Origin of the sequence: Pseudomonas sp. NPDC089408, from assembly GCF_044749445.1 — a bacterium.
Taxonomy (GTDB): domain Bacteria; phylum Pseudomonadota; class Gammaproteobacteria; order Pseudomonadales; family Pseudomonadaceae; genus Aquipseudomonas.
The window spans coordinates 42,632-90,989 of the sequence record NZ_JBIVHY010000021.1; the positions used below are offsets into that span (position 1 = coordinate 42,632).

At 64.0% G+C, this 48,358-nt stretch carries 29 protein-coding genes; 19 read left to right on the forward strand and 10 right to left on the reverse strand.

The window, feature by feature from the left end; all coding sequences use genetic code 11:
• The first annotated feature begins 154 nt into the window (after nt 1-154).
• The 8 genes from ACIP02_RS24035 (at nt 155) to ACIP02_RS24070 (ending at nt 10,034) form a co-directional block, all read left to right on the forward strand.
• On the forward strand, nt 155-2,602 hold the full coding sequence (locus ACIP02_RS24035) for a TonB-dependent receptor plug domain-containing protein (protein ID WP_400621576.1): 2,448 nt from the start codon (nt 155-157) through the stop codon (nt 2,600-2,602).
• Nucleotides 2,603-2,909: 307 nt separating this feature from the next.
• A complete protein-coding gene (locus tag ACIP02_RS24040; protein WP_400621579.1) occupies nt 2,910-3,662 on the forward strand; it encodes an ABC transporter permease in 753 nt (250 codons plus the stop codon).
• A 10-nt stretch (nt 3,663-3,672) separates the two neighbouring features.
• Entirely contained in the window at nt 3,673-4,428 is a 756-nt protein-coding gene (locus tag ACIP02_RS24045; protein WP_400621582.1) for an ABC transporter permease, read from the forward strand.
• Nucleotides 4,429-4,439: 11 nt separating this feature from the next.
• Nucleotides 4,440-5,225, forward strand: coding sequence for an ABC transporter ATP-binding protein (locus tag ACIP02_RS24050; RefSeq protein ID WP_400621585.1), 786 nt, complete (start codon nt 4,440-4,442; stop codon nt 5,223-5,225).
• A 462-nt stretch (nt 5,226-5,687) separates the two neighbouring features.
• Nucleotides 5,688-6,206, forward strand: a complete 519-nt coding sequence (locus tag ACIP02_RS24055; RefSeq protein WP_400621588.1) for a sigma-70 family RNA polymerase sigma factor — start codon at nt 5,688-5,690, stop codon at nt 6,204-6,206.
• Nucleotides 6,203-7,171: a FecR domain-containing protein gene (locus ACIP02_RS24060; protein WP_400621590.1), complete on the forward strand. Its 969-nt coding sequence runs from the start codon at nt 6,203-6,205 to the stop codon at nt 7,169-7,171. The genes ACIP02_RS24055 and ACIP02_RS24060 overlap by 4 nt, the downstream gene beginning before the upstream one ends.
• Nucleotides 7,172-7,266: 95 nt before the next feature.
• Nucleotides 7,267-9,684, forward strand: a complete 2,418-nt coding sequence (locus tag ACIP02_RS24065) for a TonB-dependent siderophore receptor (RefSeq protein WP_400621593.1) — start codon at nt 7,267-7,269, stop codon at nt 9,682-9,684.
• Nucleotides 9,685-9,737: 53 nt separating this feature from the next.
• Nucleotides 9,738-10,034, forward strand: a complete 297-nt coding sequence (locus ACIP02_RS24070; RefSeq protein WP_400621596.1) for a chorismate mutase — start codon at nt 9,738-9,740, stop codon at nt 10,032-10,034.
• A gap of 137 nt (nt 10,035-10,171) precedes the next feature.
• On the opposite strand, the gene ACIP02_RS24075 is transcribed toward ACIP02_RS24070, so the two are convergent.
• A complete protein-coding gene (locus ACIP02_RS24075) occupies nt 10,172-10,798 on the reverse strand; it encodes a LysE family translocator (protein ID WP_400621599.1) in 627 nt (208 codons plus the stop codon).
• 161 nt (nt 10,799-10,959) lie between these two features.
• The gene (locus ACIP02_RS24080; protein ID WP_400621602.1) at nt 10,960-21,726 is read right to left on the reverse strand and encodes a peroxidase family protein; all 10,767 of its coding nucleotides are present in this window, start codon (nt 21,724-21,726) and stop codon (nt 10,960-10,962) included.
• A 520-nt stretch (nt 21,727-22,246) separates the two neighbouring features.
• On the opposite strand from ACIP02_RS24080, the gene ACIP02_RS24085 reads away from it, so the two are divergent.
• From ACIP02_RS24085 to ACIP02_RS24095, 3 genes are read left to right on the forward strand one after another with little or no spacing between them, the layout of a single operon-like run.
• Complete coding sequence (locus tag ACIP02_RS24085) at nt 22,247-23,983, forward strand: type I secretion system permease/ATPase (RefSeq protein WP_400621605.1); 1,737 nt, start codon at nt 22,247-22,249, stop codon at nt 23,981-23,983.
• A gap of 6 nt (nt 23,984-23,989) precedes the next feature.
• Nucleotides 23,990-25,330, forward strand: coding sequence for an HlyD family type I secretion periplasmic adaptor subunit (locus ACIP02_RS24090; protein ID WP_400621608.1), 1,341 nt, complete (start codon nt 23,990-23,992; stop codon nt 25,328-25,330).
• Nucleotide 25,331: 1 nt separating this feature from the next.
• Complete coding sequence (locus ACIP02_RS24095; RefSeq protein ID WP_400621611.1) at nt 25,332-26,660, forward strand: TolC family outer membrane protein; 1,329 nt, start codon at nt 25,332-25,334, stop codon at nt 26,658-26,660.
• A gap of 296 nt (nt 26,661-26,956) precedes the next feature.
• Here ACIP02_RS24095 and ACIP02_RS24100 read toward each other — a convergent pair whose 3' ends face one another.
• Entirely contained in the window at nt 26,957-27,661 is a 705-nt protein-coding gene (locus ACIP02_RS24100; RefSeq protein ID WP_400621614.1) for an NrtR DNA-binding winged helix domain-containing protein, read from the reverse strand.
• Nucleotides 27,662-27,799: 138 nt separating this feature from the next.
• On the opposite strand from ACIP02_RS24100, the gene ACIP02_RS24105 reads away from it, so the two are divergent.
• A complete protein-coding gene (locus ACIP02_RS24105; protein ID WP_400621617.1) occupies nt 27,800-28,450 on the forward strand; it encodes a nicotinamidase in 651 nt (216 codons plus the stop codon).
• Entirely contained in the window at nt 28,447-29,646 is a 1,200-nt protein-coding gene (gene pncB, locus ACIP02_RS24110; protein ID WP_400621619.1) for a nicotinate phosphoribosyltransferase, read from the forward strand. The genes ACIP02_RS24105 and pncB overlap by 4 nt, the downstream gene beginning before the upstream one ends.
• A gap of 114 nt (nt 29,647-29,760) precedes the next feature.
• Here pncB and ACIP02_RS24115 read toward each other — a convergent pair whose 3' ends face one another.
• Nucleotides 29,761-30,648, reverse strand: a complete 888-nt coding sequence (locus tag ACIP02_RS24115; protein WP_400621622.1) for a LysR family transcriptional regulator — start codon at nt 30,646-30,648, stop codon at nt 29,761-29,763.
• 111 nt (nt 30,649-30,759) lie between these two features.
• Between ACIP02_RS24115 and ACIP02_RS24120 the strand changes: the two genes are divergently transcribed.
• Together ACIP02_RS24120 and ppnN are read left to right on the forward strand one after the other, a co-directional pair.
• Nucleotides 30,760-31,821, forward strand: coding sequence for a YeiH family protein (locus ACIP02_RS24120; RefSeq protein ID WP_400621625.1), 1,062 nt, complete (start codon nt 30,760-30,762; stop codon nt 31,819-31,821).
• Nucleotides 31,822-32,046: 225 nt separating this feature from the next.
• Nucleotides 32,047-33,420, forward strand: coding sequence for a nucleotide 5'-monophosphate nucleosidase PpnN (gene ppnN, locus ACIP02_RS24125; protein WP_400621628.1), 1,374 nt, complete (start codon nt 32,047-32,049; stop codon nt 33,418-33,420).
• A gap of 166 nt (nt 33,421-33,586) precedes the next feature.
• On the opposite strand, the gene ACIP02_RS24130 is transcribed toward ppnN, so the two are convergent.
• A complete protein-coding gene (locus ACIP02_RS24130) occupies nt 33,587-34,978 on the reverse strand; it encodes an amino acid permease (protein ID WP_400621631.1) in 1,392 nt (463 codons plus the stop codon).
• 79 nt (nt 34,979-35,057) lie between these two features.
• Nucleotides 35,058-35,882 carry a phytanoyl-CoA dioxygenase family protein gene (locus ACIP02_RS24135; protein WP_400621634.1) on the reverse strand — a complete coding sequence of 275 codons (825 nt, stop codon included), beginning with the start codon at nt 35,880-35,882 and terminating at the stop codon, nt 35,058-35,060.
• A 138-nt stretch (nt 35,883-36,020) separates the two neighbouring features.
• Between ACIP02_RS24135 and ACIP02_RS24140 the strand changes: the two genes are divergently transcribed.
• Complete coding sequence (locus ACIP02_RS24140; RefSeq protein WP_400621637.1) at nt 36,021-36,929, forward strand: LysR substrate-binding domain-containing protein; 909 nt, start codon at nt 36,021-36,023, stop codon at nt 36,927-36,929.
• Nucleotides 36,930-37,413: 484 nt separating this feature from the next.
• Nucleotides 37,414-40,497, forward strand: a complete 3,084-nt coding sequence (locus ACIP02_RS24145) for an autotransporter domain-containing protein (RefSeq protein WP_400621640.1) — start codon at nt 37,414-37,416, stop codon at nt 40,495-40,497.
• Between the two features lie 113 nt (nt 40,498-40,610).
• Here the strand turns inward: ACIP02_RS24145 and ACIP02_RS24150 are convergent, their stop codons facing one another.
• The 3 genes from ACIP02_RS24150 to ACIP02_RS24160 all read right to left on the reverse strand — a co-directional run bounded on the left by ACIP02_RS24150 (nt 40,611) and on the right by ACIP02_RS24160 (nt 44,654).
• A complete protein-coding gene (locus tag ACIP02_RS24150) occupies nt 40,611-42,185 on the reverse strand; it encodes an aldehyde dehydrogenase (NADP(+)) (protein WP_400621643.1) in 1,575 nt (524 codons plus the stop codon).
• A gap of 143 nt (nt 42,186-42,328) precedes the next feature.
• Complete coding sequence (gene araD1 / locus ACIP02_RS24155) at nt 42,329-43,318, reverse strand: AraD1 family protein (protein ID WP_400621646.1); 990 nt, start codon at nt 43,316-43,318, stop codon at nt 42,329-42,331.
• 28 nt (nt 43,319-43,346) lie between these two features.
• Nucleotides 43,347-44,654: an MFS transporter gene (locus ACIP02_RS24160; RefSeq protein ID WP_400621649.1), complete on the reverse strand. Its 1,308-nt coding sequence runs from the start codon at nt 44,652-44,654 to the stop codon at nt 43,347-43,349.
• Nucleotides 44,655-44,840: 186 nt separating this feature from the next.
• On the opposite strand from ACIP02_RS24160, the gene ACIP02_RS24165 reads away from it, so the two are divergent.
• Both ACIP02_RS24165 and ACIP02_RS24170 read left to right on the forward strand, forming a co-directional pair.
• Nucleotides 44,841-46,574, forward strand: a complete 1,734-nt coding sequence (locus ACIP02_RS24165; RefSeq protein ID WP_400621652.1) for an IlvD/Edd family dehydratase — start codon at nt 44,841-44,843, stop codon at nt 46,572-46,574.
• 399 nt (nt 46,575-46,973) lie between these two features.
• A complete protein-coding gene (locus tag ACIP02_RS24170) occupies nt 46,974-47,696 on the forward strand; it encodes a FadR/GntR family transcriptional regulator (protein WP_400621655.1) in 723 nt (240 codons plus the stop codon).
• A gap of 27 nt (nt 47,697-47,723) precedes the next feature.
• On the opposite strand, the gene ACIP02_RS24175 is transcribed toward ACIP02_RS24170, so the two are convergent.
• Nucleotides 47,724-48,062 carry a hypothetical protein gene (locus ACIP02_RS24175; protein WP_400621658.1) on the reverse strand — a complete coding sequence of 113 codons (339 nt, stop codon included), beginning with the start codon at nt 48,060-48,062 and terminating at the stop codon, nt 47,724-47,726.
• Nucleotides 48,063-48,358: the final 296 nt, after the last annotated feature.

Below are 48,358 nucleotides of genomic sequence, written 5' to 3' on the forward strand. Positions count from 1 at the left end.
TTTGGCCCCACCCCCCGGGGCGGGCGCGCGGGCTGGGCCGCACCTACAGGAGAGCGCGTTCCCTGTGTAGGAGCGGCCTTGCCGGAGCGCCGGACCGGTCGGATGGGCTGCGCAGCAGCCCCAATGGCCCCACGCCGTCCACAAGGATTACCCCATGCCCCACCACACCCCCTTGTCCAGCGCCATCGCCCTGGCCATCGCCGGCCTCGCCGTGCCCACTTTTGCCGCCGAAAGCAACGACCGCCTAGACACCGTGGTCGTGGTCGGCACCCACCGCAGCGACGTCACCGCCCTGCAAAGTGCCGCCCCGGTTGATGTGCTGAGCGGCGAAAAACTCCAGGAAACCGGCGCCAGCGACCTGTCCGCCGCGCTCACTGCGCTGTCACCTTCGTTCAGCTTCCCGCAATCGCCACAAGGCGCCTTCGCCGGCTCCATCGCCCAGGGCGCCTCACTGCGCGGCCTGGCCTCCGACCAGGTGCTGGTGCTGGTCAACGGCAAGCGCCGCCATACCAGCGCCAACGTTACCCGCCAGGGCCTGGTCAATGCCCGTGGTGCGGCGGCAGTGGACCTCAGCCTGATCCCGTTATCAGCCATCGAACGGGTGGAAATCCTGCGCGACGGAGCCGCCGCCCAGTACGGTTCGGATGCCATCGCCGGGGTGATCAACATTGTGCTCAAGGAGCGCGACGAAGGCGGCAATGCCGGCTACCGCTTCGGCGGCTACAAGAAAGGCGACGGTCTGCAACGCAAGCTCAGCGGCTGGAAGGGCCTTGCCCTGCCCAACGACGGCTTCCTGACCCTGGCCTTCGACGCCGGCAGCCAGGACCCGGCCAGCGATACCCGCGACGACAACCGCCTGTTCTACCCAGGCTCTACCAGCATCGACACCCCGCGCGAGCAGAACAACCGCTACCGCAACTGGCGCTGGGGCTCGGGTAATGTCTCGGACCAGTACAACTTCACCGCCAACGCCGAAATGGGCGTGGGTGAGGGCCTGAGCGCCTACGGCTTTGCCACCTACGCGCACAAGAACACCGACGCCGAGAACTTCTTCGACCCGCCCACCACCCTGCGCAGCAACTACGGCAGCGTGGCCCTGGCGCGCTACCCGGACGGCCGCCTGCCGGTCACCCGCTACGGCCTGGAAGACTTTGCCGTCACCGGTGGACTGCGCTTCGAGGACCAGACGCTGGGCAAGTTCGACCTGGCGCTGAACTACGGCAACAACCGCGTCGACTCCACCGACCGCGATGCTATCAACCCCAGCTGGGGCACGGCCAGCCCGTCGACCATCTACACCGGCCGCCGCGAAGCCGACCAGACCAACCTGACCCTGGACTGGACCCGCGATTTCGCCAACGACTGGCTGTTCAAGCCGTTGACCGTGTCTGCCGGGCTGGCCTGGCGCCAGGAGAACTACGACCTCAGCGAGGGCGACGCTGCCGGCTGGTCCAACGGGCCGTTGTTCAACACCCTCGACCCGGTCACTGGCCGGCGCATTCCGGGTTACTACTCGGGCATCACCCAGGTCGATGCCGTGTCGCTGGACCGCCGGGTGATCGGCGCCTACTTCGACGTCGAAGCCCAGCTCACCGAGAAATTCCAGGCGGGCGTGGCGGTCCGCAGCGAGCATTACTCAGACTTTGGCGACACCACCAACGGCAAGCTGTCGCTGCGCTACGACTTCACCCCCGAGATTGCCGCCCGGGCTAGTGCCAGCACCGGCTACCGAGCACCGTCGCTGGTGCAGAGCGGGTTGTCGTCGTTCAGCGTGCAAGTGGTGGAGCAGCCACCGGGCAGCGGCAACTGGGTCGAGGTGCAGCAGCGCACGCTGCGCGCCGACAGCCCGGAGGCCGCGTTGCTGGGTGGCAAGGCGCTGAAGCCTGAAGAGTCGACCAACTTCTCCGTGGGCCTGGTGTGGCGGCCACTGCCCAATGCCTCGGTCACCCTCGACGCCTACCGCATCGACATCGACAACCGCATCACCCTGTCCGACCAGCTGCCGGCTGCGGTGGTGGGCCCGATCTTCGCCGGCACGCCCTACGCCAACATCCAGAGCGCGGCGTTTTACACCAACATCGCCGACACCCGCACCGACGGTTTCGAACTGGCCGGCCACTACCAGTTGGACTTGGCCGGCTGGGGGCGGCTGGACTTCAACGGCGGTTACGCGCGCAACAACACCCGCATCACCGGGCTGGACGACGTGGGCAGCATCCCCGGCAACCAGATCATCGGCCGCAACACCCAGGGCCTGATCGAGGACGGCACACCCAAGGACAAGCTGACCCTCAGCGCCAACTGGTTGTATGACGGCTGGAGCGTCACCGTGGCCCAGCGCCGCTATGGCGAGTGGCAGAGCCGCAATGCTGCCAACCCGGCACTGGACCAGACCTTCAGCCCGCAGTGGGTGACCGACCTGGACGTGTCGTACCGCTTCGATCTGGGCCTGACCTTGTCGGCGGGCGCGATCAACCTGTTCGACAGCCACCCGGACAAGCTGGAGGGCGCGCAGTTGTATGGGGTGCCGAAGTACTCCATTACCAGCCCGGAGGGGGCGCAGGGGGCGTTTTACTACACCAGCGTGAGTTACGATTTCTGATCCAGGGCCGGCTTGCACGGCTCATGTAGGAGCGGCCTTGTGTCGCGATGGGCCGCAGAGCGGCCCCAAAATTTCAGCTTTTCCGCATAAATTGCAGGGGCCGCTCTGCGGCCCATCGCGACACAAGGCCGCTCCTACAAAGACCGCGACAGCCTTTGAGCGACACTGCTGACTGACTGTTGCCATGGCAGCACCCCGCTGCTGCTGCAGCACCACCCTCTCCCTCCAACCCTGTAAATCAGGCCATGCTCAGGCTGGCACAGCTCTTGCGATACCCCCTCTACCCTCTGCTCCCTCAAGGCCAGCCATGCGCGTGCTCTTCCCCCTTTCCTGGTTCATCTCCCCGCTGGCCCTGCTCACCCTCTGGGCAGTGATCGCCAACGCCGGGCTGTTCCCGGCCAACCTGCTGGTCCCGCCGCAGGAGGTGTGGCTCAGCCTCACTGAGCTGCTGGCCAGCGGCGAATTGCAGGAGCACCTGGCCGGCAGCTTGTCGCGATTGGCCTTGGGCTTTACCGGCGGCGCGCTGGCCGGCCTTGGTTTTGGCGCAGCGCTGGCCTTGTCGAACACCGTGGAGGCCTACTGCGCCCCGCTGTTCCACACCCTGCGCCAGGTGCCGAGCATCGCCCTGATCCCGATGTTCGTGCTGCTGTTTGGCGTTGACGAAACCTTCAAGGTGGTGATCGTTGCCAAGACCGCGTTCTTTCCGGTGGCGCTGGCCACCTGTGAAGGCATCCGCGCCATCCCGCGCAGCCATTTCGAAGTAGCGGCGGTATACCGCCTGCGCTGGCCGACGCTGGTGGGCCGGATCGCCCTGCCCGCTGCAGTACCGGCGATTGTCACCGGCATACGCGTGGCGCTGACCCGTGCCTGGGTGGTGCTGGTCGCCTGCGAGCTACTGGCGGCCGACAGTGGCCTGGGGCAGATGATCGAGATGGGGCGGCAGATGCTGCGTATCGATGTGGTGATGGTCGGCGTGGTGCTGACCGGGCTGATCGGCTTCACCCTGGACTTCACCCTGCGCCGCGCGGAGCGGCGCCTGTCGGCCTGGCAAAGCCGCTAAGGAGGCTGTGATGAAACTGCACGATTTACGTGGGCTGGTGTTGCCGCTACTGCTGCTCGGCGCCTGGGAATATGCCTCTCGCCAGAGCGCGGCTGGCGCCTATGCCTTTGTGCCGCTGGCGCAGGTGGGCACGGCACTGGCCGAACTGCTGGCCAGCGGTGAACTGCTGGTCAACCTGTGGGCGAGCCTGTTGCGCACCTGCAGCGGCCTGGCCATCGGCATAGGCGGCGGCATTGGCCTGGGGGCGCTGATGGCCCTGTGCGCACCGGCCAACCGCTTGATTGCGCCGCTGTTCCACGCCCTGCGCCAGGTACCGATGCTGGGCTGGATCCCGCTGATTGCCTTGTGGCTGGGTAACGGCGAAGGCGCCAAATTGCTGATCGTCAGCCTGGCGGCGTTGTACCCGATGGTGCTGAATACCTTCGAAAGCCTGCGCCAGGTGGCTGGCCAGCACCGTGAAGCCGCACAGGTGCTGATGCTCAGCCGCTGGCAGCAACTGTGGCTGATCCTGCTGCCCGCCGCCCTGCCAGGTATTGCCGCCGGGGTATTGCAAGCCCTGGCCTTCGCCTGGGTGACGTCGGTGGGCAGTGAGCTGTTCCTGTCCGCCGGGGCCGGCCTTGGCAGCCTGATGATGAATGCCGAAGCGGCCGCACGCATGGAAATCATCGTCGTCTGCGTGCTGTGCATCGGCCTGTGTGGCTACCTGATGTCCTGGCTGTGCTCCCTGCTTACCCGCCGCCTGCTGCGCTGGCGCCCTACCCGTTGAAAGGCCCGACCATGAACGCCATCGCCCACGCTCTACCCACCAGCGCCAGCACCGGCGCCCTGACCATTCGCGGCCTGAGCAAGGCCTACCCGCTCAAGGGCAAACCGGTGCCGGTGCTCGAAGGCATCGACCTGGACATCCGCCCCGGCGAGTTCGTCAGCATTCTCGGCGCCAGCGGCTGCGGCAAGTCGACCCTGCTGCGGCTGATCGTCGGCCTCGACCAGGACTACCAGGGGCAGATCCTGCTGGACCAGCACCCCGTGTGCGGGCCGGGCCTGGAGCGCGGCATCGTGTTCCAGGACCACCGCCTGTTCCCGTGGATGACCTTGCAGCAGAACATTGCCCTGGCCTTGAAGAACCATGCGCTGCCGGCCGCCGAAAAAAACCGGCTGGTGGCAGAACATATCGCGCTGGTGGGCCTGAGCGGCTACGAGCAGGCCTACCCGCACCAGCTTTCCGGCGGCATGGCCCAGCGCGCGGCAATTGCCCGGGCGTTGGTGAACAAGCCCAAGGTGCTATTGCTGGACGAACCACTGGGCGCGCTGGATGCCCTGACCCGGGTGCGCCTGCAGCAGGAGTTGCAGCGCATCTGGGTGCAGGAGCGCTGCACGGTGATCATGGTGACCCATGACATCGAAGAAGCGCTGTACCTGGGTGACCGGGTGATCGTGATGGACGCGCACCCGGGGCGGATTCGCGAAGACCTGCGCATTGACCTGCCGCATCCGCGTCAGCGCGATAGCCAGGTGTTGCAGGGGTATAAGCAGCGATTGCTGGGGGAATTGGTGGGGCACTGAGCGGCGCTGCCCTGAGCGAATGCCAGGGGTACTTGGGGCAGCGGGTGTCTGTCTTGGGTTTTGAGGTGGTGCGCAAATCGAGCGCCGCCCGCGCGGCGCTTCGCGGCACGAGGCCGCTCCCACATTTGTTTCGGGCCAATTATTCCTGTGGCGGAGGCGCGCGCACCCTTGGAGCATGACTGGAGATTGAAGAAGAGCAGTTGTGCAACCTTCGATATTGAAGGGAACAAACAAGGCGGACAAAGGTAAATCCACAGAAGAGACTGGCCCGAAACAGATGTGGGAGCGGCCTTGCGCCGCGAAGCGCCGCGCGGGCGGCGCTCAATCTCACAGGCACCAAACCTCTCAAGACGAACACCCCTAAAAACCCTTGCATACCCCTTGTCTCGCTCCCGCGACCAGCACCATAATGATAAATATTCCTATTTAAGTACCGCTGCGGACCGAATGAAAAAGCCCTGCATGGATGCACACGCCCAGGTCGATGGCCTTTACCGTGACCACCACCGCTGGCTGCGCAACTGGCTGCAACCGCGGCTCAGCTGCCAGCACCTGGCCACCGACATGGTTCAGGATGTATTCGTGCGTATCCTCACGGCAGACAATGCTGCCGAACGCCTGCAAGCCGTTCGTGAACCCAAGGGCTACCTGGCCACCATCGCTCGTCGGCTGATGATCGACCACTTCCGCCGCGCGCGCCTGGAGCGGGCCTGGCTGCAGACCCTGGCCGAACAGCCCGAGGCGCTGGTTATCTCTGAAGAGGACCGCGCCGTACTGCTGGAAACCCTGTGCGAACTGGACACCATGCTGGCCGGGCTGGGGCCGGAAGTGCGCCGGGCGTTCTTGCTGTCGCAACTGGAGGGCATGCCGTACAAGGCCATCGCCGAGCAACTGGGCATCTCGCTGTCCACGGTCAACCGGCACATGGCCAAGGCGCTGCACCATTGCCTGCTGTTCAGCTTCGAAGCAGGCCTGCAATGAGCCTGACCGACCCGGCGCAGCGCGCAGCACTGGAGCAGGCGGTGCAGTGGTACACCCTGCTGCAGAGCGGCTCGGCCGGGCCGCAAGACCACCTCGGCTGGCAACAGTGGCTGCAACAGGCCACAGCCAACCAGTGGGCCTGGGCGCAGATCGAGCGCCTGCAGCAACGCCTGCAAGGCGTGCCCGCTGCAGTGGCCGGGCGCACCCTGGACCTGGCCGGCCAGGCCCAACAGAACAGCCGGCGCAGCGTGCTAAAGGGCGTGGCATTGATGCTCGGTGGCAGCAGCCTGGGCTGGCTGGGTGTCGAGCAGTTCGAAAACGGCGCCTGGCTTGCTGACTACCACACCCAGGTGGGCCTGCGCCTGCCCGTTGCCCTGGCCGATGGCGGCCAACTGATGCTCAACACCGACAGCGCTGCGGATGTGCGCTATGACGCGCAACAGCGGCTGATCCAGTTGCGTCGCGGTGAGGTGATGGTCACGACTGCAGGCGATGCGGCGGGCCGGCCGTTCTTCGTGCAGACCGCGCATGGTCGGGTGCAGGCCCTGGGCACGCGCTTTTCGGTGCGCCTGCTGGGTGGGCAGACGCAGGTGGCGGTGTTCGAGCATCAGGTGCGTATCGCCCCTCTGCACGGCGCTCCGCTGCTGCTGCAACCCGGGCAGTACAGCCACTTCTCTGCGGCCGGTGCAGCACCGGTACGGCAACTGGCTGACGAACAGGATGCCTGGACCCAGGGCCTGCTGGTGGCCAATGAGCAGCGGCTGGACACGCTGCTCGCCGAACTGGGCCGTTACCGCAGCGGCTGGTTACGCTGCGACCCGGCGGTAGCCGGGTTGCGGGTAAGCGGCACCTTCCCGGTAGACGACAGCGACAAGGCCCTGCGCGCGATCACCAGCGTTTTGCCGGTAAGCATCGTACGGCGCACCCGCTACTGGGTGACGGTCAGCGCGTTGCCCGGCGCGTGAAATTTTTTTGCGCAGCGATGAGATTTCTTCTCTTTCTCATCCGACTCAGGGGTAACGGGTGCATGACCCGCTTGCCAACATAAGAGAAGCCCTCCATGAAAACGCATCATCCGCTCCGCCCGCTGGCGGCCGGTATCCGCAATGCCCTGCTGGTGTCGGCGCTGCTCGCTGCCACCCCTGCCTTGGCTGAATCCACACCCCGTGAGTACCACATCGGCCAGGGCGACCTGGGCCAGGCGCTGACCCGCTTCGCCACCCAGGCCGGCATTGTGCTGTCGTTCGACCCGGCCGCCACCCAAGGCCGCAAGTCGCCGGGCCTGGAGGGCGTGTACGGGGTGGACGAAGGGTTGCGGGCGCTGTTGTCGGGCAGTGGCCTGCGGGTGATGCGCGAAAGCGACGAGCGCTGGTTCATCCTTCCGCCAAGTGAAGAAAGCGGCGCCATGGAGCTGTCGGCGACGCATGTGAACAGTGTCGGGCTGGGCGCTACCACCGAAGGCACCGGGTCGTACACCACCGGAGTGACCAGTACGGCGACCAAGATGAACCTGTCGATCCGGGAGACGCCGCAGAGCATCAGTGTGGTCACCCGCCAGCAGATGGACGACCAGCATCTGGCCAGTATCACCGATGTGCTCAAACAGAACCCGGGCATCACCATGTCCCAGGACGGCGGCGAGCGCTTTCACATCTATTCGCGTGGTTCCGAAATCAGCACCTACCAGCTCGACGGGGTCAATACCGTCCAGGAATACCTGACCCGCAACATGCCCAGCACGCTGATGGACATGGCCATCTTCGACCGTGTGGAGATCGTGCGCGGGGCTACGGGCCTGATGACCGGTGCGGGAGAACCGAATGGCGTGGTGAACATGGTACGCAAGCGCCCCACACACGAGTTCCAGTCCTACATACAGGCTGGCGTCGGTTCCTGGGACTACTACCGCACCGAGGCTGACGTTTCCGGCCCGCTGGTCGAAGGTGGCAAACTGCGCGGTCGGCTGGTGGCCGCCAAGCAGAACAATCACAGCTTCATGGACTGGTACAGCCAGGACCGTGACCTGTTGTACGGCGTGCTTGAAGCGGACCTTACCGACACCACCACCGCGCGCCTGGGGGTGGACTACCAGACCTACAACGCCAACGGTGCCCCCGGTGTACCATTGTTCTACAGCAACGGCCAGCCGACTGACTTCTCCCGCTCGACCAGCAGTGGCCCGCGCTGGATGTATGAGGACTACACGACCAAGAACTACTCTTTTGGCCTGGACCAGGAGCTTGCCAACGGCTGGCAACTGAAACTGGCGGCCAACTACATGGACGTTGATCGCGACTCGCTTTCTGCGTTCTATCGCACCGGTGCCGGCGTGGCTACCCTCGACCAGGCTACGGGCCAAGCCACCCTCGACCTGCTGGAAGTCGAGGCGCATCAGGTGCAGCGCGGCATGAACGTTACCTTGCAGGGCCCGTTCGAGCTGCTTGGGCAATCCCATGACCTGATCGTAGGCTTCGATTACCTGGATTACCGCAACAACCACCTGACCGGGTCGGCGGGTTCGCCAACGTTCAACTTCTTCACCTGGGGCAACCGCATACCGCAGCCAGGCAGCTACACCCCTGTGCTGGATTACGACGTCAATATCCGTCAAACCGGCTACTTTGCTGCCACCCGGCTCAACTTTACCGATGACCTGCACCTGATTCTGGGCGCGCGGACCACCGACTACCGCTACGACGCCCACCAGGTTTCGCTGCCCAGCGGTTTCGACAGGCCGTCCAACCTGCAGGAGACGGGTGAAGTCGTACCCTACATGGGGCTGATCTATGACCTGACTGCCGATCAATCGCTGTACGCCAGTTACACCGACATCTTCAAGCCGCAGACCGCCCGGGACCGGACCGGCAAGGTGCTGGACCCCGTCACTGGCAACAACTACGAAATGGGTTGGAAAGGTGAATTTTACGAAGGCCGGCTCAACGCCAGCGCGGCGATCTACCTGATCAAACGGGACAACTTTGCCGAAGACGACACTGGCTTTGCCATTCCTGGTGAACCGAACTCAACGGCATCACGCGCAGTAAGCGGCGCCCAGACCAAGGGTATTGATCTGGAGCTTTCCGGAGAGGTGGCCAACGGCTGGAACGTGCATACCGGGTATAGCCATTCACGCACGGAGAACGCCCAAGGCGACCGCCTGACACCGCAACTGCCGCTGGATACATTTCGGCTGTGGTCAACCTACCGCTTGCCGGGTGAATGGCAGCGCCTGACCGTTGGCGGTGGTGTGAACTGGAACTCCAAACAGTCACTGGTCACCACACGCAGCACCCGTATCACCCAGGAAGACTATGCCGTGGCATGCTTGATGGCGCGTTACAAGCTCAGCGAAAACCTGGCCGCTACTGTCAATGTCGAAAACCTCTTCGACAAGAAATACTACGCCGGCCTGGCGGGCAACTATGGCCACTACGGGGCGCCGAGGAACGCCACGTTGAACCTGCGTTATGACTTCTGAGCCAACTGATGTGCTGTGCTACTGTCCTGCACCACCCTCAAGGAGTTGCACACATGGACGTACGTTGCACATCGATTGAAGAAGTTCGCTCGCGCATCGATCACATCGACCGCGACCTGGTCACCCTGCTCGCCCGGCGCGGTCAGTGGGTGGCCCAGGCAGCGGCCTTCAAGAAAACCACCGATGACGTGCGCGCACCGGCGCGGGTCGAGCAGGTAATTGCCAAGGTGCGCGGGATTGCCGAGGAAACCGGGGCTTCGCCGGAGGTGGTGGAGCGGGTGTACCGGGCGATGATCGCGGCGTTTATCGATGAAGAGCTGCAGGTGCATGCAGGGTTGACTGGCAAGTAAGCCGGGGGCCGCTTTGCGGCCCATCGCGACACAAGACCGCGCTCATACAACTGCATATAACTCATTGAGTTAACAGGGTATGCGGACCGCTTGCGAACTCAGCTCTCTGCGCGATGGGCTGCGCAGCAGCCCCAATGTCACTTTTGCCCAAGCGCCGCAATCGACACACCCGACGCCACAAACGTGGCCCCTGCCCCAAGGTTCAGGCCATTCACCAGCCTGGGCCGGGCGCGCAGGAAGCCGGTCAGCACCGTGGCAAACACGCCCATCAGGGCAAAGCCGACGGCCGTGAGCAAGGCAAACCACACCCCATACACCAGCATCTGCACGGTCACCGAGCCGCGCTGCGGGTCGACGAACTGCGGGATGAAGGCCAGCACGAACAACCCCGGCTTGGGGTTGAGCGCCGCCGACAGGAAGCCGGTAAGGAAGATGGTCGACAATGGCTGCCGCGCCGCGGGCTGGAAGCTGAACAGGTTACGGCTGCGCAGCACCTTGATGCCCAGCCAGATCAGGTAGCCCGCCCCCACCAGCTTGACAGCCAGGAATGCCAATGCGGACGTCTGCATCAACAGCGTGAGGCCCAGGGCGGCGGCGGCGACGTGGAACAGGATGCCGGCACCGGAGGAGAACCCCGAGGCAATCGCGGCAGCCCTGCCCTGGGTCAGGCCTCGACCGATGGCCAGCAGGTTATCGGGGCCGGGGGCAAGGACCAGCAGGACGCAGGCCAGGGTGTACATCAGCCAGGTATCGAGGGGAAACATGCGGCGACTCCTTTCGCGAGTGAACGGGGCCGCTTTGCGGCCCATCGCGACACAAGGCCGCTCCTACAGGAATTAAGCGATCCCCTGTAGGAGCGGCCTTGTGTCGCGATGGGCTGCGCAGCAGCCCCTGCATTTGAAGCAACAGCTTATCCCTCAGGCCCTCAACCCGCCAGGATGAAGTCCGCTGCGGTCACCGTGGTCGCATCCGCCACCCCCACCAGGCGGATGGAGTCGGCCGCGCCGATGCTGACCAGTGTATCCGCGCCAACATCGGCGATGATCACGCTGGCAGCAAAGGTGGCCGCGGTGATGTTGAGGGCGGTGATATCCAGCCGGTCCTGGCCACCCGCCGCGATGGCATCGAAGTTGATGATCAGGTCGTTGCCGAAACCGGCCGCAAACTGGAACACATCGTTGCCGTCAGTGGCCATCATGGTGTCGTTGCCGGCACCACCCGTGACCGTGTCGTTGCCTGCTGCACCGTTGAGGAAGTCGTTGCCGGCGCCGCCGAGCAAGGTGTCATTGCCAACATCACCAAACAGCGTGTCGTTGCCATCGCCGCCCTGCAGGGTGTCGTTGCCGTTGCCACCGTCCAGGCTGTCATCGCCAGCACCACCGTTCAGCGTGTCGTTACCGGCATCGCCCAGCAGCGTGTCGTTGCCGTCACCGCCATCCAGGCGGTCATCCCCCCCGCCACCGTTCAGGCGGTCGGCGCCCAGGCCGCCGAACAGCTGGTCGTTACCCGCATCGCCGTTGAGCGTGTCGTTGCCGGCATTGCCATTGAGGACGTCGTTGCCACCGTCACCACTGAGCGTGTCATTACCTGCCGCGCCATTGATGATGTTGGCCAGGCCATTACCGACACCGGTGAAGTTGCCCGCCCCGGTATAGGTCAGGTTTTCTACGTTGTTGACCAGGGTATAGCTGGCCAGCGTGGTACGTACCAGGTCCGTACCTGCCCCCGTAGCCTCGACCACCACATCGCCGACGTTATCCACCACGTAGGTGTCGTTACCGACGCCACCCACCAGGCGGTCAGCCCCTGCACCGCCGTTGAGCAGGTCGTTGGCAGCGCCACCGGTGATGGTGTTGGCCAAAGCATTACCAGTACCCGTAAAGGCGCTGCTGCCGGTGTAGGTCAGGTTCTCGACGTTGGCACCCAGGGTGTAGCTTGCCAAGCTGGTCTGCACCAGGTCGGTACCGCCGTTCAGCGCCTCGGTGACCGTGTCGCCAGCGTTGTCGACCACGAAGGTATCGTTGCCGGCTCCGCCGATCATTACGTCCGCACCCAGCCCGCCATTGAGGATGTCGTTGCCGTCCTCGCCGTTGAGCAGGTCGGGGTCGTCACCGCCGTTGAGGGTGTCGTTGCCGACACCACCAAACAGCTGGTCGGCGCCACCCAGGCCATTGAGGATGTCATTGCCACCCAGGCCCGAGATGATGTCGTTGCCCGCGCCACCGGTCAGCGTGTTGGCACCGTTGGTACCGACCAGCACCACGCCAGGTGGCACTGTCACCGCTGCGGTGGCTGCCGAAGTCAACGACTCCAGGGTGCCGAAGCCATCGGTGTAGCGCACGATCACCCGCAGCTGCTGGTTGCCTTGGGCAAAGCCCGGGGTGAAGGTGGCAGCGGTAGCACCGGCGATGTTGGCGAAGGTGCCGCCAGTGCCCTGTTGCCACTGGAAGGTGAAGGCACCCAGGCCGTCCAGGTCGGCAATGGCCCCCGTGAGCGCGGTCAGCGTCTGCCCTTGGTCGGGGGTGGTGTCGCTGATCAGCACCGCACCGGTCGGGGCGTCGTTGACGTTGGCCACCGGGTCGAGGATATCGGAGGCGACACTTTCCTGTACGCCAAAGTCATCCTCGTAGCTGACCACCACCCGCATGTTCTGCCCCACTTGCGCCTGGGTCAGGACAAAGGTGCTGCCAATGGCACCAGCAATGTTGACCCAGCCGACACCGCGGTTGGACTGCCACTGGAAGCTGAACTGCGGGTTGCTCAGGCCATCGGCATCGACGATGGTTGCCGGGTTGGCGGTGAGCGTCTGGTTCTGGCGCAGCAGCCCGGTCACTGTAGGGCCGGCACTCGGCGCGCTATTTGGCGACGAGTCGACGATTTCCAGCGTGCCTTTGGCGTCCTGGTACACCCCACGTACGCGGATGCTCAGGCCGGCCACATCGTCGGTCACCCGGTAGGTGCTGCCGATGGCCCGCGAAACCTCGCCGGCCGCGACGGAGGTGATGTCTTCGTACACCCCCGAACCTGGCAGGCGCTCGACCTGCCAGTAGTAGGCGATCGGGCCGTTGACGGCACCGCTGGCATTGGCCGCGCTGGCGTTGTCGGCATCGTGCACCGCCAGGTTGGTGACTTTCAGCAACTGGCCGCTGACCGGTGTGTCGTCCCGTACGCCGCTGGCTGCATCGAGAATCACCAGGTGCCCCGAAGGGCCTGCGTTCACCGCAGTGCCCACGCCAGAGGCCCGCGCAGTGTCCGAGAACTGCAGCCGCTCGATGCCAGTCAGGTGATCGACACCATCACGCCCGGCCACCAGGTCGGTGACGGTCACCGAGTTGCCATCGACCACCACGTTGTAGTCGGTGGACACCCCCGAGAACAGCGCGGTGTCGTAGTTGTCGGTACCGCTGAGAATTTCCCGCACGATCACCAGTTGGCCCGGGTTGTAGGTGCCATTGAGCATGAACGGCACCATCGGCTCCATGCTGTTGAAGCTGGCGATTTCCGGGCCGCTGCCGTCGTGGTTGGCGCGTACGCTGATGCGTACGTTCAGCCACTTGTCACCGTCGAGGATGTCGTCCCCGCCACGGCCTTCGAGCAGGTCGCTGCCGCTGCCGCCGAGGATGATGTTGCCGCCGTCGTAGAACGTCGCGCCAGCAGCCAGCAAGCCGGCCAGGCCGTCGATCAGGCTGATGTTGGTCAGCACACTGCCCGTCGCGCCAGCGGTAGGCAGTGAGGTGGCGTCTTCGTTGTCACCGCGCAGGAAGTCGCCATGCGCCGAACCCGACAGGCCTTCCATGATGTCGAAGCGCACCAGCGCCGAAGCGCCAGAGCCCGGTACCGGCGGTACATCGAAGAAGCGATCGCTGTAGTCGATGGTCACGCCCTGGGCGAGGTCCTTGAAGGTTGCCCAGTCATAACCCGAGCCGCCGATGTAGCGGTCGCCGAAGCCCAGGCTGCCGACCATGATGTCGTCGCCGCCTTCACCGTTGAACTTGTCGTTCTCGTTGCCGCCGATGAACACGTCATTGCCGATGATCGGGTCGTTGCCGAGCGGGTCGAAGTTGTCGCCGGGCGCGCCGTCCGAAGTGCCCTTCTCGATCCAGTCGTCGCCTTCGTTGCCCATGTCCTGCTCGTTGGCCTTGCTGCCGAGGATAAAGTCATTGCCCTGGCCGCCAATGGCTTCGGAGGCATCCTCACCCGTAACGATGAAGTCGTTGCCGAAACCGCCGATGATCAGGTTGATGCCGTTACCGCCGTGCAGCACGTCGTTGCCGTCGCCGCCCTGGATGTTGTCGTCACCGCCCATGTCGCTGATGATGTCGTCACCGGCACCGCCGCGCAGCTGGTCATTGCCGTCGCCACCTTCGATGCGGTCGTTGCCGGCATCGCCCCACACCGTGTCGTCACCCTCGCTGGAGACCAGGATATCGTCACCATTGGTACCGCCCAGCACAATATGCTCGGTACCGGCATAGCGGATGTAGTTGCTGTCCGGGCCAACCGTCAGCGGGCTGTCACGGAACACCACCTGCTGGCCGTTTTCGCCCAGCGGGTCGGCATTGCCCAGGCCATCGTTGTACTGCTTGCTCTGGTCAAGCTCCAGGTAGAAGCCAGGGTCGGAGAACACCAGGCCCGGCAGGTGCGTGGCCGAGGTGTTGGCCATGATCAGCTTGGCGAACGAGTTGCTTTCCAGCTCGGCGTTCATCGACAGGCCGGCGGTGCGTTCCAGGTAATAGAAGCGGTCGCCGTCCTGCAGTTTCTCCATCTGGTTCTCGAACACGAAGTTGAAGGTGGTGCCGAGCATGCCGCCGAACGGGGTTTTCTCTTCGGCCAGGCCACCGATCCACAGGTCGATGGCATCGACCCCGGTGATGGTCACCCCTTTCAAATCATCGACGGTGCCCAGTACGCCATCCTTGCCGGCCAAGGTCTTGTTGGCCCAGGCGCCGCTGCTGTTGAGGAAGTCCAGGCGGTCGGCCGGCGCACCATTGCCGCCGAACACCAGGGCCATGGCCGCAGCACGTTTTTCCAGCAGTGTGGTAGCCCCGGTGATGCTGCTGTGGGTGCCGTAGGCGGCGATGAAGTTGATCAGTGACTCCGGATGCTTCAGGTGCTGCACCAGGTCAACCCAGCTGGTGTACGGCTTGAGCTGGGTATCGCCGGTTTGCCCGTAGATATCACGGCGCAAGGCGTTCAGCGAGGGGATGCCGACGTCGCGGCCACGGGCGATGTTGATGGCCGGCAGGTCCAGCGGCAGGCCAAGCAGGTTGTTGCGCAGCGCCTCGGTGACGAACTCGTCGATTTCGTTGCCGGCCTGGCGGGTGACCCCCCGCACGATGGCGCTGGTGGCGTCCTCGGGGGTAACGCCACTGGCGGCATAGGCCAGCGGGTTGAGGAACGCCGCGATCAGCCCCAGTTGCTGGTCGGGGTTGGCACTGGACGGGTCCTTGATGACGTTGAAGTCGATGTCGAAACGGTCGACGGTCTCGGTCAGCATCGAGTGGCCAAAGCGGTACACGGTATGGGCGAACTCGGCGACGATCGAGGCGTCGAGGTCGACGTCGTACACCTGGGTCGGGGCGAAGAACAGGTCGACCCGTGGTTGCACGGTACGGGCGAACTCTTCGAACACCAGGTGCTGGTACTGCATTTCGGTGCCGAACTTGGCCGCCTGGAACAGCCGCTCGCCGTTCCACACCAGGGCGTCGACCTGGGCCTGGGTGGTGGGCAGCGCGGTGACCGGGTTGAGCAGCCATTCGTTGAGGAAGGCCAGGTCCTTCGAATCAAGCACGGTGTCCTTGGTCTGTGCCACCAGCCGGTTGTGCTCGGCGTGGAAGATCGCATGCACGGCGGTCAGGCCAATGTTCTCGTTGACCCGGCCATCACCGGCGATGTAGTGCGCGTCCAGCAGTTCGTTGTCGTAGGACAGGTTGGCCCCGGTATTCGGGTTGACCGGTACCGCGTTGCCAGCAACGTTGTCGGCATCCGGCGCCAATGCCCCAGCACTGAACACCGGCACGGCATTGTGGGCAATGTCGGCCAGGAACTGATGGCCGGTGCGTACGGCGTTGACCAGGCTGATCGGCGCCAGCGGGTTGCCCTCTATTTGTTGGTCATCGGCAGTACCGGCGATGCCGTCGGCCCCCTTCATCACTACCATCGGGTAGCCGTGCGGCCCTTTGATGAAGTTGCCATAGGCGTCGGTGGCCAGCAGCGGCACGTTGTCGACGTCGGCGTCGGTCAGGTTGATACCGAGCAGGTCACGGGCTTGTGCCTTGACCACCTTCCAGGTGGCCATGCCGCCGATTTCGTGGTCATCGGCAGTACCGAACTTGCCATCGGCGCCCAGGTCGCGGTTGGTGATCAGCTGGCCGGTAGCGACCGGGCCATTGGCCGTCATCATGTACGCGCGCAGGAACACCTGGTGCGAGGGGTGCGAGCTGTAGGTCTGGTTCTGGTCCACAAACGGCGTGGTGGTGTTGGTGTGCTCGTGGATGTCATCGGCCGTGCCGAGTACACCATCGGCGCCCGGCAGGTTGGTGGCACGGGTCACTACCATGAAGTTGGTGAAACCGTTCTGCACATACAGCGGGTCGTCAGGCTTGAGCGGAATGTAGATGGTGCCCGAACCGCCCTTGGTGACCAGGTCCAGGCCATGGTCGAAGAACTGCCCGAAGAAGGTCATCCAGGCATTGAACGGCGCGGACAGCCCGGCATCGGCGGCGGTGTTCTCGAACAGGTACACGTCATGGTCGTCAGCGGTACCGAACTGGCCATCCATGCCCGGGCTGGCGACAACGCGTACGCCGTCCTTGAGCACGTCGTCATTGCCTTGCGCGCCGAAGTCCAGCTTGCCGTTCAGGCCCGGGTCATAGGCGGTGGCATAGGCCGCCGGGTTGTTCGAGGTCTGGTCGACGATCAGGTTGCTGATGGTACGCGGCTGCGAATCGAACACCGGGCCGTTGGTCTGCTGGTACGAAGAGCCCGGAATGGCTGGCGAGCCAGGGCCGAAGAAGCCTGCCGGCGCGCCTTCTGCCGGGTTGAATACCGGGTCGGCGAGGCGCGGGAACACGTTGTCGGCAGCACCGTACTGGGTGTGGTTGTTGCCGTTGAGGTTCATCAGGTTGTTGTTCGAACCATCCACCGCGCGCAGGCCCAGCGGCGCGCGGATGTTGGGGATCAGCGAGAGGATGTCCTGGCCGTGGGCATCGGCCTCGGCGATCTTGATTTGCGCGAGGATGAAGTTGAGGTCGGAACGGACCATGTGCAGGCCTGCGCCACCGTCACTGGCATCCACCACCGGCACGGCCGGTGTCGGTACCACCGGCGCGCCCGGCAGCACGGCACCGGTGGGCTGGGAGAACAGCACTTCGGTGGTGCCGTGGGCATCCTGGTAAATGGCCTTGACCCGCAAGTTCAGGCCGGCCAGGTCTGGCGAGACCTTGAACGAGGTGCCGTCGGCACTCTGGAACGCCAGGTCGCCGGCGGGCAGCAATATGATGTCCTGGAACACACCGCTGCCCGGGTCGGCCTCGAACTGCCAGTAATAGGACACAGAGCTGTTGGCCAGCGTACCCAGCGGGTTGCCGGTGCCAATGTTGTCGGCATCGCGCACGCCGGCCACGCTGACGGTGAGCATGTCGCCCACCGTGATGGTACCCGCGTTGCCACCGGTTACGGTGGGGCTGCCGGTGGGCTGTGCGTTCACCCCTTGCACCAGCACGCGCTGGCTGTCGGCGAACTGCAGGCGCTCGATGTGCAGCAGGGTATCGACGCCGTCACGGCCGGCCACGGTGTCGGTCACGGTCCACACATCGTCGGCGGTATCGGCCGTACCCTTGTCGTTCTGGGTGACTACGTACTCGCTCTGCACCCCCGTGAACACCGCGGTGTCGAAGGCCGCGCCGCCCGTCGAGGTGCCGGGCAGGATTTCCCGCACAGCCTTGAGCTGGCCGGGGTTGTAGGTGCGGTCGAGCATGAACGGGATCATGTCGACCATGCTGTCGAAGCTGGCGATTTCCGGGCCGGTGTGGTTGACGTCGCCTGGGGCGTACACCGCGATGCGCACGTTCAGCCACTTGTCGCCGTCAATCAGGTCATCGCCGCCACGGCCTTCGATCAGGTCACTGCCGTTGCCGCCCAGCATGATGTTGCCGGTGGCAAAGCCGCTGGTTGGCAGGCCGGCATCGGTCAGGAACTGCCGCAAGCCGTGGATCAGGTCGACGTTGGTCAGGGCGCTGCCCGTGGCGCCACCATGGTTGAGGATGGTCACGGCATCGACGTCATCGCCTTTGAGCACGTCGGCGAACTTCGAACCGGACACCCCTTCCACCTCGGCAAAGCGGTCGAGGATGGAGGCCGGCGATGCACCGACCGGGTTGAATACCCCGGCGTTCTGGTTCGGCGCATTGCCATGGGGCTGGGCCAGGGCGGCCAGGCTCAGGTCGACGGTAACGCCCATCTGGTCATTCTTGTAGGTCACCCAGTCGAAGCCGGACATGCCGTCCATCTTGTCCTGGGCATCACTGCCGACGAAGATGTCGTCGCCGCCCTCGCCGATCATTTCGTCAAAGCCGCCGCCACCGACGAAGATGTCGTTGCCGACCACTTCGTCACCCAGCAGCGGCGCAAAGTTGTCGCCGGGCGCACCGTCCTGGGTGCCCTTCTCGATCCAGTCGTCACCCTCGTTGCCGGTGGGTGGCAGGTTGGTCTTGGCACCGAGAATGAAGTCATCGCCCTGGCCGCCGAAGGTGGTGCTGATGTCTTCGGTGGTGATGATGAAGTCCTGGCCATCGCCACCGAGGATCAGGTTGCCGGCCGCCAGCATGCTGCCGGCAACGATCACGTCGTTGCCGGCGTTGCCTTCCAGGCGGTTGTCACCGAACGAATCGGTAATGATGTCGTCGCCTGCGCCGCCGAGCACCGCGTCATTGCCCGCGCCGCCTTCCAGCACATCGTCGCCGGCATCGCCGTAGACGGTGTCGTCGCCGTCACCGGAGATGATGATGTCGTTGCCAGAGGTGCCGCCCAGCACCACGTGGTCTTCGCCGGTGTAGTGCAGGTAGTTGCTGTCTGGCCCAACCGTATCGGGGTTGTCGCGGATCACCAGCGGCACCAGTTCGACGCCGTTGATCATGATGCCGCCAGTCGGGTCAGCGCGGCCGTCGGCGCCCAGGCCGGTGAACTGGTTAGCCTGGTTCACTTCGAGGGTGAAGGTGGGCGTGAGGAACACCGTGTTGGACAGGTGGGTGACGTCGGAGTTGAGCATGATCAGCTTGGCGAACGAATTGTTCTCAAGCTCCGTGCCGAAGTTCATGCCCGCCGTGCGCGACAGGTAGTAGAACCGGTCACCGTTCTGCAGGGCTTCCAGCTGGGTTTCGAAAACGAAGTTGAAGCTGGAACCGAGCATGCCGCCAAAGGGCATTTTCTTTTCGGCTAGGCCGCCGACCCAGAAGTCGATGGCATCGACACCGGTAATGGTCACCCCGGCGTTATTGGCCCAGGCGCCAGTGCCGTTGAGGAAGTCCAGGCGGTCAGCCGGCGCGCCGTCGCCGCCCAGCACCAGCGCCACTGCGGCCGCGCGCTTGGCTGCTTCGGTGGTGGCCGCAGTGATGCTGCTGTGGCTGCCGTAGGCGGCGATGAAGTTGATCAGCGATGCTGGGTGCTTGAGGTGGTCGGCAAAGTCGACCCAGCTGATGTAGGGCTTGAGCTGGCTGTCACCGGTGGCGGCGTAGAACTCGCGACGCGCCTCATTGAGGCTGGGGATACCGGTGTCACGGCCACGGGCGATGTTCAACGCCGGCAGGTCCAGCGGCAGGCCGAGCAGGTTGTTGCGCAGGGCTTCGGTGACGAATTCGTCGATTTCGTTGCCCAGTTGGCGGGTGACACCGCGAATGATCGCGCCGGCCGCTTCGTCGGCAGTGGCACCACTTTCGGCAAACGCCAGCGGGTTGAGGAAGGCAGCGATCAGGCCCAGTTGCGGGTCGCCGTTTACCGTGTCGAAGTCAGCATCGAAACGGTCGACGGTTTCGGTCAGCATCGAGTGGCCGAAGCGGTACACCACATGGGCGAACTCGGCGAGTATCGCCGGGTTGATCGAAGTGTCGTAGCCGTTGGGCGCAAGGAACTCGTCGATCTGCGGCTGGATGGTGCGGGCGAACTCTTCGAATACCAGGTGCTGGTACTGCATTTCAGTGCCGAACTTGGCAGCCTGGAACAGCCGCTCGCCGTCCCACACCAGCGCGGCGATGCCGGCGGGCGTGGTGGGGATGGCGCTGACGTCATCGATCAGCCATTCGTTAAGAAACGCCAGGTCACCGGCAGCCAGCAGGGTGTCCTTGGTTTGCTGCACCAGGCGGTTGTGCTCGGAATGGAACACATGGTGCACGGCAGTCAGGCCGATGTTCTCGTTCACCCGGCCATCGCCAGCGATGTAGTGGGCGTCGAGCAGTTCGTTGTCGTAGGTCAGGTTGTTGCCGCCCTGCCCCACAGGCTGTGCGTTGCCGATGGCAGTATCGGCGTCGGCCTGCAGCACCCCACCGACCACCACGGGCGCGGCATTGTGGGCAATGTCATCGAGAAAACCATGACCGGTGCTCACGGCATTGGCCAGGCTGATGGGCGCGGCGCGGTTACCTTCAACCAGCGTGGTGACGTCGTCGGCGGTGCCCGCGATACCATCGGCGCCATTGTTCACGCGCATCACCACCTGCGGCATGCCATTGGGCCCACGCAGGAAGTTGCCATAGGGGTCGGTGGCCAGCAGCGGCACGCTGTGCACGTCGGCATCGGTCAGGTTGATACCCAGCAGGTCACGGGCCTGGGCCTTGACTACCGCCCAGGTGGCCATGCCGCCGTTTTCGCTGTTGCCATCGTCGCCAGTGCCGAACTTGCCATCGGCACCCAGGTCGCGGTTGGTGATGAGCCGCCCGGTAGCCACCGGGTCGCCAGCGGCGTTGAGCGTGTACTCGCGCAGGAACACCTGGTGCGACGGGTGCGAGCTGTAGGTCTGGCTCTGGTCGACAAACGGCGAGGTGGTGTTGGGCTGGCCATCGTCGGCGGTGCCTAGCACGCCATCGGCACCGGCCGTACGCACGGCGCGCGGTAGCACCATGAAGTTGGTCGGGCTATTGGCTTTGTACAGGGGGTCGTCCGGCAGCAGCGGGATGAACACGATGTCGCTGTTGCTTTTGGTGACCAAGTCCAGGCCGTGGTCGAAGAACTGGCCGAAGAAGGTCATCCAGGCGTTGAAGCCGGCGGTCAGGCCGACGTCCGGCGAGACGTTGGGGATGAAGAACACCGGCTTGTCGTCGGCGGTACCAAAAACCCCGTCGATGCCTGGGCTCATCACCGGGGCCGCGCCGCCATTGGCCTCGACGGCGGCCGGGTTGTTCGCCGTCTGGTCGACGATCAGGTTGCTGATGGTACGCGGTTGCGTATCGGTGACCGTGCCGGTGCCGACATAGTTGGCGCGGTACGAGGCATCGAGCAGGCGCAGGAACGAATTATCAGCGGCGCCGAACTCGCTCTGCCCTGCCACCAGGTTGTTGTAGCTGCCATCCACGGTGCGCAGGCCGAATGGTACCTGGCTGTTGGGCAGCAGGTCGATCAGGCTGGTGCCTGCGGCATGGGCTTCGGCGATGAAGATTTGCTTGAGGATGAATTCCAGGTCCGACTTGCTGAAATTGGCCATTTCAATTGCCCTCGATGTCGGGAGAAATCACAGGGCAACAGGGTCCTTCCCGCGCCCAGTCAGGTATGACGTGCGCAGTTTCTGGTGATGGGTTCTGGGGCTGCTGGGCGGTCTCATGCTGACGCCGCGGGCCTCATCGCCGGCAAGCCGGTTCCCGTTGAAGCAGAGGGAACCGTGTAAACAGTGCGATACAGCGGTGTAACGCACGTGCATCGCTCCCAGCTCACGCAGGGGCCGAATACATCAGACTAAAGTCGCAGGCGAAAAGCTTGTCAATATCCCGTCAAAAATATCGACCTGCAATGATAATGCGTTGCAACTCGCTGTTTTCAGGAGACTTATAAAAAGTTCAAAGATTTTATAGAGCAAAAAGATATTACAGGATGTTTCGCTGCAACCTACGCTGCTGCTTATAACAAGGCCGCGGTGGCCTAGCCGCCTGCGAGCCGCTCAGAAGCCACGACTACCGCTGTACGGGGCGCCGCAAGGGCTTCCCGTTTTGTGAAAAGGGAGGCCTTCGATGCAAAAGCCGCCGCGATCCCGCTCCGAACTCGCTGACACACTCTTTCGCCTGCGCCGCAGTTTCTACGCCCTGGCCGCGTTCAGCGGCGTGATAAACGTCATGATGTTGACGCCAGCGGTGTACATGCTGCAGGTGTACGACCGCGCCTTGGTCAGCCGCAATGTCACCACCCTGGCCATGCTCACCGTGCTGGTGGTGGGGTTGTTCCTGCTGATGTCGGCCTTGGAGATGATCCGCACCCGCGTGTTGGTCCGGGTTGGCAACTGCCTGGACATGGACCTTAACCGGCGCATCTTCAGCGCCGCGTTCGAGCGCAACCTGAGCCGCGCTGGCGGCAACCCGGCACAGGCCCTGCAGGACCTGGCGCAAGTGCGGCAGTTCCTGACCGGCAACGGCTTGTTCGCCTTCTTCGATGCGCCCTGGACGCCGATCTACCTGCTGGTCTGCTACCTGATCCACCCTTGGCTGGGGCTGGTGACGATGATCGGTTCGCTGATACTGGTGTTCCTCGCTTACCTCACCGAAAAGGCCACGCAAACGCCACTGGCCGAAGCCAACCAGGCAGCCCTGTCGTCAGCCAGCTACGCCAACAACAACCTGCGCAATGCCGAAGTGATCGAAGCCATGGGCATGCTGCCGGCCATTGGCAAGCGCTGGTACCAGGGCCACCTGCGCATCCTGCAGATGCAGACCCTGGCCTCCGACCGCGCGGCGCTGATCAGCAGCACCGGGCGCTTCGTGCGCATCACCTTGCAGTCGCTGATCCTCGGCACCGGTGCATTGCTGGCGATCGAGGGCAAGATCACCCCCGGCATGATGATCGCCTGTTCGATCCTCACTGGCCGCGCACTGGGCCCGGTGGAACAGGTGATTGCGTCGTGGAAGCAGCTGCTGGGCTGCCGCCTGGCCTGGGGCCGGCTCAACGACCTGCTGCAAGACTACCCACAGCGGCCACCGAGCATGTCACTGCAGCGGCCGATGGGCATGCTGGCGGTGGAAAACGTGATCGCCGGCGCCCCCGGCAGCAACACCAGCATCGTACGCGGGGTGAGCTTCAGCCTGGCTGCCGGCAACAGCCTGGGCATCATCGGCCCGTCTGCCTCGGGCAAGTCGACCCTCGCCCGCCTGCTGGTGGGTGTATGGCCAGCCCAGGCCGGCAAGGTGCGCCTGGATGGCGCCGACATCTTCACCTGGAACAAGGCCGAGCTGGGCCCATGGCTCGGCTACCTGCCACAGGACGTGGAACTGTTCGAGGGCAGCATCGCCGAAAACATCGCGCGCTTTGCCGAAGTGGACAGTGACGCGGTGATCCGCGCGGCCCGCAGCAGCGGCGTGCACGAGATGATCCTGCGCTTCCCACAGGGCTACGACACCCGCCTGGCGGCCGACGGCAGCCCGCTGTCCGGCGGCCAGAAGCAACGCATCGCCCTGGCGCGCGCACTGTATGGCGAGCCCAACCTGGTGGTGCTGGACGAACCCAACGCCAACCTCGATGACGTTGGCGAAAAGGCCCTGGTAGATGCCCTGGCCGAGCTGAAGGCACGCGGGGCCACGGTGATTCTGATTTCACACCGGCCCAATGTGCTGTGCGCCGTCGACCAGATCCTGATGCTGCGCGACGGTGGCGTACACATGCTTGGCAGCCGCGACGAAGTGTTCAACGCGCTGCGCAAGGCCGCAGTGATTCCGGCGGCCGCTGCGGCGCCGCTGGCTTCGGTAAAAGCCCGGGAGTGATCGATCATGCACATGGCTCAACATTCCGAATTGATCCCCGCCGAAGCCAGGGAGCTGATCGACCTGGATGCAGGCCGCCCGGCACGCTGGGGCGTGTGGCTGGTCATCGCCGGCTTTGGCGGTTTCCTGCTGTGGTCGTGCCTGGCGCCACTGGACGCTGGCGTGGTCGCCACCGGCACGGTGAAAATCACCAGCAACCGCAAGGCAGTGCAGCACCTGACCGGTGGCACGGTTGAGGCGATCCTGGTGCGCGAAGGCGATGTGGTGAACAAAGGCCAGGAACTGGTGCGGCTCGACTCGCTGCGCGCTGTGGCCGAACAAGGCGCGCTAAGCGCGCAGTACATCGTCAGCAAGACCGTGGAAAACCGCCTGGAAGCCGAGCGCGACGGCCGCGACACGGTCACCTTCGACCCGGCCCTGCTCAAGCACTATGGCAGCGACCCGCGCCTGCTGGCGGCCATGGACCTGCAACAGCGCCTGCTCGACACCCGCCGCGCGGGCCTGGCCGGCGAGCTGAGCATTCTTGAAGAAAACCTCACCGCCTCGGCCGTGCAGCTCAAGGGCCTGCAGCAGGTGTACGGTGCCCGCGCCTCGCAGATCGGCTTTCTCAACCAGGAACTGCAAGGCACCCGGGTGCTGGCCGCCGAAGGCTACGTACCACGCAACCGCCTGCTGGAGCTGGAGCGCAGCAATGCCGACCTGTCGGCCGGCCAGGCCGAGAACCTTAACAACATCGCCCGCGCCCGCAGCCAGGCCACCGAGATCAAGCTGCGCATCCTGCAGCGCCAGCACGATTACCTGAAAGAAGTGGAGTCGCAGCTGACCGACACCGCCAAGGAAAACACCACCCTGGCCGACCGCCTGCGCGCCCTGGATTACGAAGTGACGCATACGGTGATCCGCTCGCCGATCGACGGCATGGTCCAGGCCCTGAGCATTGCCACGGTCGGCGGTATCATCCAGCCGGGCGCAAAAATCATGGAAGTGGTGCCGCTAGACCAGCCGCTGCAGGTCGATGCGATGATCCCGGTGCAAGCCATCGACAAAATGGTCCCGGGCCTGGCCGTGGACATCGCCTTCCCGGCCTTCAACCACGCCCAGACGCCGAATATTCCGGGGCGGGTAAAAACCATATCCGCCGACCGCCTGCTCGACGAAGAAAGCAAGCAGCCGTTCTACCTGGCCCAGGTGGAAGTGACTGCAGCCGGCATGGGCCTGCTGGGCAGCAACCACATTCGCCCCGGCATGCCCGCCACCGTCACCATCAAGACCGGCGAGCGCAACCTGCTCAGCTACCTGCTCAAACCGATGCTCGAACGCGTCGACGCTGCGTTCAAGGAGCAATGACATGAAATGCCCGTGCCTGCTGTTGTGCCTGATGGGCGTGGCCGTGCCGGCCAGTGCCATGGACCTTAAAGAAGCCTGGGACCTGTTGCAGTACCAAGGCCCTATCTACCGCGCCGCGGTCCATGAAAAACAGGCCGGCGGCGAAAACCGCGCCATCGGCGAAGCCGGCCTGCTGCCGCAGATCAACGCGGCGGCCTACTTCAACCGGGTCAATGGCAGCCAGCGCCAGAATGGCCAGGACAACGACCTGGATTATGACTCCAAGGGTGCCAACGTGCGCCTGCGCCAACCGTTGTTCAACAAGCAGAAAATGGCCGAGTACCGCCAGGGCCAGCAACGCGCCGACTACAGCGTGGCGGTGTTCGACGCCAAGAGCCAGGATGCGGCGGTGCGCCTGGCCGACGCCTATTTCGACGTGCTGCTGGCCAGCGAAACCATCACCCTGGCCAAGGCCAAGCTGACGGCGTTCGAAGAACAGCTGGCTTCGGCGAAGCGGCGCAAGGAACTGGGCGCCGGCACCATCACCGACGTCGACGAATCGGTGGCCCGCCGCGACTTGGCCGAAGCCGACCTGATCGACGCGCAGGACAACCTGGTCAACGCCCGACGCAAACTGGAGGAATACATTGGCGAAACCCCGCAGGCGCTGACCACCTTGCAGCCGGGCTTCGCCACGCCACCGCTGATGCCGGGCAACCTGCAGGACTGGCTGGTCAAGGCCCAGGCCGACAGCCCGCTGATTCATGCGCGCCGGCACAACTACGAGCTGGCCGAGGAAGAGGTCAACCGCGCCCGTGCCGGGCACTACCCGACGCTGGATTTCGTGGCGGGTTACACCGCCGGCAGCAGCCAGTCGATCTCGGAACTGAACCAGCGCAACCACTACAGTTCGATCGGCCTGGAGCTGAACATTCCGCTTTACAGCGGCGGCAGCACCAGCGCCCTCGCCCGCCAGGCCAGCGCCAACAGCTCCAAGGCCCTGGACGAACTGGATGCCACGCGCCAGGAGGTCATTTCCGACACCACCCGCGAGTACCGCGGCGTGCAGAGCGGCGCCCTGCGCGTGCATGCGCTGGAAAAGGCCGTGGCCTCCAACGAACGCTCGCTGACCTCGACCCGCAAGGGCTTCAAGGAAGGCGGCACCAGCACCAACTCGGACGTGCTCAATGCCGAAGAACTGCTGTATGACGCCCGCCATGACCTGTTCGAGGCCAAGCTGAACTACCTGATGGCCAGGCTACGCCTGGCCTCGTCGGTCGGCAGCCTGGGGGATGATGATATCGAGCAGATCAACGGTTACCTGGGGCCGGAGTTGATGGTAAGCAATTGATGGCTGGGAAGATGGAGGCGGCCAATCGAATGCCCACCAATAACGGGTGAATGATCGGCTTTGCCGGGATATCCACTCCGACTCGGAACGGCCGTGCTTTTGCTCCTGCTTTTGATCTTGCATTTGATCTTGCTTCTAAGCGCGCGATAGTTCAGGCGCCACAGATTGCGACTTCAGGAGCCCTCCGCTCGGCCTCCTGAAGTCGCAATTTGTGTCGCCTGAACTATCGCGCGCTTAGAAGCAAAAGCCGAAGCAAGAGCAAGGGCAAGAGCAAGCGCAAGCGCAAGAAATGTGAGCTAAGCGCCTTCAGGCAGCAGGCTGCGGTCAAACATGAATGCCCGCTCGCCCTGCGGCGTGTACTGGTACAACTGCTGCGGCCGGCCCAGCTTGGGCTGGTTCTTTTCCCCGGTGTCCCTTACCCACCCCAACTCGCGCAAGCGCTCCAGGCGTTTGCGCAGCGAGGTGCCGTTCACTGCCTGCCCCAGGCACGCCTGCACTGCCCCCAATGCATCGAGCACGGTGAATTTCTCCGCCAGCAGGTACAGCGGCAGGCTGCTGTACACGGTCTTCGCCGCCAGCCGCTCGCGGGCGCGCTCCACCAACAGGTTGTGATCGAACGGCAACAGCACCTTGCGCGCCAGCACGCTTTCCAAGTCGAAAAACGCCAATTGCTCGCCTTCGACCACCTGCCCCGGGCCGAGCAAAGCCAGGTAATAGGTGCTGAGCGACCAGCCCCGTGGATCACGGAAAGCATTGCCCTCGGTGCCCACCTGCTCCATGTAGCGAGGCACAACCTGGGTTTTCTCACGTAACGCACGTTCGGCGGCAGCTTCCAGGCTGGTATCAGCGGTGCGGCCATTGACGATTACGCCGGGCAGCGCCCACTGGCTGGCATGCGGCTCGCGCTCTCGACGGTGCAACAACACTTGCAGATGCTGCGCACCAGGCGCCAGGCGCAGGGCAACGATATCGACACTGGCCAGAACTTCGACTGTACTCACCGGGCAACTCCTTGTTCAGTGCCGCAATATTCCATCAGAGCATCTAAGTAAGGCAACCAGAAAACGCGGCAACAAAGTCGCTTGACACACATAATGCACCAGGTGAATTATATTGGCATTCCAGCAAGGAGAACCGCCATGAAGATCGCCAGTTTCGATGTCGACGCCCAGAACGGCTTCACCCGCAACGCGCCGCAAGAGCTGCCCGTGCCCGAAGGCGACGAAATCGCGCTTGATCTGAATGCCATGGCCCTGCGTGCCGACCTGCGCCTGGGCAGCAAGGACGCCCACCCGGCCAACGCCGCCTGGGTGGTCGCCGAACCCGCGCACATGCTGCAGCCCTTGCAATTGACCAACGCCGACCTGACCTGGGTCAGCCATTGCGTGCCGGGCACCCCGGGCTTCGAGCTGCTGCCTGGGCTGCCCGCCCCCATCGACTACGACTATTTCGTGTGGAAAGGCGTCGAGCCCGATCTGCACCCCTACGGCGCCTGTTACCACGATCTGGCTGAACGGCGCTCCACCGGGGTAATCGAATACCTCAAGGTGCAGCAGGTAAGTACGGTGATCGTCGGTGGCCTGGCCCTGGATTACTGCGTCAAGACCACTGCCCGCCAGTTGCGCCAGGCCGGCTTTCAGGTGCTGCTGTATCTGCCGGCCTGCCGCGCGCTGACCCAGGCCGGTGCCATCGAGGCGTGTGGCGCCCTGGCCGCCGAGGGCGTGATCCTCTGCGGCGACGAAGCCGCGCTCGACCACCAGCTTGCCCAGATCAAGGAAGACCGCCCATGAGCGAAAGTGTTTTCGGCCCACGCATCATCCAGAACCTGCTGGACACCGACTTCTACAAAATCACCATGATGCAGGCGGTGCTGCACAACTACCCCAACGCCGAAGTGGAATGGGAGTTTCGTTGCCGCAATGGTGAAGATTTGTCCCCGTACCTGGCAGAAATCCGCTACCAGATAGAGCAACTGGCCGAGGTCACGGTCACCCATGACCAGTTGGCCTATCTGGAGAAAATCCCGTTCCTGAAACCGGACTTCATCCGCTTTCTAAGCCTGTTCCGTTTCAACCTGCGCTACGTGCAGGTGGGCCTGGACAACACCGGTCAGCTGGCAATCCGCGTCCGCGGGCCGTGGTTGCATGTGATCCTCTACGAAATCCCGTTGCTGGCGATCATCAGCGAGGTGCGTAACCGCTACCGCTATCGTGAAGTGGTGATCGAGCAGGTCGGCGAGCGCCTGTACCAGAAGCTCGACTGGCTGAAGGCCCAGGCCAGTGCCGATGAACTCGCCGGCTTTCAGCTGGCCGACTTCGGCACGCGGCGGCGCTTCTCCTACCGGGTGCAGGAAGAGGTGGTGCACATTCTCAAGCACGACTTCCCAGGCCGCTTCGTCGGCACCAGCAATGTGCACCTGGCCCGCGAATTCGAGCTCAAACCGCTCGGCACCATGGCCCACGAATGGTTCATGGCCCACCAGCAGCTCGGCCCGCGCCTGGTCGATAGCCAGGCGGCCGCGTTGGAGTGCTGGGTGCGGGAGTACCGCGGGCTGCTGGGCATCGCCCTGACCGACTGCATCACCATGGATGCGTTCCTCGGCGATTTCGACCTGTACTTCGCCAAGCTGTTCGACGGTTTGCGGCATGACTCGGGCGACCCGCTGGCCTGGGCGGAAAAGGCCATTGCCCACTACGAGCGGCTGGGGATCGACCCTAAGAGCAAGACCCTGATTTTTTCTGATGGGCTAGATTTTGCCAAGGCGCTGGGGCTGTATCGGGCGCTGCATGAGCGGATCAACGTGAGCTTTGGCATTGGCACCCGGCTGACCTGCGATATCCCGGGGGTGGAGCCGATGAACATCGTGATCAAGATGACCGACTGCAATGGGGCACCGGTGGCGAAGATTTCCGACAGCCCGGGCAAGACCCAGTGCCGGGATGAGAATTTTGTTGCCTATATGAAGCATGTCTTCAAGGTGAGTTGATGGTGCCTGTGCTGGCCTCTTCGCGGGTAAACCCGCTCCCACAGGGATATCACAACCCTTGAAACCTGTGCGGTCACTGTGGGAGCGGGTTCACCCGCGAAGAGGCCAGCACAGTCAACCCGCCTCTTGCAAACCAACACACAACTCAAAAAACCGCGCCGCCGCCCGCGACGGCGAGGCCGCATGCGGCATCAATATGGAAAACCGCCTGATCAACGCCTGCGGCACCACCTGCAACCGGTGCAACGCCCCATCTTCATGGCGGATCGACATCGCTGACACAAAACCGATCCCCATCCCGGCCCGCACCGCCTCTTTCACCCCTTCCACCCCGGCAATTTCCAGCGCCACACGCATGGCCACGCCATCCCGGGCAAACGCCCGCTCGACGATCTGCCGCACGCCCGAGCCGCTCTCACGCAGCACCAACGGGTAGGCACCAAGCGACGCCAGCGCCTGCTGTTCACTCCCTGCCAAGGGGTGCCCACGCGGCACAATCGCCACGATCTCGTCCTCGCGCCACGCCGTCACCTCGGTCCCCAACGGCAGCTCCTGCCCAGGCGGGCCTTCAATGAGGGCGATATCGACACTGTCCAGGGCGGCGACGATCTCGGTGGTGTTGCCATGCGAGGTAGTCACCACCACGTCTGGATAACGCCCATGAAAATCGGCGATCAGGTAAGGCAACAGGTAGCTGGCCGGCGTGGTGCTGGCGCCGATGCGCAAGGTACCTCGCTCCAGCCCATGCATGGCCTCGCGCAGCACCTGGGCCTGGCGGAAGGTTTCACGCAGGCGCTCGGCATGCGCCAGTAATTGTTCGCCAGCCGCCGTCAGCCGCACACCGCGCCCGGCACGTTGGTAAAGGGGCTCGCCAAACGCCTCCTGCAGCAGCTTGAGCTGGCCAGATACCGCCGGCTGTGACAAGTGCAGGGCCTGGGCCGCATGGCTGATGTTGCCGTACTCGGCAACCGTGGCAAACGTTATCAGCTGTTCTGGGGTCATGATTAGAAAATATCAGCTATCCGGATATTTGCCATCCTAAATTACGATTTTTTATAAGCTTATAACCCGATTAACGTAGGCCTTGTCGAAACACCTTTCCGGAGGACTCACATGGCCACGGTTCCGTCCAACCCTGCTTTTGCCCCTACCCTTTCTACCAAAGGGCGGCTCAATGGCATTCTTTTCGTCGCGCTGTTCGCGCTGGCGGTCACGCAACTGGCAGCCATGCCCGCCATCGCCAACCTCGGCATCAGCCCGCTGATTGTCGGTATCGTCGCCGGTGCGCTGTATGGCAATGCACTGCGCGACGGCGTACCGGCAAGCTGGGCGGCAGGCATCAACTTTTCCGCACGCGGCCTGTTGCGCATTGCCGTGGCGTTCTTTGGGCTGCGGGTTAGCCTGCAGGAAATATCCGAAGTCGGCTGGTCTGGCCTCATCGTTTCGCTGCTGGTGGTGAGCAGTACCCTGCTGATCGGCCTGTGGTGCGGGATGAAAGTGTTCAAGCTGGACCGCGATACTGCCTTGCTGACTGCCGCCGGTAGCGCCATCTGCGGCGCGGCGGCCGTGCTGGCTTTCGAGTCGGCACTGCGCAGCGCCCCGCACAAGAGCGCCATGGCGGTAGGTAGCGTGGTGCTGTTCGGCACCTTGTCGATGTTCCTCTACCCGCTGGCGATCAACGCCGGCTGGCTGCACCTGGACACCATGGGCGCCGGGCTGTTGCTGGGCGGCACCCTCCACGAAGTGGCGCAGGTGGTCGGCGCGGCCAGCAACGTCAGCCCCGAGGCTACGCATATCGCCACCATCGTCAAGATGACCCGGGTAATGCTGCTGGTGCCGGTGCTGCTGGTGGTGGGCCTGTGGATCAGCCGCTCGCGCCAGGCTGGCCAGGCGCAGGGCAACGGGCGCATTGCCATGCCCTGGTTCGCCTTCGGCTTCCTCGCATTGGTACTGGTGAACTCGCTGCAGGTGCTGCCCGGCAGCGTGACCCAGGCGGTCAACAGCCTGGACACCTTTGCCCTGACCATGGCCATGACCGCGCTGGGCATGGAAACCCGCTTCAGCCAGATCCGCCAGGCCGGGCCACGGGCGCTGGCTACCGGGGCGATTCTCAACCTGTGGCTGGTTGGTGGGGGTTTGGCGATTACCCTGGGTGTGCAGAAGCTGTTGGGCTGACCTTGGACCGAGTCGCCTGGTTCGCGGCGGTTCGACGCCTCGATAAACCCGCTCCTACACGTACAGCGCAAGCCTTAAGGGCAGCGCGCTCCCTGTAGGAGCGGGTTCACCCGCGAACCAGGCGACTCGGTCTCAAGCTTTTTCACAACCCCCCTCGTTGCCGTCCACATTTCTAGGTATGGTGTTGTCAAAGAAGGATGTTTTACCCGCACAGGAAAGACTTAGATGCCTCAACGCCATGTCATCAATGCATCCGTCAGCCCCAAAGGCAGCCTGGAGACGCTGTCACAACGTGAAGTGCAGCAACTGAGTGAAGTCGGCACCGGTAGCCTCTACACCCTGTTCCGCCAGTGCGCCCTGGCCATCCTCAATACCGGCGCCCATGTCGACAATGCCAAGACCATCCTCGAGGCCTATCAGGACTTCGAGGTACGCATCCACCAACAGGACCGCGGCGTACGCCTGGAGCTGCTGAATGCCCCGGCCGATGCCTTCGTCGATGGCGAAATGATCGCCAGCACCCGTGAAATGCTGTTCAGCGCCCTGCGCGACATCGTCTACACCGAAAGCGAGCTGGCCAGCCAGCGCATCGACCTGGAAAGCTCCCAGGGCATCACCGATTACGTCTTCCACCTGCTGCGCAACGCCCGCACCCTGCGCCCGGGCGTGGAGCCGAAGATGGTGGTGTGCTGGGGTGGCCACTCGATCAGCAGCGAGGAATACCAGTACACCAAGAAGGTCGGCCACGAGCTGGGCCTGCGCAAGCTGGACGTGTGTACCGGCTGCGGCCCGGGCGTCATGAAGGGCCCGATGAAAGGCGCCACCATCGCCCACGCCAAGCAGCGCATGCATGGCAGCCGCTACCTGGGCCTGACCGAGCCGGGCATCATCGCTGCCGAGGCGCCTAACCCGATCGTCAACGAACTGGTGATCCTGCCGGACATCGAGAAGCGCCTGGAAGCCTTCGTGCGTGTCGGCCACGGCATCATCATCTTCCCCGGTGGGGCCGGTACGGCAGAGGAATTCCTCTACCTGCTGGGCATCCTCATGCACCCGGACAACCACGAGCTGCCGTTCCCGGTGGTACTCACCGGCCCGCGCAGTGCCGAGCCGTACCTGCAACAGCTGCACGCCTTCGTCGGCGCCACCCTGGGCGAGGCGGCGCACCGCCTGTACGAAATCATCATCGACGACCCGGCCGAAGTTGCCCGGCACATGGTCGAAGGGCTCAAGGAGGTGAAGCAGTTCCGCCGCGAGCGCAACGATGCCTTCCACTTCAACTGGCTGCTGAAGATCGAAGAAAGCTTCCAGCGCCCGTTCGACCCGACCCACCAGGCCATGGCCGAGCTGGACCTACGCCGCGAGCTGCCACCGCATGAACTGGCGGCCAACCTGCGCCGGGCGTTTTCTGGCATCGTCGCCGGCAACGTCAAGGACAAGGGCATCCGCCTGATCGAAGAACACGGCCCGTACCAGATCCACGGCGACAGCGCCGTCCTCGACCCGCTGGGCCGGCTGCTGCAGGCGTTCGTCGACCAGCACCGGATGAAGCTGCCCGGCGGCGCCGCGTACGTGCCTTGTTACCAGGTAGCAACCTGACCGCGCCTTGCTGAAATCTAAGCTTGGCGTCATGCCCCTGTGGGTCGGTCATCGCTAGCCTGAGTGCCGCGATGACTGACCTCCAGGGGTTTGACAAAAAGTGATGTGCAGCGCCATGGGAGCGGGTTCACCCGCGACCGTGCCGGGCGGTTAGCCGTTCAATACCTCAAGCACTGGCGGGCACTTGCCGTGGCGCACGCACGCCCCACAACCAGTACCCCAGGGAAAGCAGCAGCAACCAGCCCACCCCGACATACAGGGCCGTGCGACTGGCCGGGAACCAGCCGAGCACGCCGAAGATGAACACCATGAAAGCAATCGCGCACGCCGGCCCTACCGGCCACAGTGGCACACAATAATCCAGTGCGGCCACCTCCTCCCGGGTCATGCTGCGGCGCATGGCCACTTGCGACAACAGGATCATCAACCAGACCCAGACAATCGAGAACGTAACGACGGCCGCCAGCACCAGGAACAGATCTTCTGGCACCAGGTAGTTCAACACCACGCCCAACAGCAGCGCCACGCCCATCACTGCAACCGTCATCCAGGGCACACCGAAGCGCGACAGCGAGGCAAAGCCTGCAGGCGCCTGGCCGTTTTGCGCCATGCCGTACATCATGCGCCCGGCGCTGAAGATATCGCTGTTGATGGCCGAAACCGCGGCAGAAATGACCACGATGTTGAGCACGGTTGCCGCTGAACTGATGCCCAGGCCACTGAAAATTTGCACGAACGGGCTACCGTGGCTGCCGATGGCGGTCCATGGGTAGATGGCCATGAGTACAAACAGGGTCAGGATGTAGAACAGCAGGATGCGCAGCGGCACCGAGTTGATTGCCTTGGGCAACACGCGCTTGGGGTCCTTCGCCTCGCCTGCAGTGATGCCGATCATTTCAACCCCGCCAAAGGCGAACATGACCACGGTGAATGACGCAATCATTCCGCCGATGCCATTCGGCAAGAACCCGCCGTGGCTCCACAGGTTGGAGACAGCGGCAACGGTGCCTGCATCGCTATCCAGCTGGATGCCCAAAAGCAACACCGCCGCGCCAGCCACAATCATGGCAATGATTGCAGTCACCTTGAGCAATGACAGCCAGAACTCCATTTCGCCAAACACTTTCACGCTGCACAGGTTCAGCGCACCGATAAAGAACACGATGCCCAGCACCCAGATCCATGCCGGTGTTTCGGGGAACCACAGCGCCATGTAAACGCCGAACGCCGTCACATCTGCAAGGCACACCACCAACATCGAGAAGGCATAACTCCAGCCTGTCAGAAAGCCGAAGTAGCGGCCCAGGTATTGGCTGGCATAGTGGCCGAACGAACCGGACACCGGGTTATGCACCGCCATTTCGCCAAGGGCGCGCATCATCATGTAAATGGCCGCGCCGCCGATCAGGTAGGCCAGCAATACCGAAGGCCCGGCCAGTTTTATCGCCGACGCCGAGCCGTAGAACAGCCCGGTGCCGATAGCAGAACCCAACGCCATGAAACGAATATGCCGGGTAGACAACCCCCGCTTGAGCTGGTGTGAGGATTGAGCGTTCATAGATACCTTCTTGATCTTATTATCAGGTCCGCACAACGCCGATGCCGTGCGGTTTATCAGGCACGCATGCTTTCAATCATCAAGCCCGGGGCCACAGCACCGGGAACAGTTCGTGGTTCATGGGGGCACCCTTGGCCAGTTGTGTTTCCAGCCCAGGGAATGGCGGCGAAGTGCTCCACTGGCGCGGTGCATGGGTAATGTCGTCGCCGAGGAAGCGTACCGAGAACGCCCGCCGCCGACGGTTGCCACCGACGCCGCCAGCGGCGTGCAAGGTCAGCATGTGGAAGAACACGGCATCGCCTGGGGAGAGCGCCCAGCCGAGGATGTTCCAGGCGCTGCGGTCGGCCTCGATATCCGGCAAGTCGGCCAAACTGCCTTCCGGGAACCATTTGGCCTGGCTGTCCAGAAACGTGCGCGGCATCAGCCACGGCCCGAGGTGTGAGCCTGCAACGAATTCAAGGGTAGACGCCCGTGCAACGGGGTCGATGGGCATCCACATGCTGCAGTTCTGGCGCCCGTCGATGTTGTAGTAGGGCTGGTCCTGATGCCAAGGCGTGCGTTGCCGGGTGTTGGGCTCTTTGACCAGCAAATGGTCGTGATAAAGCCGGGCGGTTTCGCTGTGCATGAGTTGCGCGGCAACGCTTCCCACGCGGCTTTCGAAGATAAACTGGCGATAGGCTGAAATATCGTTCCAGTTGCAGAAGTCTTCGAAGAACCAACCTGGGTCGTCTGGCCGGCTGGCCACTTTGGCGCGCTCGCTGGGGGTTTTGAGATTCTGTTCGATACCGGTTTCGAGCAGCGCAACTTCGTCTGGCGTGAATAAACCGCGAATACAAACGGCACCCTCACGCTGGAATGCTTCGATGGTTTCATCGCTTAATTGAAATTCGACGGACTGTTTCATAACGCACCCTTTAGTCTTTTTATTGGGCAACAGCACCACTGCCACGTGTCAGGCAGAACAAGCAAGGTGCGCAGCGAGTATTGCGTTCTGGCACCAATAGAAAAAGAATATATTTCCTAATACCGAGTATAGGAAAACATGATAGGTTTTTCGTTCAGGCAACTGGAGTACTTCGTCGCCGTGGCCGAGCATGGCAGCATCAGTGCTGCCGCGAGGGCCCGGCATGTTTCCCAGCCTTCGGTATCGGTGGCGATCGCGCAGCTGGAAGAGGCGCTGAACGAGCGGCTGTTCCGGCGCCAGGTCAGCCGCGGGCTGGAGCTGACATCGGCGGGTACACGGTTGTTGGCCCAGGCGCGTGACATCATCGGGTTGGCCATCGCCATGAACCAACAGGCAGAGACCTCGCATGGCCCACTGCGCGGCAACCTGTCGCTTATCTGCTTCCAGGACCTGGGCCCCTATTACGCGCCTCGGCTGCTATCGAGCTTTCGCAAACAGTATCCCGAGGTTGAGGTCACGCTGTTCGAGACAGACCTGGCAGGTGTGCACCGCCAGCTGAGTGCCGGTAAAGCCGAGCTGGCGCTGACGTATGACATCGGCCTTGATCCCTCGCTGCCGCGCCAGGTGCTGGCTGAGTTGAAGCCTTACGCGCTGATTGCCACCGACCACCGGTTGGCCCAACTGGCGGCAATACCGCTGCAGGAGCTGGCGCAAGAGTGCTTGATACTTGAGGACATCGCACAAACCCGCGAGTATTTTTTGTCGCTGTTCTGGGCGCATAACCTGCAGCCGCGTACTCAGCAATTTACCCAAACCTTCGAAATGCAAAGGGGCCTGGTTGCGCATGGGTACGGGGTAGCCCTGTCGTGTACCCGGCCCGCTGGGGACCATTGCTATGACGGAACCCCGCTGTTGTGCCGGCCCTTGCTGGAAGAGGTGTCGCCGCAGAAGGTGGTGCTGGCGCAGTCAGGTGCGATGCATCCCTCGCCGGTAGCGGAGGCATTCAAGGGTTGGGTTGCCCGGGAGATTGCTGGGGGGACTGGTTGAATTTGCCCGCAGGGCCAGAGGTTTCGCGAGCACTGGCGTAACCGCTGGCATGCACCGCGCTGGATCCTTCGCGGGTGAACCCGCTCCTACAAGGATCATCACAGCCCTCAAGGACTATGCATTCTCTGTAGGAGCGGCTTTAGCCGCGAACACCGGCGCAGCCGGCGCCATACACCGCGCTGGATTCTTCGCGGGTGAACCCGCTCCCACAAGGATCATCACAGCCCTCAAGGACTATACATTCTCTGTAGGAGCGGCTTTAGCCGCGAACACCGGCGCAGCCGGTGCCATACACCGCAGTGCATGCCTGCCGCACGCTGTGCGCCACGTCACGTTCTGCAAGCAGCTAGCACATGCGTACTATTCTCATCACAGAAAGCCCTCCCCGATACTCCCAGCGTTAATCCGTTGCACATATGGAACGCCATCGCCCCCAGCGCTGGCCGCCACTTGCGTGGCATCTAATGGAGTATCTGGAGTTGCTATGAATCCCCTTTTCCGACTTTCCCCACTCACGTTCGCGATCACACTCGCCATGCTGCCGGGCGCCCACGCAGCGGACTACATCCTCGACAGCGGTGAAGACACCATCAGCAGTGACCGCGCCTACGATGGCACAGTGTCCCTGCGCCCCGGCAACGGCGTCCCCGCTACCCTCACCCTCAACAACGGCGCCGAACTGACCAGCAGAGGTGGGCGGATCGGTGGCTCGTCCACCAACAGCGAAGCGGCTACCGCCATGGCAACGGTCACAGTCCAGGGCCCTGGAACCCGCTGGCTGGTGCCGCGCACCACTGCCGTCCTGGGTAACACCATCGTCGTCGGTGGTGCTGGTCAGGGTACGCTCAACGTGCTCGACGGCGGCGAAGTGCTCGTACGCGACCTGCAGATGGGCGACAACGGCAATGCCGGCAATAGCCTGTCCCGGGCAAACCTGCTAATAAGCGGTGAAGGCTCGAAAGTGGATGCGGTCAACGTGACTGCCAGCGGCACCTTCCGGTACGACACGCGCATCACCTTGAAGGATGGCGGCCAGCTTGCCAGTGAACGCGTGAACATCAACTCGACCAGCGAGCTGTCCGGGGCCAACACGCGCTGGGACAATACCGGCCGCTTCGTCAACCGCTACGACCTCAGCCTGAGCGACGGCGCAGTGCTGACCAGCGACACAATGGAACTGGGCTCGGTCAACCTCAGCCGCAATAGTGTGGTGAGCGTGTCCGGCGAAGGCACGCGCCTGGCCACGCGCGCGCTGACCTTGGGCACCACCACCAGGACCACCAACCTGGTGTTGGCCAACGGCGCCGAGCTTAGCAGCACCGAAGGCATCGACATCAGCGTACTGGACAACGTTAACTCGGCTGGGCGCGGTACCCTCAGCATTGGCGGTGGCGTGGTCAGGGACGAGAGCCGCACCGATATCGACGCCATCACCGCTGGCGAAGCACACGCCGCCGGCCGCCTCGCCCCGCAGACGGCAATCCGCTTCGGTGCCAGCGGCGGTGCGCTGGCCTTCAACCACACCGACAGCGACCTGCAACTGAGCAACACCATCAGCGGTGCTGGCCGTGTGTATGCCTTCAGCGGCAACACCACCCTAAGCGGCGACCTGACCGGGATGTCTGGCAGCACGGTAGTGCGTGGCGGGCGCCTGATACTGGCCGGCGATGTCGACCAAACCAACCCGCGCGGCACCTCGCTGCTGAGCGTCGGCAACGGCACCCTGGTGGTCAACGGCACCGTCGGCCATACCGATACTGCCGGCAACTACAGCAACCGTGCGCAGATACTCAACGGCGGTGTGCTGGCCGGTATCGGCCAGGTCGGCAGCACCCAGGTGGCCTCGGGCGGTACCCTGTCGCCAGGTGAAGGCGCGCTGGGCACCCTGAAGATCAACGGCGACCTGGACATGGCAGCGGGCTCGCGTTACGCCGCCGATATCGCCGGTGATGGCGGCTCGGACCGCGTCAATGTCAGCGGCACCGCGACCCTGCGTGGCACACGGGTCGATGTCACCACACTGAACGACGCACAAAGCTACCAGACCGGGCAAACCTACACCCTGCTGGCCGCCCAGGGCGGCGTGGTGGACGGCGCTGCCGCCGGCACGGCCTATGCCCAAGCGTTTACCAACTCGGCGTTCCTCAACGTCAGCCTGCAGCGCACGGCCAATGAGCTGAACCTGACCATCGCGCAGAAGACCACGCCACCCGTTGAGCCACCTGTTGAGCCACCGGTCGAGCCGCCTGTGGAACCACCGGTTACGCCTCCGGTAGAGCCACCTGTCGAACCGCCCGTTACGCCTCCGGTGGAGCCGCCTGTAGAACCACCGGTTACGCCTCCGGTAGAACCACCGGTACAGCCTCCAGTTGAGCCACCTGTGCAGCCCCCGGTACAACCACCGGTGCAGCCGCCAGAAACGGGTGGGCCAGGCACCCCGGGCATCTTCCAGACCGTGGCGCTTACCGAGAACCAGTGGAACACCGCCGGCGCACTCAGCGACCTGCAACAGAGCGGCGAACCGCTGCGCCTGTACAACAACCTGCTGGTGCTGGATGCCGACAGCGCTCGCGATGCCATCGACCAGCTTTCCGGCGATTACCACGCCAGCACCGGCACCGCGCTGATCGCCAATAGCCAGGTGGTCTCCGGCGTGCTGGGCACCCGTCTGCGCGACCTGTTCGACAGCAGCAGCGTGCGCATGCCGTTGGGTGCCTCGAACCTCATGCCAACCACCCCTGAAGCGCAGGGCGGCGCCTGGGCGCAAACCTTCGGCAACTGGTCGAAGCTGGACGGCAACAACGGTTCCAGCGGTTTGCACCAGCGCACCGGCGGTGTGCTGATTGGCGCCGATGGCAGCATCAACCCGGACTGGCGCGCCGGCGTATACGGTGGCTACAGCCGCACCAAGTTCGACGCCGACGACCGCGATGCCAAGGGCCACAGCGACAACTATCACCTGGGCCTGTACACCGGCGCGCAACTTGACGCCCTGCGTTTGAGCGCAGACGTCGGCTACACCTGGCACAAGCTGGACAGCAAACGCAACGTGGCCTTTGCCGGGTTCAACGACCACCTGAAAGGCAAGCGCGACGCCAGCACCTTGCAGGCCAGTACCGAAGCGGCGTACCGCATCGGCCTGGGTGCAGTGGCGCTGGAGCCGTTCGTGGGTGTTTCGTACGTGAAGTACGACGCCGACAGCTTCCATGAAAAAGGCGGTGCCGCAGCGCTGGACGTGTCCAGCGAGAAGCAGGACACCTGGTTCTCCACCGTGGGCATGCGCGCCTCGACACGCACCCGCGTGGCCGATCACGACACCCAGTTCTTCGGTTCGCTGGGCTGGCGTCGTGCCTACGGTGACCTGGACCCGAACAGCACCCAGTCGTTCGCCGGAGGCCCGGACTTCGCGGTGCAGGGCATCGCCCAGACGCGCAACGTGGCGATGACGGAGGTGGGCGCGAAGGTGCAACTGAACCGCCAGACTGATGTGGGGTTGTCGTATCAGGGGCAGTTTGGTTCGGACGCCCGCTTCCATTCGGTTAACGCGGGTATCACGGTTCGCTTCTGAGCCGTTGCGGTGGGGCCTGGTGCCGGGTGACGGCGCCAGGCTATGTAATCGAGGGCACCGGCTTTGCCGGTGTTCGCAGTTATAGCCGCGCCTACAAGGTGCAGCGCAAGCCTTCAGCCCAGCGCCTCACGGCTGTGCTGGCCATCGACCAGGCGTTGCAGGCCCAGCGGGTTGGCGTTTTTCAGGGCATCGGGAAGCAACGCGTCCGGGTAGTCCTGGTAGCACACCGGGCGCAGGAAGCGGTCGATGGCCAGGGTGCCGACCGAGGTGCCACGGGCATCGGACGTGGCCGGGTATGGGCCGCCATGCACCATCGCGTCACACACTTCGACGCCGGTCGGGTAGCCGTTGACCAACAGCCGCCCGGCCTTGCGCTGCAACACCGGCACCAGCGCGGCGAAGCGCTGGAAGTCTTCCGGCTCGGCGATCAAGGTGGCGGTCAGTTGCCCGTGCAGCGCGTGCAAGGCGCGGTGCAGTTCGGCTTCGTCGGCCACTTCGACCACCACGGTAGCAGGCCCGAAAACCTCCTCTTGCAGCAGCTCGTCGCCGTTGAGCAGCAGGCTCACGTCGGCCTGGAACAGCTGGGCGTGGGCCTGGTCACCGGCCTGCTCGGCACCGGCCAGATGGCGTACGCCCGGGTGCTGATGCAGGCGCTGCACGCCGCTGGCATAGCTGCGCAAGGTGCCGGCATTGAGCATGGTCTGCGCGGGCTGGTCCGCCAGTTGCGCAGCCAGTACCGCGACGAAGGTGCTGAACGCCTCGCCGGCAATGCCGATGACCAACCCCGGGTTGGTGCAGAACTGCCCGCAGCCCAGTACCACCGAGGCGGCCAGTTCCTTGGCCACCTGCTCGCCGCGGGCCTGCAACGCCGCTGGCAACACCAGCACCGGGTTGATGCTGCTCATTTCGGCAAACACCGGGATCGGCTGCGGGCGCGCTGCCGCCAGGTCGCACAGGGCGCGGCCGCCTTTAAGCGAACCGGTAAAGCCGACCGCCTGAATGGCCGGGTGGCGCACCAGCGCTTCGCCGACACCGGCGCCGTAGACCATGTTGAACACGCCCGCGGGCATGCCGGTGGCGACCGCCGCACGCTCGATGGCTTCGGCCACCTGCTCGGCCGTGGCCATATGGCCGCTGTGCGCCTTGACCACCACCGGGCAGCCGGCTGCCAGCGCTGCGGCGGTGTCGCCGCCGGCGGTGGAGAAGGCCAACGGGAAGTTGCTGGCGCCGAACACGGCCACCGGGCCTACGCCGGTCCGGTACTGGCGCAGGTCCGGGCGTGGCAGCGGCTGGCGCTGTGGCTGCGCGCGGTCGATGCGCGCCCCCAGGTAGTCGCCCCGGCGCAGTACCTTGGCGAACAGGCGCATCTGGTTGCTGGTGCGGCCACGCTCACCCTGGATGCGCCCAGCCGGCAGCGCCGTCTCGCGGCACACGGTGGCGACGAAGGTATCGTCCAGCGCGTCCAGCTGGTCGGCAATGGCCTCCAGAAACTGCGCACGGCGCTCGGGCGCCATGGCGCTGTATTCGGCAAAGGCCGACTCGGCGGCCTGGGCGGCAGCGGCCACCTCCTCAGGGGTGGCCTGGGTGAAGGCCACCGGCAATGCTTCGCCGGTACGCGCATCGAGGCTGAGCAGGCGCACGCTGCCGGCAGCGCTGCGCTGGCCGCCGATGAAGTTGCTTCCAGACATGGTTGACTCCTGTAAAAAAGAAAAAGGCACTGCATGCAGGGCCTTTGTAGGAGCGGGTTCACCCGCGAATGCGGCGGCAAAGCCAGCATCGCATTCGCGGGTGAACCCGCTCCTACAAGGTCCGAGAAAGGCTGGGTGATCTGCTACAGGCTTTTCACCAGCCCTGGGCGAACCTGATGGGGCGCGGCAGCAATGCCGTTGCGCAGCGGCTGGCCAAAGGCGTCGAGGCTGACCTCGAAGGTATCCCCCGGGCGCGCCTGGATGCCGTCGGCAAACGACAGCGTGGCGGTGCCAAAATAATGTACATGGATATCGCCAGCCCGCAGGAACTGGTCGTACTTGAAGTGGTGGAATTCAAGGTTCTCGAAGCTGTGGCACATATTCTGCTCACCCGACAGGAACGGCTTGCTCCACAACACCTGGCCATCGCGCAGAATGCGGCTGGTGCCTTCCAGATGGGCCGGCAATGCCCCCAGGCGCAGCTCGGGGCCGAAGCTGCAGGCGCGCAGCTTGGAATGCGCCAGGTACAGGTAGTTGCGCCGCTCCATCACATGGTCGGAGAACTCGTTGCCCAACGCGTAACCCAGGCGGTACGGCGTACCGTCGTCACCGATCAGGTACAGCCCGACCAGCTCGGGTTCTTCGCCCGCATCTTCGGCAAAGGCCGGCAGCGGCAGGTCGGCACCGGGGCGCACCACAATGCCGCCGTCGCCCTTGTAGAACCACTCCGGCTGCGCGCCCTCCTCGCCCGCTGGTGGTCGCCCGCCCTCCAGGCCCCACTGGAACATGCGCATGCTGTCGGTCACGGCGCCTTCGGCCTGCTGCTGGTGCATCTTGTCACGGGTGGCGGCGCTGCCCAGGTGGGTCAGCCCGGTGCCGGTCACCAGGCAATGCGCCGGGTCCGGGTGGTCCAGCGGTGGCAACACACGGCCTTCGGCCAGCAGCGCCAGGTAGTCATGACGCTCACCCAGCCCGGCAGCCTGCACTTCGCTGGCCAGGTCACGGCCGGCGGCGATGGCCTGCAGGGCCAACTGGCGGGTGCTGCTGGCGCCGATGACTTCAAGGGCGTACTCGCCTTCCACCACGCCCACGCGGCGCTCGCCGCCGGCGGTTTCGAATTGGATCAATCGCATGCTTGTGCTCGCTTGTCGGTTGCAAAGGTTAGCGGGAGGCTTCGGCCGCCCGTGAAGAAGCCAGGCGCTGGCGGCGCTCCAGGCGGTTGTAGACCACGCCCGTGAGCAGCACCCCGCACAGCATCACCAGCGCCAGGAAATACAGGCCCGACGACAACTGCCCGGTGTGCTCCTTGAGCGCGCCGATACCAAACGGGCCCAGGTAGCCGCCCAGGTTGCCGATCGAGTTGATCAAGGCGATGCCCGCCGCAGCGCTGGCACCAGAGAAGAACCGCCCCGGCAGCGTCCAGAAGATGGCCGTGCAGGAGAACAGTGCGAACGCCACCAGGCACAGCGCGGCCAACTGCAGCACCGGCACCGTCAGCCAGGCGCTGAAGAACAGGCCGATGGCACCCAGCGCGTACAGCAGGCCCAGGTGGCCGTAGCGGTCGTTCAGGCGGTCGGAGCTGCGCGGCACGATCAGCAGGCCAATGATGCCGAACAGGTAAGGCACCGCCGAGACAAACCCGGTGACCAGGTCACTGCCGCCAAACTGGTGGATCAGCGTCGGCAGCCACAAGCCCAGGCCATAGATGCTCAGGGTCATCGGCAAGTAGAACAGCGCCAGCAACAGCACCCGGCCATCTTTCAGCGCATGCAGCGGGTTGCCATGGCGGGTCTGGCCGAATTCGCGCAGGTCGTTGGCCAGCTGCTCCTGCAGCCAGCTGCGTTGCTCGTCGCTGAGCCAGCGCACCTTGGCAGGCCCGTCCGGCAGCAGGCGCAGGGTGGGCCAGGCCAGCAGCACCGCCGGCGTGCCGATGCAGATGAACAGCCACTGCCAGCCATGCAGGCCGTAGATACCCTCCAGCCCCAGCAGCGCGCCAGACAACGGCCCGGTGATGAGCATGGCCAGCGGTTGCGAAAGGATGAAAAAGCCCAGGATTTTGCCGCGGTGGCGCACCGGGTACCACTGGGTGATGTAGTACAGCACCCCCGGGAAGAAGCCCGCCTCGGCGGCCCCCAGCAAAAAGCGCATCACGTAGAAGCCGTTAGGCCCGGTGACAAACGCCATGCCAACGGTGATCGCGCCCCAGGTCAGCAGAATGCGGGCGAACCAGCGACGTGCGCCGAAGCGGTCGAGCAACAGGTTGCTCGGCACCTCGAACAGAAAATAACCGATGAAGAACAGCCCGGCGCCCAGGCCATAGGCAGCGTCACCCAGGCCAATGTCGGCGCCCATGTGCAACTTGGCAAAGCCCACCGCCGAACGATCGACGTAGGCCACCAGGTAAAGCAATACCAGAAAAGGGATGAGTTTCAGTGTGATCAGGCGGACGAGCCGCTGCTCCTGAATCATGGCGATGTCTCCAATTGTTCTTGTAATGGGCACAGCACCTGGCCGGGGCTTTTTGGCAGACCGCTAACCTGGCGAATCGATCATATAGTATTACTATTTAAAACAACAACCCTTCACAGATGCCTTTTTAGCCGGTAGAGTCAGCCACATAACGACAAATAGTAATACTAATTAGGTGTCCCGCTCATGTCTGATAACAAACGCCCCCTGCGCTCCGCCCAATGGTTTGGTACCGCCGACAAGAACGGCTTCATGTACCGCAGCTGGATGAAGAACCAGGGCATCCCGGACCACGAATTCCAGGGCAAGCCGATCATCGGCATCTGCAACACCTGGTCCGAGCTGACCCCGTGCAACGCCCACTTCCGCAAGATTGCCGAGCACGTGAAAAAGGGCGTGCTGGAAGCTGGCGGCTTCCCGGTGGAGTTCCCGGTGTTTTCCAGCGGCGAGTCCAACCTGCGCCCTACCGCCATGCTCACCCGCAACCTGGCGAGCATGGATGTGGAAGAAGCCATCCGTGGCAACCCGGTGGACGCCGTGGTGCTGCTGACCGGCTGCGACAAGACCACCCCGGCGCTGCTGATGGGCGCTGCCAGCTGCGACGTGCCCGCGATCGTGGTTACCGGCGGGCCGATGCTGAACGGCAAGCACAAAGGCAAGGACATTGGCGCCGGCACCATCGTCTGGCAGATGCACGAGGCCTATAAAGCCGGCCAGATCGACCTCAACGAGTTCCTTTCCGCCGAGGCCGGCATGTCGCGCTCGGCGGGCACCTGCAACACCATGGGCACCGCGTCGACCATGGCCTGCATGGCCGAAGCACTGGGCACCTCGCTGCCGCACAACGCCGCCATCCCGGCGGTGGATGCCCGCCGCTACGTGCTCGCCCACCTGTCGGGCATGCGCATTGTCGACATGGTGCGCGAAGACCTGCGCCTGTCGAAAATCCTTACCCGCGAAGCCTTTGAAAACGCCATCCGCGTCAACGCCGCCATCGGTGGCTCGACCAACGCCGTGATCCACCTCAAGGCGATTGCCGGGCGCATTGGCGTAGACCTGCAACTGGAAGACTGGACCCGCGTCGGCCGCGGCACACCGACCTTGGTCGACTTGCAGCCATCGGGGCGCTTCCTGATGGAAGAGTTCTACTACGCCGGCGGCCTGCCTGCGGTCATCCGCCGCCTGGGCGAGCACGGCCTGTTGCCCAACCCCAGCGCGCTGACTGCCAACGGCAAAAGCCTGTGGGACAACTGCCAGGCCGCACCGCTGTACGACGAAGAAGTCATCCGCCCGCTCGACAAACCGCTGGTGGCCGACGGCGGCATCTGCATCTTGCGCGGCAACCTGGCGCCCAAAGGCGCGGTGCTCAAGCCCTCCGCTGCCACCCCGGCGCTGATGCAGCACCGCGGCCGCGCTGTAGTGTTCGAAAACTTCGAGGACTACAAAGCGCGCATCAACGACCCCGAGCTGGACGTGGACGCCAATTCGGTGTTGGTGATGAAGTACTGCGGGCCCAAGGGTTACCCGGGCATGGCCGAGGTCGGCAACATGGGCCTGCCCGCCAAGCTGCTGGCCCAGGGCGTGACCGACATGGTGCGCATCTCCGACGCCCGCATGAGCGGCACGGCCTACGGCACCGTGGTGCTGCACGTCGCGCCCGAGGCCGCTGCGGGCGGGCCATTGGCGGCGGTACGTGAAGGCGACTGGATCGAGCTGGACTGCAAGGAAGGCCGCCTGCACCTGGACATTTCTGCCGAAGAACTGGCCGGCCGCCTGGCCGACCTGCAAGCCCCGCCGCAATTGATCAGTGGCGGTTATGCCAAGCTGTACCTGGACCATGTGATGCAGGCGGATGAAGGGTGTGATTTCGACTTCCTGGTTGGCTGCAGGGGGGCGGCGGTGCCCAAGCATTCGCACTAGTAAGTGATGAGGTGTTCACCAAGAGTACTTTGTTGCCTGTGAGACCGAGCGCCGCCCGCGCGGCGCTTCGCGGCGCAAGGCCGCTCCCACATCTGTTTCGGGCCAGTTATTCCTGCTTCCTCCGCACTCGCACCTTGGGCGCATGGCTGGACATTGCAGAAAAGCACACGCGACACCTTCAATAATGAGGGGAACAACAAGGCGGACAGAGGTGATCTCACAGGAATGATTGGCCCGAAACAAACTGTGGGAGCGGCCTTGTGCCGCGAAGCGCCGCGCGGGCGGCGCTCGGTCTCACAGCCCCTGCAAATACCAAGGCGAACCCCTGGCAGCCCACAGCCCCCCTCACCCACTAATGCTATGATGCCCACCCCGCCCGAAGGACCACCCGCGCCCCCCATGAACTACCGCCAGCCCACCACGCGCAAAAGCATGCACGCCACCCTGGTTCAAGACCTCGGCCTGCAAATCGTCTCTGGCCAACTCGCACCCGGGCAAAAGCTGCCTTCCGAGGCCAGCCTGTGCGAAAGCTACGCGATCAGCCGGCCGGTGTTCCGCGAAGCGATGCGCGCCCTTACCGCCAAGGGCCTGGTCGAAGCCCGCCCGCGGGTCGGCACCCTGGTGCGGCCCCGCCATGACTGGCACATGCTCGACCCCGACGTGCTGCACTGGCTGATGCAGGCCACCCCGCAAAAAGACTTCTTCAACACCCTGTCCAGCGTACGCTGGGTCATCGAACCCGCCGCCGCCGCACTCGCCGCCACCAACGCCACCCGCGAAGACGTCGAGTCGATCGGCGAGGCCTACCAGCGCATGGAAGCCGCGCGCACCCATGAAGAGCGCCTGCAACCCGACCTGGACTTCCACGCCCGCATCGCCGACGCCACCCACAACGACCTGCTGGCCTACCTGTGCAACATGCTGTCGATGGCCCTGCGCGAATCGGTGCGCTACTCCAACCAGCGGCCAAACTTCGACCAACTCGCCCTGCCCCGGCACAAGGCGATTCTCACCGCTATCCAGAACGGCGACGCCCTCGGCGCGCGGCATGCATCGCTGGTACAGCTTGAAGATGCGCGCGTGGCGTTGAGCAAGGTGTTAGGGCAAGACCCGACCAGCTGAAGCAACGCCGCTACTGACTGGCGCGGGTTACCCGGTACAACGGGTGGAACCCGGCTTGATGTTTTCCGCTTCACTCCAGGCAGCAGGGTCAGCTGAAAGCGAACCCGTTTCGGCTATTCCCCGCGCCCGCACTACCCCCCAGGCCAGCGCCCGGGCCTGCGACGCCTTAGGCCAGGCATAGAACGCTTCTTCGTGCAACGCCATGCCAGAACGCGCATACACGCCCACGAACATCTGCGCGACACCCCGGCGCGAAAGCCGCACCTGCACATCGATACACACGCCACCGTCCAACGTTTCTTCATGGCTGCGGTGGTGAAGCGTTGGGTCGACCCACGTCCAGTACACGTTACCCCTTATTCGCATAGAGCCTCCAAGCAACCGGAATTGGTAGTGTCCAGAGTCACGTGGGTTAACCCCTTACTTTCGGATTAACCCGATACAACTGGATCGACCGCGGGCTGCGAGGGATTGCTCCATTTATTTTTCGGTTGCGGTATGTGCTCTCGAAGGGAACAAACAAGGCGAACAGAGGTGACTTAACAGGATGGACTGGCCCGAAACAGATGTGGGAGATTCTATGGTTTTCAACAAGCCGGTTTGACCCCTTTGGTGGTGTATTCGTCCTGATTCTTCATCAGGGCGAATGCCACCCTTGCTAG

What these genes read in the sequence shown, in the direction of transcription:
- ACIP02_RS24120 (WP_400621625.1), top strand. Translation starts at nt 30,760, where the DNA reads ATGGCCACGGTTCCGTCCAACCCTGCTTTTGCCCCTACCCTTTCTACC.
- ACIP02_RS24050 (WP_400621585.1), top strand. Translation starts at nt 4,440, where the DNA reads ATGAACGCCATCGCCCACGCTCTACCCACCAGCGCCAGCACCGGCGCC.
- ACIP02_RS24170 (WP_400621655.1), top strand. Translation starts at nt 46,974, where the DNA reads ATGAACTACCGCCAGCCCACCACGCGCAAAAGCATGCACGCCACCCTG.
- ACIP02_RS24150 (WP_400621643.1), bottom strand. Translation starts at nt 42,185, where the DNA reads ATGTCTGGAAGCAACTTCATCGGCGGCCAGCGCAGCGCTGCCGGCAGC.
- ACIP02_RS24135 (WP_400621634.1), bottom strand. Translation starts at nt 35,882, where the DNA reads ATGAAACAGTCCGTCGAATTTCAATTAAGCGATGAAACCATCGAAGCA.
- ACIP02_RS24090 (WP_400621608.1), top strand. Translation starts at nt 23,990, where the DNA reads ATGCACATGGCTCAACATTCCGAATTGATCCCCGCCGAAGCCAGGGAG.
- ACIP02_RS24085 (WP_400621605.1), top strand. Translation starts at nt 22,247, where the DNA reads ATGCAAAAGCCGCCGCGATCCCGCTCCGAACTCGCTGACACACTCTTT.
- ACIP02_RS24055 (WP_400621588.1), top strand. Translation starts at nt 5,688, where the DNA reads ATGGATGCACACGCCCAGGTCGATGGCCTTTACCGTGACCACCACCGC.
- ACIP02_RS24115 (WP_400621622.1), bottom strand. Translation starts at nt 30,648, where the DNA reads ATGACCCCAGAACAGCTGATAACGTTTGCCACGGTTGCCGAGTACGGC.
- ACIP02_RS24045 (WP_400621582.1), top strand. Translation starts at nt 3,673, where the DNA reads ATGAAACTGCACGATTTACGTGGGCTGGTGTTGCCGCTACTGCTGCTC.
- ACIP02_RS24080 (WP_400621602.1), bottom strand. Translation starts at nt 21,726, where the DNA reads ATGGCCAATTTCAGCAAGTCGGACCTGGAATTCATCCTCAAGCAAATC.
- ACIP02_RS24160 (WP_400621649.1), bottom strand. Translation starts at nt 44,654, where the DNA reads ATGATTCAGGAGCAGCGGCTCGTCCGCCTGATCACACTGAAACTCATC.
- ACIP02_RS24175 (WP_400621658.1), bottom strand. Translation starts at nt 48,062, where the DNA reads ATGCGAATAAGGGGTAACGTGTACTGGACGTGGGTCGACCCAACGCTT.
- ACIP02_RS24165 (WP_400621652.1), top strand. Translation starts at nt 44,841, where the DNA reads ATGTCTGATAACAAACGCCCCCTGCGCTCCGCCCAATGGTTTGGTACC.
- araD1 (WP_400621646.1), bottom strand. Translation starts at nt 43,318, where the DNA reads ATGCGATTGATCCAATTCGAAACCGCCGGCGGCGAGCGCCGCGTGGGC.
- ACIP02_RS24040 (WP_400621579.1), top strand. Translation starts at nt 2,910, where the DNA reads ATGCGCGTGCTCTTCCCCCTTTCCTGGTTCATCTCCCCGCTGGCCCTG.
- ppnN (WP_400621628.1), top strand. Translation starts at nt 32,047, where the DNA reads ATGCCTCAACGCCATGTCATCAATGCATCCGTCAGCCCCAAAGGCAGC.
- pncB (WP_400621619.1), top strand. Translation starts at nt 28,447, where the DNA reads ATGAGCGAAAGTGTTTTCGGCCCACGCATCATCCAGAACCTGCTGGAC.
- ACIP02_RS24105 (WP_400621617.1), top strand. Translation starts at nt 27,800, where the DNA reads ATGAAGATCGCCAGTTTCGATGTCGACGCCCAGAACGGCTTCACCCGC.
- ACIP02_RS24130 (WP_400621631.1), bottom strand. Translation starts at nt 34,978, where the DNA reads ATGAACGCTCAATCCTCACACCAGCTCAAGCGGGGGTTGTCTACCCGG.
- ACIP02_RS24140 (WP_400621637.1), top strand. Translation starts at nt 36,021, where the DNA reads ATGATAGGTTTTTCGTTCAGGCAACTGGAGTACTTCGTCGCCGTGGCC.
- ACIP02_RS24060 (WP_400621590.1), top strand. Translation starts at nt 6,203, where the DNA reads ATGAGCCTGACCGACCCGGCGCAGCGCGCAGCACTGGAGCAGGCGGTG.
- ACIP02_RS24065 (WP_400621593.1), top strand. Translation starts at nt 7,267, where the DNA reads ATGAAAACGCATCATCCGCTCCGCCCGCTGGCGGCCGGTATCCGCAAT.
- ACIP02_RS24145 (WP_400621640.1), top strand. Translation starts at nt 37,414, where the DNA reads ATGAATCCCCTTTTCCGACTTTCCCCACTCACGTTCGCGATCACACTC.
- ACIP02_RS24070 (WP_400621596.1), top strand. Translation starts at nt 9,738, where the DNA reads ATGGACGTACGTTGCACATCGATTGAAGAAGTTCGCTCGCGCATCGAT.
- ACIP02_RS24035 (WP_400621576.1), top strand. Translation starts at nt 155, where the DNA reads ATGCCCCACCACACCCCCTTGTCCAGCGCCATCGCCCTGGCCATCGCC.
- ACIP02_RS24075 (WP_400621599.1), bottom strand. Translation starts at nt 10,798, where the DNA reads ATGTTTCCCCTCGATACCTGGCTGATGTACACCCTGGCCTGCGTCCTG.
- ACIP02_RS24095 (WP_400621611.1), top strand. Translation starts at nt 25,332, where the DNA reads ATGAAATGCCCGTGCCTGCTGTTGTGCCTGATGGGCGTGGCCGTGCCG.